Origin of the sequence: Sphingomonas sp. NPDC079357 (assembly GCF_044901155.1) — a bacterium.
Taxonomy (GTDB): domain Bacteria; phylum Pseudomonadota; class Alphaproteobacteria; order Sphingomonadales; family Sphingomonadaceae; genus Sphingomonas.
The window spans coordinates 1-56,753 of sequence record NZ_JBJDOM010000006.1 but is presented as its reverse complement, the minus strand read 5'-3'; the positions used below and the strand labels follow the sequence as shown (position 1 = coordinate 56,753).

At 67.2% G+C, this 56,753-nt stretch carries 49 protein-coding genes and 2 pseudogenes (1 of these 51 running past the window's edge); 21 read left to right on the top strand and 30 right to left on the bottom strand.

Features of this window, described 5'->3' with window-relative positions:
• From ACI2JO_RS15975 to ACI2JO_RS15960, 4 genes are all read left to right on the top strand, one after another.
• On the top strand, positions 1-713 hold the 3' portion of the coding sequence (locus tag ACI2JO_RS15975) for a glycoside hydrolase family 43 protein (RefSeq protein WP_404721608.1). It extends 250 nt beyond the left edge of the window; the window shows 713 of its 963 coding nt (coding positions 251-963); its start codon lies beyond the left edge, outside the window; it ends in the stop codon at positions 711-713.
• Between the two features lie 117 nt (positions 714-830).
• On the top strand, positions 831-1,001 hold the full coding sequence (locus ACI2JO_RS15970) for a hypothetical protein (RefSeq protein ID WP_404721607.1): 171 nt from the start codon (positions 831-833) through the stop codon (positions 999-1,001).
• Entirely contained in the window at positions 998-1,258 is a 261-nt protein-coding gene (locus tag ACI2JO_RS15965; protein ID WP_404721606.1) for a hypothetical protein, read from the top strand. Before ACI2JO_RS15970 ends, ACI2JO_RS15965 begins: the two co-directional genes overlap by 4 nt.
• Positions 1,251-1,844, top strand: a complete 594-nt coding sequence (locus tag ACI2JO_RS15960; RefSeq protein WP_404721605.1) for a hypothetical protein — start codon at positions 1,251-1,253, stop codon at positions 1,842-1,844. Before ACI2JO_RS15965 ends, ACI2JO_RS15960 begins: the two co-directional genes overlap by 8 nt.
• A 303-nt stretch (positions 1,845-2,147) precedes the next feature.
• Here the strand turns inward: ACI2JO_RS15960 and pepN are convergent, their stop codons facing one another.
• Complete coding sequence (pepN, locus tag ACI2JO_RS15955; RefSeq protein WP_404721604.1) at positions 2,148-4,745, bottom strand: aminopeptidase N; 2,598 nt, start codon at positions 4,743-4,745, stop codon at positions 2,148-2,150.
• A 118-nt stretch (positions 4,746-4,863) separates the two neighbouring features.
• Here pepN and ACI2JO_RS15950 point away from each other — a divergent pair, with 118 nt between their 5' ends.
• Both ACI2JO_RS15950 and ACI2JO_RS15945 read left to right on the top strand, forming a co-directional pair.
• A complete protein-coding gene (locus ACI2JO_RS15950) occupies positions 4,864-6,504 on the top strand; it encodes a M28 family peptidase (RefSeq protein ID WP_404721603.1) in 1,641 nt (546 codons plus the stop codon).
• 74 nt (positions 6,505-6,578) lie between these two features.
• Entirely contained in the window at positions 6,579-7,169 is a 591-nt protein-coding gene (locus tag ACI2JO_RS15945) for a hypothetical protein (protein ID WP_404721602.1), read from the top strand.
• 172 nt (positions 7,170-7,341) lie between these two features.
• On the opposite strand, the gene ACI2JO_RS15940 is transcribed toward ACI2JO_RS15945, so the two are convergent.
• Positions 7,342-8,643: a UDP-glucose dehydrogenase family protein gene (locus ACI2JO_RS15940; protein ID WP_404721601.1), complete on the bottom strand. Its 1,302-nt coding sequence runs from the start codon at positions 8,641-8,643 to the stop codon at positions 7,342-7,344.
• An 84-nt stretch (positions 8,644-8,727) separates the two neighbouring features.
• Entirely contained in the window at positions 8,728-9,117 is a 390-nt protein-coding gene (locus ACI2JO_RS15935; protein WP_404721600.1) for a hypothetical protein, read from the bottom strand.
• A 95-nt stretch (positions 9,118-9,212) separates the two neighbouring features.
• Here ACI2JO_RS15935 and ACI2JO_RS15930 point away from each other — a divergent pair, with 95 nt between their 5' ends.
• Positions 9,213-10,283, top strand: coding sequence for a polysaccharide pyruvyl transferase family protein (locus tag ACI2JO_RS15930; protein ID WP_404721599.1), 1,071 nt, complete (start codon positions 9,213-9,215; stop codon positions 10,281-10,283).
• On the top strand, positions 10,276-11,634 hold the full coding sequence (locus ACI2JO_RS15925) for a Coenzyme F420 hydrogenase/dehydrogenase, beta subunit C-terminal domain (RefSeq protein ID WP_404721598.1): 1,359 nt from the start codon (positions 10,276-10,278) through the stop codon (positions 11,632-11,634). Before ACI2JO_RS15930 ends, ACI2JO_RS15925 begins: the two co-directional genes overlap by 8 nt.
• Before the next feature lie 147 nt (positions 11,635-11,781).
• On the opposite strand, the pseudogene ACI2JO_RS15920 reads toward ACI2JO_RS15925, so the two are convergent.
• The 10 genes and pseudogenes from ACI2JO_RS15920 to ACI2JO_RS15875 all read right to left on the bottom strand — a co-directional run.
• Positions 11,782-11,889, bottom strand: a pseudogene (locus tag ACI2JO_RS15920) (PEPxxWA-CTERM sorting domain-containing protein); the annotation flags it as partial.
• Between the two features lie 186 nt (positions 11,890-12,075).
• Positions 12,076-13,275, bottom strand: a pseudogene (locus ACI2JO_RS15915) (esterase-like activity of phytase family protein); the annotation flags it as partial.
• 113 nt (positions 13,276-13,388) lie between these two features.
• A complete protein-coding gene (locus ACI2JO_RS15910; protein WP_404721597.1) occupies positions 13,389-15,062 on the bottom strand; it encodes an FAD-dependent oxidoreductase in 1,674 nt (557 codons plus the stop codon).
• Positions 15,059-15,871: an aldo/keto reductase gene (locus ACI2JO_RS15905; protein WP_404721596.1), complete on the bottom strand. Its 813-nt coding sequence runs from the start codon at positions 15,869-15,871 to the stop codon at positions 15,059-15,061. Before ACI2JO_RS15905 ends, ACI2JO_RS15910 begins: the two co-directional genes overlap by 4 nt.
• The gene (locus ACI2JO_RS15900) at positions 15,868-16,734 is read right to left on the bottom strand and encodes a family 16 glycosylhydrolase (protein WP_404721595.1); all 867 of its coding nucleotides are present in this window, start codon (positions 16,732-16,734) and stop codon (positions 15,868-15,870) included. The genes ACI2JO_RS15905 and ACI2JO_RS15900 overlap by 4 nt, the downstream gene beginning before the upstream one ends.
• Before the next feature lie 8 nt (positions 16,735-16,742).
• Entirely contained in the window at positions 16,743-17,636 is an 894-nt protein-coding gene (locus ACI2JO_RS15895; RefSeq protein WP_404721594.1) for a glycosyltransferase, read from the bottom strand.
• Positions 17,633-18,931: a lipopolysaccharide biosynthesis protein gene (locus tag ACI2JO_RS15890; protein WP_404721593.1), complete on the bottom strand. Its 1,299-nt coding sequence runs from the start codon at positions 18,929-18,931 to the stop codon at positions 17,633-17,635. Before ACI2JO_RS15890 ends, ACI2JO_RS15895 begins: the two co-directional genes overlap by 4 nt.
• Positions 18,932-18,965: 34 nt before the next feature.
• The gene (locus ACI2JO_RS15885) at positions 18,966-21,083 is read right to left on the bottom strand and encodes a GumC family protein (protein ID WP_404721592.1); all 2,118 of its coding nucleotides are present in this window, start codon (positions 21,081-21,083) and stop codon (positions 18,966-18,968) included.
• Positions 21,084-21,115: 32 nt separating this feature from the next.
• On the bottom strand, positions 21,116-22,450 hold the full coding sequence (locus tag ACI2JO_RS15880) for an outer membrane beta-barrel protein (protein WP_404721591.1): 1,335 nt from the start codon (positions 22,448-22,450) through the stop codon (positions 21,116-21,118).
• An 8-nt stretch (positions 22,451-22,458) separates the two neighbouring features.
• Positions 22,459-23,040 carry a polysaccharide biosynthesis/export family protein gene (locus ACI2JO_RS15875; protein WP_404721590.1) on the bottom strand — a complete coding sequence of 194 codons (582 nt, stop codon included), beginning with the start codon at positions 23,038-23,040 and terminating at the stop codon, positions 22,459-22,461.
• Positions 23,041-23,260: 220 nt separating this feature from the next.
• Here ACI2JO_RS15875 and ACI2JO_RS15870 point away from each other — a divergent pair, with 220 nt between their 5' ends.
• Both ACI2JO_RS15870 and ACI2JO_RS15865 read left to right on the top strand, forming a co-directional pair.
• Positions 23,261-24,406, top strand: coding sequence for a glycosyltransferase (locus ACI2JO_RS15870; protein WP_404721589.1), 1,146 nt, complete (start codon positions 23,261-23,263; stop codon positions 24,404-24,406).
• Positions 24,407-24,496: 90 nt separating this feature from the next.
• A complete protein-coding gene (locus ACI2JO_RS15865; protein ID WP_404721588.1) occupies positions 24,497-25,489 on the top strand; it encodes an NAD-dependent epimerase/dehydratase family protein in 993 nt (330 codons plus the stop codon).
• Positions 25,490-25,540: 51 nt separating this feature from the next.
• Here ACI2JO_RS15865 and ACI2JO_RS15860 read toward each other — a convergent pair whose 3' ends face one another.
• The 4 genes from ACI2JO_RS15860 to ACI2JO_RS15845 form a co-directional block, all read right to left on the bottom strand.
• Complete coding sequence (locus tag ACI2JO_RS15860; protein WP_404721587.1) at positions 25,541-26,932, bottom strand: oligosaccharide flippase family protein; 1,392 nt, start codon at positions 26,930-26,932, stop codon at positions 25,541-25,543.
• A gap of 98 nt (positions 26,933-27,030) precedes the next feature.
• Positions 27,031-28,290 (bottom strand): DUF1996 domain-containing protein, encoded by a 1,260-nt coding sequence (locus tag ACI2JO_RS15855; RefSeq protein ID WP_404721586.1) that lies wholly within the window; start codon positions 28,288-28,290, stop codon positions 27,031-27,033.
• Positions 28,291-28,361: 71 nt separating this feature from the next.
• Positions 28,362-29,726, bottom strand: coding sequence for a DUF1501 domain-containing protein (locus ACI2JO_RS15850; protein WP_404721585.1), 1,365 nt, complete (start codon positions 29,724-29,726; stop codon positions 28,362-28,364).
• A 12-nt stretch (positions 29,727-29,738) separates the two neighbouring features.
• Positions 29,739-31,910: a DUF1800 family protein gene (locus tag ACI2JO_RS15845; protein WP_404721584.1), complete on the bottom strand. Its 2,172-nt coding sequence runs from the start codon at positions 31,908-31,910 to the stop codon at positions 29,739-29,741.
• 236 nt (positions 31,911-32,146) lie between these two features.
• Here ACI2JO_RS15845 and ACI2JO_RS15840 point away from each other — a divergent pair, with 236 nt between their 5' ends.
• Positions 32,147-32,785: a hypothetical protein gene (locus tag ACI2JO_RS15840; RefSeq protein WP_404721583.1), complete on the top strand. Its 639-nt coding sequence runs from the start codon at positions 32,147-32,149 to the stop codon at positions 32,783-32,785.
• Between the two features lie 36 nt (positions 32,786-32,821).
• Here ACI2JO_RS15840 and ACI2JO_RS15835 read toward each other — a convergent pair whose 3' ends face one another.
• On the bottom strand, positions 32,822-33,514 hold the full coding sequence (locus ACI2JO_RS15835; RefSeq protein ID WP_404721582.1) for a sugar transferase: 693 nt from the start codon (positions 33,512-33,514) through the stop codon (positions 32,822-32,824).
• A 309-nt stretch (positions 33,515-33,823) separates the two neighbouring features.
• Here ACI2JO_RS15835 and ACI2JO_RS15830 point away from each other — a divergent pair, with 309 nt between their 5' ends.
• Positions 33,824-35,701 (top strand): acyltransferase family protein, encoded by a 1,878-nt coding sequence (locus ACI2JO_RS15830; protein ID WP_404721581.1) that lies wholly within the window; start codon positions 33,824-33,826, stop codon positions 35,699-35,701.
• A gap of 12 nt (positions 35,702-35,713) precedes the next feature.
• Here the strand turns inward: ACI2JO_RS15830 and ACI2JO_RS15825 are convergent, their stop codons facing one another.
• Positions 35,714-36,187: a PilZ domain-containing protein gene (locus ACI2JO_RS15825; RefSeq protein ID WP_404721580.1), complete on the bottom strand. Its 474-nt coding sequence runs from the start codon at positions 36,185-36,187 to the stop codon at positions 35,714-35,716.
• A gap of 175 nt (positions 36,188-36,362) precedes the next feature.
• On the opposite strand from ACI2JO_RS15825, the gene ACI2JO_RS15820 reads away from it, so the two are divergent.
• Positions 36,363-36,545 (top strand): hypothetical protein, encoded by a 183-nt coding sequence (locus ACI2JO_RS15820; RefSeq protein WP_404721579.1) that lies wholly within the window; start codon positions 36,363-36,365, stop codon positions 36,543-36,545.
• A gap of 40 nt (positions 36,546-36,585) precedes the next feature.
• Here the strand turns inward: ACI2JO_RS15820 and ACI2JO_RS15815 are convergent, their stop codons facing one another.
• The 4 genes from ACI2JO_RS15815 to ACI2JO_RS15800 form a co-directional block, all read right to left on the bottom strand.
• Positions 36,586-37,857, bottom strand: a complete 1,272-nt coding sequence (locus ACI2JO_RS15815) for a DUF1996 domain-containing protein (protein WP_404721578.1) — start codon at positions 37,855-37,857, stop codon at positions 36,586-36,588.
• Between the two features lie 133 nt (positions 37,858-37,990).
• Entirely contained in the window at positions 37,991-38,653 is a 663-nt protein-coding gene (locus ACI2JO_RS15810) for a hypothetical protein (RefSeq protein ID WP_404721577.1), read from the bottom strand.
• Positions 38,654-38,657: 4 nt separating this feature from the next.
• Positions 38,658-39,851, bottom strand: a complete 1,194-nt coding sequence (locus tag ACI2JO_RS15805) for a glycosyltransferase family 4 protein (RefSeq protein WP_404721576.1) — start codon at positions 39,849-39,851, stop codon at positions 38,658-38,660.
• Positions 39,848-40,828 carry a glycosyltransferase gene (locus ACI2JO_RS15800; protein ID WP_404721575.1) on the bottom strand — a complete coding sequence of 327 codons (981 nt, stop codon included), beginning with the start codon at positions 40,826-40,828 and terminating at the stop codon, positions 39,848-39,850. The genes ACI2JO_RS15805 and ACI2JO_RS15800 overlap by 4 nt, the downstream gene beginning before the upstream one ends.
• Positions 40,829-40,953: 125 nt before the next feature.
• Here ACI2JO_RS15800 and ACI2JO_RS15795 point away from each other — a divergent pair, with 125 nt between their 5' ends.
• Complete coding sequence (locus ACI2JO_RS15795) at positions 40,954-42,057, top strand: glycosyltransferase family 4 protein (protein ID WP_404721574.1); 1,104 nt, start codon at positions 40,954-40,956, stop codon at positions 42,055-42,057.
• A 24-nt stretch (positions 42,058-42,081) separates the two neighbouring features.
• Here the strand turns inward: ACI2JO_RS15795 and ACI2JO_RS15790 are convergent, their stop codons facing one another.
• Entirely contained in the window at positions 42,082-43,038 is a 957-nt protein-coding gene (locus ACI2JO_RS15790) for a UDP-glucuronic acid decarboxylase family protein (RefSeq protein WP_404721573.1), read from the bottom strand.
• A gap of 123 nt (positions 43,039-43,161) precedes the next feature.
• On the opposite strand from ACI2JO_RS15790, the gene ACI2JO_RS15785 reads away from it, so the two are divergent.
• Positions 43,162-44,136: an acyltransferase family protein gene (locus tag ACI2JO_RS15785; RefSeq protein WP_404721572.1), complete on the top strand. Its 975-nt coding sequence runs from the start codon at positions 43,162-43,164 to the stop codon at positions 44,134-44,136.
• On the opposite strand, the gene ACI2JO_RS15780 is transcribed toward ACI2JO_RS15785, so the two are convergent.
• Positions 44,133-45,377 (bottom strand): glycosyltransferase family 2 protein, encoded by a 1,245-nt coding sequence (locus ACI2JO_RS15780; RefSeq protein ID WP_404721571.1) that lies wholly within the window; start codon positions 45,375-45,377, stop codon positions 44,133-44,135. The two genes, ACI2JO_RS15785 and ACI2JO_RS15780, sit on opposite strands and share 4 nt — an antisense overlap.
• A 187-nt stretch (positions 45,378-45,564) precedes the next feature.
• Here ACI2JO_RS15780 and xrtV point away from each other — a divergent pair, with 187 nt between their 5' ends.
• Complete coding sequence (gene xrtV, locus ACI2JO_RS15775) at positions 45,565-46,491, top strand: exosortase V (RefSeq protein ID WP_404721570.1); 927 nt, start codon at positions 45,565-45,567, stop codon at positions 46,489-46,491.
• On the top strand, positions 46,478-47,179 hold the full coding sequence (epsI, locus tag ACI2JO_RS15770; RefSeq protein ID WP_404721569.1) for an exosortase-associated protein EpsI, V-type: 702 nt from the start codon (positions 46,478-46,480) through the stop codon (positions 47,177-47,179). Before xrtV ends, epsI begins: the two co-directional genes overlap by 14 nt.
• Positions 47,180-47,198: 19 nt before the next feature.
• Here epsI and ACI2JO_RS15765 read toward each other — a convergent pair whose 3' ends face one another.
• Positions 47,199-47,447, bottom strand: a complete 249-nt coding sequence (locus ACI2JO_RS15765; protein WP_404721568.1) for an XrtV sorting system accessory protein — start codon at positions 47,445-47,447, stop codon at positions 47,199-47,201.
• Positions 47,448-47,540: 93 nt separating this feature from the next.
• Here ACI2JO_RS15765 and ACI2JO_RS15760 point away from each other — a divergent pair, with 93 nt between their 5' ends.
• Entirely contained in the window at positions 47,541-48,392 is an 852-nt protein-coding gene (locus ACI2JO_RS15760) for a SurA N-terminal domain-containing protein (RefSeq protein WP_404721567.1), read from the top strand.
• A gap of 102 nt (positions 48,393-48,494) precedes the next feature.
• A complete protein-coding gene (locus ACI2JO_RS15755; protein WP_404721566.1) occupies positions 48,495-49,577 on the top strand; it encodes a DUF5694 domain-containing protein in 1,083 nt (360 codons plus the stop codon).
• A gap of 36 nt (positions 49,578-49,613) precedes the next feature.
• On the opposite strand, the gene ACI2JO_RS15750 is transcribed toward ACI2JO_RS15755, so the two are convergent.
• Genes ACI2JO_RS15750 through ACI2JO_RS15735 form a run of 4 tightly spaced genes read right to left on the bottom strand, consistent with a single transcriptional unit; the run spans position 49,614 to position 53,726 of the window.
• Positions 49,614-50,414 carry a CpsD/CapB family tyrosine-protein kinase gene (locus tag ACI2JO_RS15750; RefSeq protein ID WP_404721565.1) on the bottom strand — a complete coding sequence of 267 codons (801 nt, stop codon included), beginning with the start codon at positions 50,412-50,414 and terminating at the stop codon, positions 49,614-49,616.
• Positions 50,414-51,889, bottom strand: a complete 1,476-nt coding sequence (locus ACI2JO_RS15745) for a GumC family protein (RefSeq protein ID WP_404721564.1) — start codon at positions 51,887-51,889, stop codon at positions 50,414-50,416. The genes ACI2JO_RS15750 and ACI2JO_RS15745 overlap by 1 nt, the downstream gene beginning before the upstream one ends.
• Positions 51,886-53,112 carry a hypothetical protein gene (locus ACI2JO_RS15740; protein ID WP_404721563.1) on the bottom strand — a complete coding sequence of 409 codons (1,227 nt, stop codon included), beginning with the start codon at positions 53,110-53,112 and terminating at the stop codon, positions 51,886-51,888. Before ACI2JO_RS15740 ends, ACI2JO_RS15745 begins: the two co-directional genes overlap by 4 nt.
• Positions 53,112-53,726 carry a polysaccharide biosynthesis/export family protein gene (locus tag ACI2JO_RS15735; RefSeq protein WP_404721562.1) on the bottom strand — a complete coding sequence of 205 codons (615 nt, stop codon included), beginning with the start codon at positions 53,724-53,726 and terminating at the stop codon, positions 53,112-53,114. Before ACI2JO_RS15735 ends, ACI2JO_RS15740 begins: the two co-directional genes overlap by 1 nt.
• A 183-nt stretch (positions 53,727-53,909) precedes the next feature.
• Between ACI2JO_RS15735 and ACI2JO_RS15730 the strand changes: the two genes are divergently transcribed.
• Both ACI2JO_RS15730 and ACI2JO_RS15725 read left to right on the top strand, forming a co-directional pair.
• Entirely contained in the window at positions 53,910-55,352 is a 1,443-nt protein-coding gene (locus ACI2JO_RS15730) for a tetratricopeptide repeat protein (protein WP_404721561.1), read from the top strand.
• A gap of 41 nt (positions 55,353-55,393) precedes the next feature.
• A partial coding sequence (locus ACI2JO_RS15725) for an exopolysaccharide biosynthesis polyprenyl glycosylphosphotransferase (RefSeq protein ID WP_404721560.1) occupies positions 55,394-56,753 on the top strand: 1,360 nt, incomplete at its 3' end.

The following is a 56,753-nucleotide window of genomic DNA, read 5'->3' as shown; positions in this document are numbered from 1 at the left end:
ACGCCGGGCGCGACGCGCTGTGGCATCTGGTGTGGACGACCGGGTGGGAGGGGGTGACGATCGGGCACGCCACCAGCCGCGACCTGCGCCACTGGTCGCCGCAGCGCGCGCTGCCGGTGATGGCGTCGGTGCCGGGCGCGCGCAATTGCTGGGCACCCGAGGCGATCTGGGACGCCAGCGCGCGGCACTATGTCGTCTTTTGGTCGAGCACGGTGAAGGGACGCTTCGCGGAGACCGAGGGGACGTCGGAGACCGGGTACAACCACCGGCTGTGGTATGTGACGACGCGTGACTTCGCGACGTTCAGCGAACCGCAGGTGCTGTACGATCCCGGCTTCAGCGTGATCGACGGGACGTTCGCGCACGGGCCGGACGGCGCGCTGCACCTGATCGTCAAGGACGAGACGCTGCACCCGCCGCGCAAGCATCTGCGCAGCGTCGCGGCGGCGTCGCCGACCGGACCGTTCGGAACGCTCTCCGCGCCGTTCACCAAGTCCTGGGTCGAGGGGCCGATGACGGCGACGGTGCGCGGCGAGACGCTATGTTACTGGGACATCTATCTGGAAGGGCGCTGGGGTGCGGCGGCGACGCGCGATTTCGTGACCTGGCACGACGTGACGCCCGCGCTGTCGATGCCGAAGGGCGCCCGGCACGGTTCGCTGGCGCGCGTGCCGCGCCGGTTGATCGACGGGCTGGCGAAAGGACCGGGCTGAGCCCCGATTAGGTTAAGCTGCCGATCCGTGTTACACTCCCGCATCGTCGGTAGATTGCCCACAAGCACCGACGGCTGAGAGACGCCGCGCTCCCGCTTGTCATCCGGGAGCCAGCGCATGGACCTCAATTATCTTTTCCATCGGCATCAGGTGTCGATGATGATGGCCGCCGCCGCCCGCGGCAGCGAGGCGCGCATGGCGCATGTGCAACTCGCCGGTCGCTATGCGCGGCAGATCGCCAGCGCGCAGACCGCATTGGGCACCGACCGGACCTTCGTCGCCGCATGAGCGACGAACAGCCGCGCGCCACGCGCACCTTCCGCGCCGCGCGCGTCCGCTACGATCCCGAGAGTGCCGAGCGGCAGAGCCGCGTGACGCGGCTGGCGATCGAGCGGCTGGGCGCATCGGCGGCGCTGCCGTTCCTCAACGCCGATCACGAGGGGCTGGGCGCGACCCCGCTGCATCTGGCGGGCGAGAGCGTCGAGGCGTGCGCGCGGGTAGAGGCGATGATCCGTGCGCTCGATCACGGCGCGAAGGTTGCGTGATGCCGCGCCGGCGCGGCCGGCTGCGCGACCGGACACGGCGTTGAGCGCGGCGGCGCGCGATCAGGCAGCGGTGACACTGGCGCGCGCGACTGCGTTCCTGCGCACGCAAATCGACCGGCCGTGGCTCGATCAATGCTGGGATGACGGCGACCGGCTGGTCCGCTCGCGCGTGATCGGCAACTGGATCGGCGAGCTGGACCGGCTGCTGCATGTGCTGCTCGATGCGGCGGCGGACCATGCCGGGCAGCCGGTCCGCGCACACCAGCGCAACACCGGGAGCAAGCTGGTGACGTTCTGCGCGGAAGCGTCATGGGGTGTCGAGCGGCTGGCCGGGATGGCGCGCGCGCGCGCGACCTTTCGCTACACGCAGGGCGCCGCGCGGCGCGCCGACGTGCGTGGCGGCAGCCATATGACGGTCGGCTGGTCGGGGCCGGGCGGGACACTACGCCGCTTTACGCTGGGCGAACGGATACACCTGGGCAGTCGCGCGTTACTGGAGGTCTGCGACCTGTACGATGAATTGGCGGCGCAGGTCGTGCGCGTGCCGTCCGTGAAAACCGAAGGGGCCGGTCATCAAGGAATATGAACGCTTCGAAGCGATCGCCGCGCAACACCGCCGCGATGGTCAGGAAACCACGCTGGATAACGTTCGCGAACGCTGCCGGCGGTCAGAGGATGCGTGGATGAAAATGGCCGCGCAATCGCGGCGTACCGAGCAGCGCCGCGTCGAGCGCGACGCGAAGGTGGAGTTGGCTGCGGCGGTCTGAGTCAACTTCGCGACTTCCCCTCTGGAGAGGGATGAGGTTGGGGCTGGGCCCCGCTTCTTAGGGTCGGGGCAGTTGGACTTCCCCCACCCCCGGTCCCTCCCCTGAAGGGTAGAAGGAGTTGGTTATCCCTCCAGACTCTTCGAGGCCTGTTCGAACAGATCCTTGCTGATCCCCGGGATCGCGACGACTCGTTCCAGTTCTGCGCGCATCGCCGCCGAGCGGACGGGATCGAAGCGACGCCAGCGGCCGAGCGGCGGCAGCAGCCGTGCCGAAGTCTGCGGGTTGAGTTTGTCGAGCGCCAGCAACTGGTCGGTCAGCCAGCGATAGCCGGCGCCGCCCGCGGCGTGGAAAGCACGTTGATTGACCGAGAAAGCACCCACCAGCGCGCGCGCGCGATTGGGATTCGCGAGTGTGAAATCGGGATGCCGGGCGAGTTCGGCGACCAGTTCGGGTGTATCGTCGCGCGACGACAGCGCCTGCGTCTGGAACCATTTGTCGAGCACCAGCGGATTGTCGGCGTAGCGGGTGTAGAATTGATCGAGCGCGCGCTCGCGCTCGGATGACTGACCGTTGACCAGCACCGACAGCGCCCCCTGCCGGTCGGTCATGTTGTCGGCCGCCTCGAATTGCGCCCATGCCAGTGCCGGAGCATCGCTGACTCCGGAAGCGGCGAGATAGCTGAGCGCGACGCTCCGTAGACGACGGATGCCCTTGTCTTCGGGCGTATAGGCATAGGAGCGACGCAGCGCGGGATCGACCGCGGCGCGCCAGCGCGCGCCCAGCTCGCGGCCGAGCGTGGCGCGTAAATCCTCGCGCGCGCGAAAAATCGCTTCGGGATCGACGACGCTCAACTGGTCGCCGATGAAGTTTTCCGAGGGCAGCAAGACCGCCTCGGCGACGAACGCGTGGTCGAGCGTGGGGTCGTCGAGCGTGTCGGCGACCGCCTCGACCACCGCGCGCGGATCGGCCTTACCCTCGACCGTGGCGGCGATCAGCGTGTCGAGCATCAACTGCTGCATCGCCTCGTAGCGTGCGAAGGCGTCGTCGTCGTGACGGGCGAGGAAGGCGAGATCCTCGGCGCTGCGGTCGCTCTCGACGATCACCGGCGCGGAGAAGCCACGGTTGAGCGAGACGACCGGGCGTTCGGTGACGGTCTCGAAGGTCACGCTTGCGCTGGCGTCGGAGAGGATCACCAGTTGCTCGTCGCCGAGCGGCTGGCCCGTGTCGCCGCCGAACAGCCGGATGCGCAGCGGCAGGACCTGCGGGTGCTTGACGGGCTGGCCGGGGGTTTCGGGGATCTTCTGCGCAAGGTTGAGCGTCGCACGGCCGCTGCCGGGTTCGTTGACCAGCGAGGCGGAGACGCGCGGGGTGCCGGCCTGGCTGTACCAAAGCCGGAATTGCGTGAGGTCGATGTCGCCGCCCTCTTCCATGCAGGCGACGAAATCCTCGCAGGTCGCGGCGGTGCCGTCGAAGCGGTCGAAATACAGGTCGCAGGCGGCGCGGAAGCGTTGCGGCCCGAGCATCGTCGCCATCATGCGGATCAGCTCCGCGCCCTTGTTGTAGATGGTGGCGGTGTAGAAGTTGCTGATCTCAATATAGCTTTCCGGGCGAACCGGGTGAGCGAGCGGGCCGGCATCCTCCGGGAACTGCGCAGCGCGCAGGCCGCGGACGTCCTCGATCCGCTTGACCGCAGCCGAGCCCTGATCGGCGGAGAAGCCCTGGTCGCGATAGACGGTGAAGCCTTCCTTGAGGCTTAGCTGGAACCAGTCGCGGCAGGTGATGCGGTTGCCCGACCAGTTGTGGAAATATTCGTGCGCGACCACGGCGGCGATTGCGTCGTAATCGTAATCGGTGGCGGTGTCGGGATCGGCGAGGATGTAGCGGCTGTTGAAGATGTTCAGCCCCTTGTTCTCCATCGCGCCGAAGTTGAAATCGTCGACCGCGACGATGTTGAACACGTCGAGATCGTATTCGCGGCCATAGACGCGCTCGTCCCATGCCATCGACAGTTTGAGCGCGTTCAGCGCATGGTCGGTCTTGGGCAGGTCGGCGGTGCGCACCCAGATGCCGAGCTGCACCTCGCGCCCCGAGCGGGTGGTGAAGCTGTCGCGATTGACCGCGAGATCGCCCGCGACCAGCGCGAAGAGGTATGACGGCTTGGGCCAGGGATCGTGCCATTCCGCCCAGTGCGTGCCGTCGGCATTGTCGCCCTGCGCGACGGGATCGCCGTTGGCGAGCAGCACCGGGAAGCGCGCCTTGTCGGCGGTCATCTTCACGCGGTAGGTCGCGAGCACGTCGGGCCGGTCGGGGAACCAGGTGATGCGGCGGAAGCCCTCCGCCTCGCATTGCGTGCACAGATTGCCGCCCGAGGCGTAAAGCCCCATCAGCTGCGTGTTGCGGTCGGGCGCGATCTCGACCTCGGTTTCGACGACATGCGCGTCGCCGGTCAACGGGACGACGAGCTGCTCGCCCTCGATCCGCCAGTCGTTGATCGCCTGTCCGTCGACGGTCACCGACAGCGGCACCTGCCCCGCGCCATCGAGGCGGAGCGGGGTGTCGTGCGCGCCGTTGCGGGTGACGTGGAGCCGGGCGCGAACGCGGGTGGCGACCGGGTCAAGCGCGAAGTCGAGCGCGACCTGCGGCACCAGCCACGCGGGCGGGGTATAATCGCTGCGGCGCGTGGCGGCGGGCGTGACGGGGGTGGTGCGGGCATCGGCCATGGCACGGACTATGACGAAAAGCCGGCGCGGGTTCCATCCGAAAGCCGCGCGATCGTCTCGACGGCAACCATCTGCGCTTCTAAGGTCAGCAATCCTTCCTCTTCCACCGGGCGTGTCCATGTTTCGTTCGTTCGCTTTCCTCCCGTTGCTCGCGCTTTCCGCCACTGCCCTCGCCCAGACCACGCCGGCCGCGCGCAATGCCGCGCTCAACGCGCCGCTGCCCGCCGATCAGGCGGCGATGAAGGCGCATGTGATGTTTCTCGCCTCGGACGCGATGAAGGGGCGCGACGTCGGCTCGCCCGAGTTCGACATCGCCGCGCAATATGTCGCGGCGCAATTCTATGCCGCCGGGCTCAAGCCGATGGGCGACGACGGCGGCTATCTGCAGAAGGTGCCGCTGACCGGCTACAAGATCGCGGGCGAGGGGAAAGCGTCATGGACCGCGACGGGCGGCACCGCGATGCCGCTGGCGTTCGGCAAGGACTTCACCCCGGCGGCCAATCCGGCGTCGAAGGCGACCAATGTCGCCGCGCCGGTGGTGTTCGTCGGCTATGGACTGGAAGCGCCGCAATACGGGCTGGACGATTATGCGGGCGTCGATGTGCGCGGGAAGATCGTCGCCTATGTCGGCGGCGCGCCTGCGGGGTTGCCGAGCGAGGTGGCGGCGACGTTCGGCAGCGCGGCGGCGCGGCAGAGCGCGGCGGCGAAACATGGCGCGGTGGGCATCGTGGCTATCGCCGATCTGCGCAAGGCCGGGCGCGGCGCACCGTCGTTCGCGGCGGTGACGAAGGGCTATGCCGCCGAGCGGATCACCTGGGCGCGCCCCGACGGCACCGGGAACGCCAGCGGCGCGCCGTTGCTGGGGACGCTGTCGCCGGCGGGGGCGGCGAAGCTGTTCGGTCGTGCCTGGCCGGCGCTCGCCAAAGGGGCGGCGCGCAAGACGTTGAAGGTGCGGCCGGCGACGGCCACGGGGACGCTGTCGATCGCGAGCGAAACCACCTACCGTCCGATCCCGAGCAGCAATGTCATCGGCATGATCCCCGGCAGCGACCCGGCGCTGGGCAAGGAGACCGTGGTGCTTTCCGCGCATCTCGACCACGTCGGGGTCGGCACGGCGGTCAACGGCGACACGATCTACAACGGCGCACTCGACGACGGCGTCGGGATCGCGAGCCTGATCGAAGCCGCCAGGCGCTTCAAGACCGCGGCTGCGCCGAAGCGCAGCATCCTGTTCCTCGCGGTGACCGCCGAGGAGAAGGGGCTGGTCGGCAGCGACTATTTCGCGAACCATCCGACCGTGCCGATCGGCGACATCGTCGCCGACGTGAACCTCGACATGCCGATCCTGACCTACAAGTTCGAGGATATGGTGGCGTTCGGGGGCGATCGCTCGACGCTGGGGCCGATCATCGCGCGCGCGGTGGCGGGGATCGGCGTCGGACTGTCGCCCGATCCAATGCCCGAACAGGCGATCTTCGTCCGCTCCGACCATTATCGCTTCGTGCAGAAGGGCGTGCCCTCGGTGTTCCTGTGGCCGGGGGAGAAGGGGCCGGGCAAGGCGGCGATCGAGACGTTCATGAGCAATTGCTACCACAAGCCGTGCGACGATCTGACGCAGCCGATCCTGTGGGATCAGGGCGTGCGTTTCGTCGACGCCAATTACCGGATCGCGCGCGAGATCGCCGATGCGCCGCAGCGGCCGGTGTGGAACAAGGGCGATTATTTCGGGCTGTTGTTCGATGGTCCGATGGCGCCGTGAAGCGACGGCGAGGTGAGCGTGCTTGTCAAGCGCGGCGTGGCGACCGATGAAGGGTGCTGGTCTGGGGAGCGACAGTGACCGACGCGCGTGACATCATCCGCCGCACGACGATCGAGCTGGGGCCGCTCCGGATCACGCGCGAATATCGCTGCGCGCCGCCGGGGCCGCACTACCCGTTCTACGAGCCGGCGCGGGCGCGATCGGGCGGCGGCTGGCGCGCGGCGGGGGTGCTGGGCGTGGTGCTGGCGGTGAGCGCGGGCGGGCTGTCGATGGCGGCGACCCATGCGCCGCCGAGGCGCGCACCGACCTATGCGGTGAGCGTGCCGGTGCCGCAGCGGGTGATCGTCCCGCCGCCGCCGATTGTGGTCGTGCGAGCCGTGCGCCCGGCTGCCCCGTTCGCGGCGACGACACCGTCGCCGAAGCCGATCGTGGCCGACGACCTGCCACAGGATAGCGGCAGCCGGGCGACGGCGATCGCGGCGGCACTGCGCAGTGGCGAGGTGCAGGAATGGTATGAGTCGGCCGGGCAGGTGCACGGCTTCGTCGTCGCGGGCGAGGTGGAGGCGGATGGCGGGCAAACGTGCCGTGCGCTGTCGGTGCTGACCCGCGCGCCGGGCGGGGCGGACCGGGTCGATCAGCGGCGTGAGTGTCTGCCGGCTGGGTAGGCGTTCCGGTCAGCCCATCGTTCCGTCATTCCCGCGGAGGCGGAGATCCAGACGCGCAGGTCGGGCGATGGAACGGAACGTCGGCGGTTCTGGAACCCCGCCTTCGCGGGGACGACGGTGGCGAGAGAAGAAGCAGGGCGACGAACGTCGGTTCGCCGCCCCGCTTCTTCGATCAGCGGCCGATGCTGGTGTAGCGGAAGCCGGCGGCCTTCACCTCGGCGGGCGTGTAGATGTTGCGGAGGTCGATCAGGATCGGCTCCTTGAGCAGCGACTTCACGCGCGGCAGGTCGAGCGCGCGGAATTCGTCCCATTCCGTGACGATCGCCAGCGCGTCGGCACCTTCGATCGCCTGATACGGACCGTCGCAGTAATCGATGTTGTCGAGCACCAGCTTCGCCTGCTCGGTGCCCTCGGGATCGAACGCCTTCACCTTGGCGCCGGCGTCCTGCAACGCCTGGATCACCGCGATCGCGGGCGAATCACGCATGTCGTCGGTGTTCGGCTTGAAGGTCAACCCGAGGACCGCGATGGTCTTGCCACGGACGTCGTCGCCCATCGCATGGATGATCTTGCGGCCCATCGCACGCTTGCGGTTGTCGTTGACGGCCACGACCGCCTCGACGATCCGCTGCGGCGCGTCATAGTCCTGGCTGGTCTTGAGCAGCGCAAGCGTGTCCTTGGGGAAGCAGGAGCCGCCGTAGCCCGGCCCGGCGTGCAGGAACTTCGACCCAATGCGATTGTCGAGCCCGATTCCGCGGCTGACGTCCTTCACGTCGGCGCCGACCTTTTCGCACAGGTCCGCGATCTCGTTGATGAAGGTGATCTTGGTCGCAAGGAACGCATTGCCGGCGTATTTGATCAGCTCGGCGGTGCGGCGCGCGGTGACGAGGATCGGCGCGGCGTTGAGATACAGCGGGCGATAGACCTGACGCATCACCTCGGTCGCGCGGTCGTCGCCCGAGCCGATCACGATGCGATCGGGACGCTTGAAATCGTCGATCGCCGCGCCTTCGCGGAGGAATTCCGGGTTCGAGACGACGCCGAATTCGGCATTCGGTGCGGCCTCGCGGATGATCCGCTCGACCTCGTCACCGGTGCCGACGGGCACGGTCGATTTGGTGACGATCACGGTATAGCCGGTCAGTGCCTCGCCGATCTCCTTGGCGGCGGCGTAGACGTAGGACAGGTCGGCATGACCATCGCCACGGCGGGTCGGCGTGCCGACGCCGATGAACACCGCGTCCGCACCCGCAACCGCTTCCTTGAGGTCGGTGGTGAACTTCAGTCGGCCCGCCGCGACATTGCGTGCGACGAGGTCCTCGAGGCCGGGTTCGTAGATCGGCATCTTGCCGGCCAGCAGCCGGTCGATCTTGCCCTTGTCCTTGTCGACGCAGATCACGTCATGGCCGAAGTCGGCAAAGCATGTGCCTGAAACCAGGCCGACATAGCCCGAACCGATCATGGTAATGCGCAAGACGGTCGCTCCCTTGAATGAACCGCCTCCGGGCGGCATCCCTGCCTTGCCCGCTAGCGACTCGACCGGCCGTCTGGCAAGCGTTCAGGTGGTTGCAATCGGTGCACGTCCGCTTGCCGGCATCGAAATTGCGTCCGACCGCGCCGTTGCCCGGACGACGGTCTTTCGCCAGCGGCGTCGACGCCAGGCATTCACCGCGGTGATGGCGGCGGGCCACATCAGCGTCAGCACGACATCGGAGATCGTGTCCGCCCATGTCCATTGCGGGCTGGCAGCAAGCCAGTCCATTACCTCGTTACCCAGCTCGGCGGCGAATACGGCCTGAAGCGCGACGACACCGCCGCGCCGCTGCCGTACCACCATCAGCGTCAGCAGATAGATCGCCAGCCCGACATGGACGTGCAGCAGCTCGGCCGACCCGCTGCTGGCGACGATCCGGTCGATCAGCGATTTGTAGAGGTGCACGATGTCCATTGTGCCGGATTAACACAGATGGGTTGAGAAAAGATGATCCGCGCCGCGCCGCGAACTGGCTGGAACCGCGACGCTTCACGAAGATTGTCGCGGTAATGATCGAATCCTCCGCGCCGGTCGGCATCCTGACCTTTCACCGTTGCATCAACTATGGCTCTTACTGGCAGGCGCGCTGTCTGGTCGAGGGGGTGCGCGCGATGGGGCACGATGCGCAGCTGCTCGACCATCACAGCGACGCGGTGGTGCGCGCCGAATGGCGCTGCGCGTTGCAACCGACGCTGCCCGAACGCACGCACGCCGCCGATCTGGCTGCGTACAAGGCGAAGGCGCGGCGGTTCGTGGCGGCGATCGAGCGCCTGCCGCGCTCGGCGGCGTTCGCGCTTGACGAGCCGGAGGCGCTTGCCCCGCTCGACGCAGTGGTGGTCGGAAGCGACGAGGTCTGGAATTTTCGCCACCCATGGTACGCCTCGACGCCTCTGTTTTTCGGCGAGGGGCTGAGCGCGCCGCGACTGATCTCCTATGCCGCCAGCTTCGGCAACCACGACGCCGCCGACGGGATCGGTGACGAATGGGTCGAGCGGCTGCGGCGGTTCACCGCAATTTCGGTGCGCGACGCCAATGCGCAGGCGCTGGTCGGCGGCGCGCTGGGCGACACACCCCCGCTGGTGCTCGACCCGGTGCTGCAGTTCGCCGATCGCGTGCCGCGCGGGATGCCGGACGGGCAGCGCTATGCCATGGTATATGGCCATGGCTTTCCCGACTGGCTGGCGCAGGCGATGCGGCGGTGGGCAACGCGGCACGATGTCCGGCTGCACAGCATCGGCTATCGCAACGACTGGGCCGATACGCAGGAGATCGATGCCGGGCCGGAGGCATTTGCCGAGCGGGTGGCGGGCGCGAGTGCGCTGGTCACCAATTTCTTCCACGGCTGCGTCTTCGCGCTGGTGCACGGCACACCGTTCGTGACCGCGCCTTCGTCGTACCGGTTCAACAAGGTGCGCGATCTGGCGGCAGCGCTCGATGCGCAGCCCCATATCGTCGCACCGGAAACTGCCGATGCCGGGTATGACACGTTGCTGACCGCGCCGCACGACGCGCGGATCGGCGATCGGATTGCCGTGCTGCGCGCGCAATCGACCGCCTTTCTGGGCGCGGCGCTTGGCTGAGGCGTTGCGCCCGGACGATATCGTCGACGCCGGGCTGTGCATCGGCTGTGGCGGCTGTAGTGCGGCGATGCGGATGGACCGCGACGGGTTGTGGAAGCCCGCGCCGGGTACGCCGGGCGGCGCGGATTTTGCGGCCCGGTGTCCGTTCTCGCCGGCCGCGGCCAACGAGGATGCGCTGGCCGCCGAGCGCTTCCCCGACGCGCCGGGGCGCAGCGATCTGCTCGGGCGGTTCGAATCGTCCTGGGTCGGCCATGTTGCGGAGGGCGGGTTTCGCGCCAATGGCAGCTCGGGCGGGATGGTGAGCTGGGTGGCGGCTGAGCTGCTGCGCAGCGGTGCGGTCGACGCGGTGGCGCATGTCGCGCCCGTTGCCGATCCGCACGGGGATGGGCGATTCTTCTCCTACCGGCTGTCGCGCGATGCCGACGAGATCGCGGGCGGCGCGAAGTCGCGTTACTATCCGGTCGAGCTTTCGGCGGTGATCGCGGCGATCCGCGCGACGCCGGGGCGCTATGCGGTGGTGGCGGTGCCGTGCTTCATCAAGGCGCTCCACCTGTTGCGGCGCACCGATCCGGTGATCGCCGAGCGGGTGACGCACCTGCTCGGGCTGTTCTGCGGACATCAGAAAAGCGCACGGCTGGTCGACAGTTTCGCATGGCAGCTCGACGCGCCGATCAAGCGGGTGCGTGGCGTCGATTACCGGATCAAGGACGCCAGTCGTCCCGCCAACTGGTATCGCGCGCATCTGACGCTGGATGACGGCAGCGCGCGCGCCGAGGATTGGTGGCATCTGGCCGATGGCGACTGGGGTGCGGGGTTCTTCCAGAACCCGGCGTGTGACTGGTGCGACGATGTGGTCGCGGAGACCGCCGATGTCGCGTTCGGCGATGCGTGGGTGGAGCCGTATTCGTCGGATGGGCGCGGGACCAATGTGGTGATCGCGCGCTCGCCGGAGATCCATGCGATGATCGCGGGGGCGGTGGCGGACGGACGGCTGGCCCTGACCCAGGTCGATGCGGGGTTCGTCGAGCAGACGCAGGCAGCCGGGTTCCGGCATCGCCGCGAGGGACTGGCGTATCGGCTGACGTGGCGGCGCGGGGGCGATGCGGTGCGGCCGGTGAAGCGCGTCGCGCCCTCGGCGGCGCTGCCGGTGCGGCGCAAACTGGTCTACCGGATGCGGCACATGATCGCGCGCGACAGCCACCGGATCGCGCGGGTGGCGCTGCGCACCGGACGGACGGGGCTCTATACCGGTTGGGCGCGGCGCGTGCTGGCGGTGTATCGCGCGGTGGCGTGGTCGCACGGACGGCTGGGGGCGTGGGTCGACCGGGTACTGCCGGATCGCCGGCGTTAGGACCCGCATCCCCTCGCGCTGAGCGGGTCGGACGGCCGCCTGTGCGACACGTGCGTCGACCGGCTCGGCACGAACGGAGCGGGTGTCACCGGCGAGCCCGGGGGTCGCCGAGCGGACCCCCGGGGTCACACCCCGGGGTGAGGAGACTTACACCAGCGCGCGGCGGACCGGCTTGTGGCGACGACGCATCGCCGCGCCGACCACGCCGAAGCCGGCGAGCATCATCGCCCAGGTCTTCGGCTCGGGCACCGCGCCGGTCAGCTTCGCATATTCGTCAGCGCTGACCTTGAAGCTGTAGACCATGTTCGGGATCAGCGACGTGCCCTTCGGGCATGCCGTGCCGAGCTTCACCTGCGCGCTGCCGCCCTTGCCGGAAACGCCGCCGGTGCAGACGTCGAACTGCTCACCGCTGCCCGATTGCGTGACCGAATAATCGTTGTCGGTAACGACGATCAGCGAGTAGCTGCCATCCGCCAGCCGCGGCCCGAACGCGAAACCCTCGATCTTCTCGGGCACGGCATAGCCCGCCGCTTTCAGCGCGGCGGCGATGTCGAGGAACGGGGTCGCGCTCTTGGCAACCGGACTGACGCCATCGGGCAAGGTGTTGGTGCCCGCGAGGCTGATGTCCTTGACGTCGGTGGCGTTGGTCAGGTCGATCTCATAGACGCGCTTGTCGCCGACCTGCTTCTTCCCGTTGGGATCATCGACGCCGAAGCCGCGATTATCGCGTTCCAGCACCAGCAGCTTGTTGTCGCCGACCGCCTGGAGCGAGGAGACGCCGATCGACCGCCCCTGCTTGTCGGCATCGAACGGGTTCTTGGTCAGCCCGGCATTGATCGCGTCGACCGAGTCGAGCTGGTAGACATATTGTTTCGTCTGCTTGCCGGTCGCGACGTCGAATTCGACGATGCGGGTGTTGCGGCTGTAAACGCCGTTCGCCGACCCGTCGGGCGCGCGGCCCTCGTTCACCAGCGGATCCTGCAGGATCGCATAGGCCGTCTTGCCATCCTTGCTGACGGTCAGCCCTTCAAAGCCGCGGTTGTCCTGTCGTCCGGTTGCGATCGACCCCGCGCCGCCGACATAATCGACGCCGCCGTTGCCGTCGCGCGGCACGAGGTTGGACGGCACCTCGAACGCGCGGACGAACTGGCCGTCGGTGCGGAACTCGTAGACCGAGGGGCCATATTCGTCGGAGACGAGGAAATTGCCGTTGGGCAGGCGTGCCAGCCCCTCTGGATCGAGCGAGCGGCCGAGATCCGCGACGCTGCCGTTCAGCAATTGCGGGTTGAGGCCGTTATAGTTGTTCGCACCGTCATGGTAGAGGACAGTGTTGGTCAGCGTGAAGCCGTTGATCTTGCCGCCCGTGTCGATATCGAGCGTGAAGCCCTGCAACCGCGGCGCATAGGACAGCACGCCGCCGCCGGGTCCACGATCGGTGGTGCTCCAGAACGTCCCGGTGCTGGCGTCGTAGCTCAGGTCCGAGCCGAACCCGCCGAAGCGATTGTCACCGACATTGGCGAAGCCCGACAGGTCGGTGCCGTTCGGTACGGAATAGGACGAGATCAGCGTGACCGCGCCCGCCACGGAAGGCGCGAGGGCGAGCGTAGCGACAGCGGTGGCGAGCAGGGCGAAGCGGCGCATAAGGTTAATCTCCTGTTAACCGCGCGCCTGACGCCATGCTGTTACGCAGCCGTGACGATTGTACGACGATCGTGCGACACCGTGCCTGCCTGTCCCGCTTTGGGGCGGGCAGGTCAGGCGGTGCGGCGCAGATGCTCCGCGAGCCGCAACGTCTGCGCGAGCAGCGTCAACGTCGGGTTGGCGAAGCTGGAGGTCGGGAAGCTCGCCGCGCCGGCGATGAACAGGCCGCGTGTGCCGAACAGTTCGGCATTGGCGTCGCACACGCCGTCCGCCGCGCTGTCCGCCATGCGCGCGGTGCCGATATGATGGCCGCCGACGGGGACCGGATGGTCGCTCCACGCCTGCGCCTCGTCATCGGTGAGCGTGATCGTCGCCTGACCGCTGCGGTTCACCGCCGCCGCGATTACGCGCACGCCTGCGATCATCCGCGCGCGGTCCGCCGCCGTGCAGCGCCAGTCGATGATCGCGCGGCGCATGCCGGCCGCGTCGCGCTCGCTGCCCAGCATGACGCGGCTGTCGCGGTGCGGCTCCTGCTCGCCATTGAGGTCGAGCGGGTAGACACCGCCCGGCTCCGCGAGCAGCACGCTGGGCAGCTTGCGCTTCGCGAGAATGCGGCGGCGCGTCCAGTCGAGCGCGAACCCCGCCAGTCGCGGCGATCCGAGCAGCACGTTGCGGAAATGCGCGGCATGGAAGGACGCCGACGAGCCGCCGCGCTGCGCGCGCGCATCATGCTCCAGCGCGGTCATCTTGCGCGCATATTCGGGAACGATCATGTTCTTGGCGAGGTACATCGCTGACAGCACCGGATGGCGGTGCGCCGGGTCGACGATGCTGGGATGCGCGGGGCGCAACACCATATTGGCCAGCCGCTCGCGCCGCTGCGCGTGGGGCGACAGCCACAAATAGCGGCGGCAATAGACGCCGTCGTGCGAGCGGAAATAGTCGAAGCGGTCGTGCCCGGCGGGCGGGTGGAAGGCGATCGTGCCGAGCGTGCCTTCCAGATGGCATTGGTAATAGCGCCCGACCAGATCGTGCTCGTTGCCGAGCCCGCAGGCGCGCGCCTCGTCGCTGGCGAGCAGCAGCCGCGCGGTCTCGATCCCGCCCGCCGCGACCACGACGCGGGACGCGGCGACCGTCACCTTCATGCCATCGGGAAGGCGGAGGCGGACACCGCTGGCGACTGCGCCGTCGTCTGCGGTGAGGATCTGGTCGACGGGCGCGTTGGTGAGGACGCGCAGCCGTGGCGCGGCGGCGAGCCGCCTGCGGTACCAGCCGCCGAAATCGGTTGGGTGGCTGAAACGCTCGATGCGCTCGGTGATCGCATCGTCGCCGGTGCCGGGTAGCGCGGGATCGGCCTCGCGCGGGTCGGCGGCGGCCGCGGTGATGTCGAGCGCGCCCGCCTCGGCGAGTGCCATCGCCTGCGGGTAGAAGCGCGCGATCTCGTCATGCGCGATCGGCCAGCGCGCAGCGGGCATCCAGTCGCGCGTTTCGAAATCGACGGGATCGAACGGGATGCAGCGCCCGCCCCACACCGCGCTGGTACCGCCGAACTGGCGGCGACGGTACATCTCGCCAGGGGAGTGCGAGGCGGGAGAGACCGTCTGCGCGCGGAGGAAGTCCTGTCCGGCCTTGTCGAACTTATCGCCGCCGGCCTCAACCAGCACGACGTCCCAGCCGGCATCTTCCAGCGTCAGCGCGAGCGTGATTCCGGCCGGACCGGCGCCGACGATGACCAGATCGGCCTCGATCCGCTCGGGCAGTGCGGCGCGGCGCGCGTCGACGATCATCGCGCCGACCCCCGCGCGATCGCGGCGAGCGCGCGCAGATGTTCGGGCTTGCCGGTGCCAACCACGGTGCAGTCGACGGCGGGATGCGCGATCGCGCGCGCCACCGCCTGCGCCGGGGTGAGGCCGGGTTGCAGCGTCACCACCTCGCGCGCGAGCACCAGATGCCCGCGCGCGCGAATCGTGTCGGCGCGCTTGCCGAGCGCGGTGAGCACGTCCCATGGCAGCTCCAGCACGTCATAGCCGGGCTGGTCGAGCGCGGCATCGAGCGTGGCGAGATCGTCGCACGACACGCCGATCCGCAGCGCCTTGCCGCTGGCGCGGGCTGCGACGAGCGCCAACGCCAGCTCGGCATCAGCGGCGATATGGGCGGGCGGGCTGTGGAGCAGGAACGCCTCGACACGATCGGTGCGCAGCCGCTTGAGAGACGCCTCAAGGCTGGCGATGATCGCGCGCGGCCGCCAGTCGGCGCTGATCGCATCGGCGCGCTGGGCGGTGACGGCATTGCCCGCGCCGCCGCGTCGTGCGAGCACCGCACGGATCAGCGGCTTGGCGGTGCGCAGCAGCCGGTATTTGGCGGAGAAGGTCTGCCCGCCCTTGGTGACGACGAACGCCGCGTCGCGTCGCGCGGCGATCGCGCGGCCGATGATCCGCTCACTGTCGCCCTGGCCATAGATGCTGGCGGTATCGAGCAGCGTCACGCCGAGGTCGAGCGCTGTGCGCACCAGCCGCTCGCTGTCGGCAGCCGGGGCGGGGTTGGCGAACGAGCCGAACTTGCTGCCGCCCAGCCCGAGGCGCGAGACGGCGGTCACTGGCCCGCGATCCGGTAACCGCGCACCCAGTCGATCTTCATCCGCGCCGGCCATTGCTGATCCGCGGTCGGTACGCCCGGCCAGTTGCCGCCGATCGCGAGGTTGAGGATCATGTAAAGCGGCTGGTGATAATCCTTGTTCGGCGCGCGGCGCACGACATGATCGTCGAAATACCAGACCAGCTCCTTCGGCGTCACCATCATGCCGTAGGTGTGGAATCGCGACAGATCGGTGCCGCTCTGCCACGGCATCCCGTCGCCCTTCTTCTGGTTGTTCGGCAAATTCGGGAAATAGGTGAAATAGAGTTTGCCGGGTTCACCGATCGATTCGAAGATGTCGATCTCGATCGGGCCGGGCTGTTGCTGCTTACCGTCCTTCACCGCCGGCACCGGGAGCAGCCAGAAGGCGGGCCAGATGCCCTTGCCACTCGGGAAGGCGATGCGCGCCTCGACATAGCCATAGGTGAAGTGGAACGACCGCTCTGAACTGATCATCCCCGACAGATAGGGCAGGTGGTTGGTAACCGGATCGGCGCGGAACGGGTTGGGGCGCGCCGCGATCGTCAGCACGCCGGGCTGCCACTCGAACGCGGACATTCCCTCGGCGGGATCGCCGTAATATTCCAGCTCGCCATTGGGGACGAGCGTGCGCGGCTCCCAGCCCTTCTCGGCGCGCGTCGGCTGGACGCCGAACCAGTAATTGGTCTTCCAGCGCCCCTTCGGGTTTTTCTCCGCGTGCCAGAAATCGGGCCCGCGATCGAAATCCTCGGCGAAGGTGGGGCGCAGCCGTGTGCGGTCGAGCGCCGCGCCGCCGCCCGGAGTTGCGGTCCACCCGCCCCAGATCGCCGCCGCGAGCAGCGCCATGCGCACGATCATTTCCACACCGATCCGCCGCATTCGCGGATATAGGCCGCCGTCTGACGCGAGATCGCCTTGCGCTGCGGCCGGTCGCTGCGTTTGCGCCAGTCGAGGAACTTGCGCACCGCGCCGGTGACGCTGGCCTGGCCGCGCTGACGCATCAACAGATAGGGTGTGAAGAGCGCGGCGTTCACCAGCACCTCCGGGAAAGGCATCCGAAGATAGCTGATGATATATTTGTTCGCCAGCCGCTGTGTCTGGACGCGCTTCTTGCCGTCCCGCCCGGCGGGGTGCTCCAGCTCCTCGCAAGCGATCGCGGGATCGTAGCGTATCCGCCAGCCGGCATCGATGATCCGGTACGACAGCTCGATCTCCTCCAGCCCGTAGAAGAAGTCGGGCAGGAAGCCGCCGACCTCGCGCAGGCAGGCGGTGCGGAACGCCACGCACCCTCCAACGAAGCGAAAGGTGAGGAACGGCTGCGTCAGGTCGACGTCCTTGCGGGTGTGCGGGATCAGGTCGACGCGGCGGCGCGTCTCGCCGCGGACGTGCTTGCGCACCGTAATCGCGCCGAGCCGGTCGTCCTCGTCGAAGCGGGCCGCGAACAGGTCGAGCATCTCGGGTGTCTCGACCAGCACGTCGTCATCGAGCAGCACGATGATCGGCCCACGTGCCGCGTCGAAGCCGTCGTTGCGCGCATGGACGCCCTTGTTGCTGCCTGAAAACAGATACTGGCGGTGCGGAAAGCGATCGAGCAGCGATTCACGCGTGCCGCGCTCGGCATTGTTGTCGACGAGGATCAGTTCGTAATCGTCACGCGGTCCGAGACATTCGTGAAGCCGGGACAGCGTGTCGGCAAGGATCTGGTCGCGGGCATAGGTGAGCACCACGACGGAGAAGCGGATCGTCATGCCATTGGCTCCGACAGCGCGAGACGGGTGAGGGCGTGGCGCTCGGCGATGGTGAGCAGCACGATATTGGCGAGCTGGCTGACCGCGATCGCGATTGCCATGCCGGGAATGCCGTGCGGGATCGCGAGCACCAGCGCGGCGAGCGTGACCAGCGCGGTCGCGGCGCGGGTCACGAACATCGTGCGGCTGGCGCGCAGTACGATCAGCAGCGTCTCCGACGGCTGGTTGAGGCAGAACAGGAAGAAGGCCGCGCACAGCAGCTGCACGTTCTGTTCGGCCCCGGCATATTGGCCGTGGAAGACGAGCGCGATCAGCGGATGCGCGAAGAGCGCGACCAGGGCAAGATAGCCGCCGGTGAGCACGATCAGCGTGCGGCGCGTGTTGCCAATCGCGTGACGCAGCCCCGGCCCGCCATCCTTTGCGAGCGCGGCGGCGGCGCGCGGCTTGTCGGTCGAGTCGATCGCCGAGACGATGCTGACCGCGGGGTTGGTGAGCGTGCGCGCCGCGGTGAACACCGCCGCGGCGCCCGGGCCGAGCAGCGCGCCGATCAGGATCACGACCGTCGCGGTGCTGTAGACCGTGTAGGGGAAAATGTTGAGCGCGAGCCAGCCCGCGAAGCGGCCATGCGGGGCGAAGCGCTGCCACGCGCGCGCCGCCGCGGGGGCGGCCGGGCGGAGCAGCAGAAGCGCGAACAGCGTCGCCAGCGTGGCGGAAACGCCCCACGCCAGCGCGCCGGCGACCGCATCGGGGCGGGTCGCGGCGGCGACGAGCGCGCCGCCGATCAGCACGACGAAGAACAGCGCGGAGACGAGTGCGGCAAGCCACGCGCGTTCCTGCTTGTAGAACCAGCGGCGGACGAAGTCGGCGGCGAGCAGCGGCGGGGTGATCCCCGCGCCGAGCAGCAGCGGCTCGGCCAGCCAGCGTTGCGCGGGCAGCGTGACCTGTACCAGCGCGGCGATCGCGACCAGCCCGACCGCCAGCACCAGCGCGGCGGCGACGTTCAGCCACCACCAGTCGGAATGGTAGCGACGATCGTCGGCGGCATCGCCCTGGTCGCGATGCTCGGTGACGTAAGGCAGGGTGATGAGCGAGCGGTGGAAGCCCGCAACGAAATAATAGGCGCCGATCGCGACGCCGACCGCGCCGAAGGCATCGGGTGCCAGGTGGCGGCCGAGAATCGCACTGGCGGCGATGCTACCGAGCCCCTGAAACCCCTGGTCGGCCAGCGCGAAGAGTCGCGCCAGACGCCGGTCGCGGAGCCGCCCGGTCAGGCTCTGGAGAGGAAAAGAAGCCATCGGGCGGCGCGCGGGTGATCCGGTGGATGCCGGATCACGACTGGGCGTAATAGTCCTTCATGTAATCGGCGTAGCCGGACGGATCGCCGAAGCCGGACTGCGACTGCACCTTGAGGTTGACCATCGTCAGCGCGACGCCGGTCACGCCCGAGCCAACCGAGCTGATCTGATGCAGCGCGGCGCGGGCGGCGCGCGCTGGAGTCGAGCGCCAGCGAACCAGCATCGCGAGCGCATCGAAGTGATGCGCGAGCACGCGGGTATCAGCCACGGCGAGCACCGGCGCTGTATCGACCACGACCAGTTCGTAGCGACGGCGCAACTCGGTGAGCAGCGCGGTGAATTCCGGCGTCTCAAAGATGTGCGGCGAGGTACCGGCGGTCGGCGCGAGGGGCAGGATGTCGAGCCCGGTCTGCTCCTCGCGCAGGATCACCTCGTCGAGCGTTGCGGTGCCGGCCAGCACCTCGCCGAGCCCGACGCGCGCCTGCGGGGCGAGCGCCACCGACACCGAGCGACGACGCAGATCGGTGTCGAGCAGCAACGTGCGCGATCCGCCGGTGGCGAGCACGCGCGCGACCGAGGTCGAGGTCGTGGTCTTGCCCTCCTTGGGCAGCGCCGAGGTGATGCCGAGGATCTTGCCGCCCTGCACCGACGAGGCGGTGAAGCTGAGGCTGGTCGCGAGGTTGCGATACGCTTCGGTATAGGCCGACAGCGGGTGCAGCAACGTCGCTTCCGCCGGATCGCTGGTGCGCGGCTTCTCGATCGAGCTGGCCGGGGTCGGCACGCTGTTGAAGTAGTCGACTCCGAGCATCGTCTCGATATCATCGACCGTGTCGAGGCCCTGCACCCAGCGCTCGCGGACATAGGCGATGGCGAGACCGATCGCGAGGCCGAGCACCGCGCCCATGAACAGCAAGACCGGAACATTCGGCGAGCTGGGGGCCAGCGGCAGCGACGCGGGTGCGGCGATACGGCTGTCCGGGCGGACGATCGACTGTTGCGCGTTCTGCTGCGTGCTGGTGTTCAGCAGCTGCTGATAGGCGTCGCGGGCGTTCTGCGCGGTGCGCTGCAGATCGGCGAGTTCAACAGACGAGCGCACGTTGTTCGTCAGGCGCGCCTGCGCGGCGGCAAGGCTGGCCTCGAGCGACGCGGTGCTCGACCCGGCGGCCTGCGAGGCATTGCCCGCCGAGCGCGAAAGGTCGCGCATCTCGCGCGTCAGCTGTGCGTCGATCGCGTCGAGTTCCTTGCGCGCATCGGCCAGCGCCGGATAGCGCTCACCATAACGCGACTGGAGCGAGGCGACGCGTGCCGCGACCTGCGCACGCTGCTGACGCAGCGACGACATGGTGGCGGTGCTGTACGGGCTGTTGGTGCCGCCGCCGACGATCGTCGAGCCGCTGGCGCCGCTGCGCGCCCGGGCCGCAGCCTCCTCGGCACGCGCCGCGGCAAGCGCGCCGCGAATCGAGGCAATTTCCTGCTCGGCGGTGACGGAATCCGGCAAGCCGAGCAGGTTGTTGCGGACGCGGAAGGCGGCGACGGCGGCGTCGGCCTGCTCGACCTTGCGGCGCAGTTCGTCGAGTTGCCCGTTGAGGCGCGAATCGACGTCGTTAAATTCGGCAGCCTTGGTCTGCAGATCCTCGGCCATGAACGCCTGCGCGAACGCGTTGGTGATCTGCATCGCCTTCAGCGGGTTCTTGTCGGTATAGCCCACCTCGAACAGCGAGGTCGTGCCGACCCGCGCGGCGTTCAGATTCGTGAGCAAGGCACCGGCGATCGCCTGCTTCTCGGTCGCGGCGTCGGTCGCGAAATCCTTGGCCGCTTCACGCAGCTCGGGATCGCGGTCCAGCTTCAACTGCTCGACGACGCGGGTCGCGACGGGCAGCGACTTCATCGTCTGCACCTCGGCGTCGATCTTCGCGTCGCGCGCCAGATCCGACAAGGGTGCCTGCGGCGCGCCGGCCACCGGGCTCTGCGGCGTATATTCAAGCTGGGCCGAGGCGGTGTAGCGGCGCGGCAGCACCTTGCTGATCCCCCAGGCGACCACCACCATCCCGACGACGCACGCCAGAATGATCGGCAGATGCCGCTTCAGGCGCGAAAAGAGGCCGGCCAGATCCTGGCGTTCCTCGGGCCGCATGTTCGTCGCTTCCGCCATCGCTTACCCTTTTGTTCTGCCTTCGCCGCGGCTCAGCGCCGCAGCGTCAGGCTAAGCCCTGCGCGCAGTTCGTTGAAACGTTGACCAATCTGCGCGCCGCGGCTGTCGCGATTGGAATAGTCGATCGATGGCGTCAGCACCATCGACCGGTTGAGCGTGTAGAGCGCACTCGCCCCGACATGGAACAAGGTGTCATCGCGATCGATGCGCGAGAACGCGTCCTTTTCCAGATCGGCGCGTCCGACCAGGATCAGGCTGCGCAACAGTTCATGGTCGATCTCGGCCGAGAGGCGCGACGCGACATAGCCCGGAGAGCCGATCACGATCGCGTCGCGGACGTCGCGGCGTGCCGACAGGCTGATCGTCGTCAGTTCGGTGACGAGGTAATCGACCTGCGCGTCCAGCGCGAGCCCGCTGAGATTCGAGATGCCGGCGGTGTCGTAATGCCGCGTCAGATAGCCAACGCCGAGCCGGGTGCGGATCAGCGGGGTCACATCGAACGCAGCGCCGCCGATCACGCGCAATTCGTCACCGCTGCGGTCGAAATCGAAATTGACGACCTTGTAGTTGTGCAGCGTATAGATGCCCTGCACGAACACCGATGTGACCGGCGAGATGTTGTATTCGGCGCGCGCGGTCATCCGCGTGGCGGTGCGATCGAGATAATCCTGATCGATCACCGAGCCGTCTAGCGAACGCGTATCGCTGTAGTTCAGCCGCGTGACGTTGACGTCGCCGATGAGTTGCAGACGATTGAGCGCATAGGTGCCGCGCAGCGACGCCACCTGCCGATCGAGTGGGACCGAGGCGGCGGCAAAGCGCGGGAAGTCACCGGAGAGCTGCGTGATGTAGATCCGGTCGGCATTCACCGCCGCGCGCAGGTTCGAATCACCGTAGATATCGAGCCGGCTTTCCAGCCCGATATCGTAGCCGTCCTCGTTCTTGATCGGATAATCGAGATAACGCCGGAACGTGCCACGGACATGGCCGAGCAGTTGATGCCGCGACCAGTCGCTGCGTGCGTCGATGCGCGGGGCGATCGTCGCATAGGCGTCGGAAACCGTGTCGGAGGTCGCGCCGAAGACGTTGCTGGTCGCGTTGGCGGCCAGATCGATCTGCGGAAAGACCAGGAAGGCGCCGGCGTGGACGCCCAGCGCTTCCAGCTCGGGGTGCGGACGTTGCAACACCGTGACGCGGTCCGTCGCCGGCAGATCGAACGGGATGCCGGTGTCCAGCACCGATCGCGACGTCTGTGCGTATGCGGTCGGAATCGCGGCGACCAGCAGCGATGCTGCGGCCAGCAACCGCGACGCGACGATACGAGACCGCCGCCGGGAACAGCCGGGAACAGACGGAAGGCGGGTCATCACAGGGATCAGAAGAACCGCTCGGCGAAGCGGATTGTGTCACCCGGCCGCACCGCCAGCTCCGGCGTTGCCTCGACCTTGGTTTCACCGCCGCCGGTCTCGGGGCGGATAAACACGTAATTCTTCTGCGCGCGATAGGTGTAGCCACCTGCCAGCGCCACCGCGCCTTCCAGCGTCATGCCGGTCTGGTACGGATATTGTCCCGGCTTGTTGACCTCGCCCAGAATATAGAAGGGGCGATAGGTGACGATCGAGCCGGTGACGCTGGGATTGCGCAGGAAGCCGTCGGCCAATCGGTTGCGGATCAGCGTGCTGACCGCGTCGATCGTCATGCCCTGCGCCTTGATCGTGCCGGCCAGCGGCACTTCGATCGTGCCGTTCGGGTTGATCGCATAGGTGCGGGTAAGATCAGGCTCGCCATAGACAGCGAGCGCGATCTGATCGCCGACGCCGAGCTGATAGGTGGTGTCGACCGGCGTTGCGCGTTCGCGCCCCAGCGCCGAGGCCGATTGCAGCGGAAGATCGCTGCCGCGCCCGGCGCAGCCCGCGAGCAGCGCCACTGCCGACAGCATCATCGCCAGCCTGGTCATTCTGATAATTCCCCCGGGTCTATGCCGCACGTGCGAAGTGCCGACTTGGTAAGCGATGTCGCTTTAAATGCAAGCTATCTTCCGGCGGCTTGCGTGCCATCACGAGCCTTCTTGCAGGAATATGTTTACCCGTTATGGCTCAAGAGGAGCAGCGGGGGCGACAAGTGGCGGACGCCGCTTCCCCATTTCGCGCTGTAAAAGGGGCCAGCGAGACGCGAACATGATCTGGATGTACGCCATCGCTGCCGGGCTGTTGCTGCTGTTGGCGGTGCATCCATTCATCATCTATCCCTATTCGCTGCGCTTTTTTCGTCGGCGGCCTGTGTCGCAACTGTCTCACGACGGGACAATGCGGCCGTCGCTGGCGATCTGCATGTCGGCTTATAACGAGGCACGATCGATCCGCCGACGGATGGAGCGGCTGATCGAGGCGGCGGACGCTTACGGCAACGCCACGATCCACGTTTACGCCGACGGGCCACAGGACGGGACGATCGAGATCCTGCGCGAATTCGCGGATCGCATCGACCTGATCGTGTCGCACGGGCGCAACGGCAAGACCTATGGCATGAACCTGCTGGTCGAACGCTCGTCGTCCGAGCTGCTGATGTTCACCGACGCGAACGTGATGCACGACGTCGACGTGATCGCGCCGCTGATCGCGCCGTTCGCCGATCCGGGCGTAGGCTGCACCAGCGCGCGGCTGGTCTATGACAATGCCGACGACAGCCCCGCCGCCGCGACCGGTGCCGCCTATTGGCGTGCCGAGGAAGCGATCAAGGCGATCGAGAGCGAGACGGTCGGGCTGATCGGGGTCGACGGCGCGATGTTCGTGATGCGGCGTGAACTTCACCGGCCGCCGCCGCCGCATCTGATCGACGATCTGTACCTGAGCCTTGTCGTCCTGGCGCAGGGCGGACGGCTGATCAGCGTGCCGGACGCGCTGGTGCATGAGCGCAGCGCGACCGAGGCGGAAGAGGAACTGGTGCGCAAGCGCCGGATCGCCTGTCAGGCGATCAACGTCCACCGCGCCTTGTGGCCGCACCTGCGCCGGCTGCCCTGGCCGGCCTTCTACGGTTATGCCTCGCACCGGATGCTGAAATGGGTGACGCCGTTCCTGCTGCTGGGGGCAGGGCTGTTCGCGCTGCCGGTCGCGGTGGCGGTGTTCGGGGCAGGGCCGATCCTGTCGCTGGCGTTGGGCGGCGCGATCCTGCTGGCGGTGGGCAACCGGCTGAAGATCGGCATCGCGCAAAAGATTGTCGCCGCGCTGCTCAGCCTGTTGGGCGTCGCCATGGGCGTGATCGATTCCGTATGGGGTGGAAAGACATACGCCGTGTGGCAACCCGCGGAGTCGGTGCGCGACTGAGACGGGGCGAGTTGCCGTTCCGGGTTCGCATCTTTAGGAGGCGGTGCAGCATGAAGGCGCCGACCCCGGCGCGAACCGAGGGATGACAGCATGAGCGGCCGCACCGATCCGATCCTGGTCACCGGCACTGCCGGCTTCATCGGCCATGCCGTCGCGCACCGCCTGCTCGACCGCGGCGAGCGCGTCATCGGCGTCGATATCGTCAACGATTATTACGATCCCAAGCTGAAGGAAGCGCGGCTCGCGACCTTCCAGGGTCGCAACACCTTCGCCTTCCATCGCGCCGACATCGCCGATGCCGAGACGATGGCGAAAATCGTCCGCGAGGAAGGCGTGCGCCGTGTCGTCCACCTCGCCGCACAGGCGGGGGTGCGCTACAGCCTCGAGAACCCGTTCGCCTATGAGCGGTCGAACCTCGCCGGGCATCTGTCGATCATGGAGGCGTGCCGCCATGCCGAGGGGTTCGAGCATCTGGTCTATGCCAGCTCCAGCTCGGTCTATGGCGACAAGCCGATGGGCGGCGAGGGGTTCACCGAGGACGAGGCGGCGGTCGATCCGGTTTCGCTCTACGCCGCGACCAAGCGCGCGTGCGAGCTGATGAGCCAATCCTATGCCAAGCTGTACGGCTTTCCGCAGACCGGCTTGCGCTTCTTCACCGTCTATGGCCCGTGGGGCCGCCCGGACATGGCCTATTTCTCGTTCACGCAGAAGATCATGCGCGGCGAGGCGATCGAGGTGTACGGCGAAGGCAAGATGGCGCGCGACTTCACCTATATCGACGACATCGTCGACGGGATCGTCGGCGCGCTCGACCATCCGCCGGAGAAGGGCGGGCACCGCGTGCTCAATATCGGCGACAGCCATCCGGTGGGGCTGATGGAGATGATCGAGGCGCTGGAAGACGCCGTCGGGCAGAAGGCCGAGAAGGTGATGCGCCCGATGCAGCCCGGCGACGTCACCGCGACCTATGCCGATGTGTCGAAGCTGCATGAACTGACCGGCTATCAGCCGAAGGTGATGCTGCGCGAGGGGCTGCAGCGCTTCGCGGAATGGTACCGCGGCTATTACGGGCCGAACGCCTGAGGCCGCGCGCCTGTCGTCGCGGGGGCTGATCCCGCACGACAGGCATGACCGTCAGCGGTACATCGTGATCCGGAACAACTCGCCGGGCGCGCCGGTCAGCCCGATCGCGAACGTGACCCAGCGGATCGCGAAGGCCAGCGCGATCAGCGCGGCGGTGGCGAGCGCGTCCTGGCGGATGAACGTCACTTTCTCGCGCGCCTGTCCGATCGACAGGCAGAGATAACGCATCACTTCCGCCAGCACGGTGGCCCCCGCCGCGGCGGCGATGCCGTAGCGCGTCAGTCCGAGCGGCAGGAACACGACCAGCCCGAGCAGCTTGGCGCTGCTGCCGAACGCGCTGTAGTGCGGCTTGCCGAGCCCCAGCATCAAATTCTCGTTGAGGGTGCTGAGGATCATCAGCCACGCCGCGACCGCCACCCAGGGAATGAGCTGCGCCGCGTCATGATAGCGCGGATCGTAGATGCGGATCACGAAGTCGGACGTGGCGATGAACCCGGCGATCGCGATCAGCGCGACAGTCTGGAACTGCAACCGGCGGTGTGCCAGCTTGCGCTGCAACTCGACACCGCGCACCGTCGCTGCGGCGACGCTGGGGAAGACGACCTCCGCGCCGAGCTTGACGCTGAACTGCGCGAACACGTCCGACAGCGAGCGCGCGATGCCGTAGATGCCGAGCGCGGCGAAGCTGACGTATCTGGCGAGGATCAGCCGGTCGAAGTTGAGCGCCAGAAAGAACACCACCGACGACACGAACACCCATTTGCCGAAACCGATGATCTCCCGCGCATAGGTCCGGTCGATCATCAGCCGGTGCTTGATTTCCGGCATGATGAAATAGGAGCAGACGGTGGGTGCGACCGAGGCGAGGATGCTGCCGGTGAGCAGTCCCCAGATGTTCGGCGAAATCCACGCTGCGACGATTAGTGCGATCGAAGCGATCGTGGAGAACGCGACCTCGTACTTCGCGGTCCGGTCAAGCGCGAGTTGCTTGATCGCCAGCGGCAGGCCGATCGAGGTGCAGCCGGTCAGCACGAAGAAGATCGTCATGTACGGCAACAGCTTGTGCAGCGTCGGGTCGCCATAGAAGTGCCCGATCACTGGCAGCAGCAGAAAGGTGACGATCCCCAGCCCGAATCCGCGCAGCACCTGCAATGTCCAGGCGGTGTTGTAGAAGCGCGGATCGGTCGCGTTCGGGCTGCTGACGACGTTCTGCGCGATGCCGATATCGGTGAACAGCTCCAACCCGACGCGCAGCGAGGTGAGCAGGATCATGATCCCGAACAGTTCGGGCGCCAGAATGCGCGTCAGCACCAGATTGGTGGCGAAGCGCACGACCTGCACGATCATATAGCCCGACGTCGCCCAGCCTAGCCGCTTGAGCAGCGCCTCCGGCACATGGGCGCGCGCCAGCAACCGGGCGCTCAGCGTTGAGGAGTCGGCCATGAACCCGTTGATATCCGTCTCTATCGTGTTGCAGCGCGGCTAAACATGCCTTGAACGGCGCCGCAACCGCAAAGGTGCGGCGGATCGGGACAGTCTGGTCAGCGCGTGCCGGCTGATCTGCCGCCAACACTCGCGCTCGCACCCGTTCCCGGGCGCGGGGGAACCGGCACCAGCCGGCGTGGTGTGTTCCAGACGAACGGAGCGGCTTCCTTCATCTGGCGCCCGGCGCCCAGATCGCCGCTGTTGCAGGATTTCAGCGCGTCGATGCAATGCGCGGTCCACATCGCCATGACATCGTCGTCCCATGCGCCGAACCAGTCGGCGTGGAAGGTCGAGCCGGCCGGCATCCGGTCCATGCCCGGCATCTCGTCCGACGAAAGGTACCAGCTATCGGCGCGCTGCGCGTCGACGGTGTACCACGCCCCCATCGTGAACGACGGAATGATATAGGGATGTGTCGAGGGGCAGCGAAGGTAGCCCCATGATCCATAGCCGGCATTGGCCATGTGATCGCGGTGGTTGGGGCTGTCGAGCCGCTTTCCGTCCCAGCAACCCGGCGCGGCGATGATCGCGCCCAGCCGGTTGCCTGCCGGACAATTGGCCGCCGCCTCGGTGATCGTCGTATAATGGCCGGACTTTGCGGTCGGCCCGTCACAGCTGAAATAGCTGCCGCCGGTCGGCGTCTTGCCCGTCACCATATCGAAGCCGAAGATGAAGCGCAGTCCGCGCGGCAGCGCAACGCACTCCTTGCCCTGCTTCTGACAGTCGGGATTGTCCTTGGGATAGCGCTTGTAATAGATCGAGACGTAATCGGGGCGGACGACATGGCCGCGCCCGTCGAGCATCGCAGGCATCCAATAGGCCGAACGGTTGAGGATGTTGACGCAGGTGCTCTGGCCCGAGGTGCGCAGGCTCTGATACGTGCTGGCGGCATTGGCGGCGGTGTTGCCGAACCATTGATGCAGGTGGCTCTTGCCCGGCTGGTTCGGGTAGACGATCGGATCGTCGTAGCTGATCTGCCCCGGCTCGCACAGGAAGCGGAACGCGCCGACGGTATCGGGAGCGGCGGTGGGCGGGAGCAGGCCGCTGCCGCCGGTCGGGCCGATCAGCGTCGCCGGACGCACCGTCGACGGGACTGACGCGGGCACCTCCAGCACATCCTCGCTGAGTTGCGGGCGGATCTGGTCGCCGTGCGCGCTGCCGACGTTGTGCGATGCCTGGGTCCTGGCGGTTGCCGACGCCTCCTCTGGTCCGCGCAGCTCGTAGGTGGCTTCGTCGGCGCGCAGCAGCGAACGCTGCGCCGGAGTCGCGGCGGCGCAGCCGAGCAGCGACACGGCGATGATGAGGCGGCGGTACACGATCGGTCTCCAGCAGACCTGCGCCTTATAGGCCAGCGACGGCGGCGCGACAAATGCCGCGACGTCAATGCTCAGCCATATAGAGCGACCGGCCCGCGACCGTTGCTCGACCATGTGCTCCAGTTCGGGACGACATAGGGCAGGTCGGAATCCGCGACGCCATGCCACTTCAGGATCGCCCCGAGATATTCCTCGGTCGCGGTGGTCGGCAGGAAGCGCCCTTCGTTGCTGATGTCGTCGGCGCCGCCCAGCGTCGGGTCCGGGTAGCGGCCGAACACGCCGCCGGCGGTCACGCCGCCGCCGATCACCAGATGGTTGTTCCCCCACGCATGATCGCAGCCGAGCTGCGCGTTGCCGCGATAGGTGCGCCCGAAGTCGCTCATCGTAAAGGCCGTGACATTGTCCTGCAGCCCGAGCGCCTCCATCGCCTTGTAGAAAGCCGACAGTGCCAACGCGAGGTCGCCGAGCAAATTGGCGTGCGTGCCGGCGACGACGTTGCCGTACGTCACCTGCGCATCATGCGTGTCGTAACCGCCCTGCGAGACGAAGAACGACTGGCGCGTATGCCCGAAGGTCGAGCGCGCCTCGATCATCCGCGCCACGCGCTTCAACTGCTGCGATACGTCCGAGGTCAGCGCCGCACCGGTCGCGGGATCGACGAAGAACGCCTCGACGCTGCCGGTTGCGCCCAGCACCGCGCCGGTCGCGGCGGTCATCGCGTAGGCGTCGCGCACCGTGTCGGCGGTCGAGGCGGTGATGTCGTCGAGCCCGGTGCCGCCCGCCAAGCTGTTCACTGCGGCATCGATCGCACTGCTGTTGCTGCCGTAGCGCGACAGCACGCCCTTCGACGGCAGAACCAGCGGCTGCGCCTGCTGGCCGATCAGCGCGACATTGTTGCCCGCGAAGGAGATGACGGGGGGCACGCCGCTGGCGCTCATGCGATCGTGAAGCCGCCCCATGAAGCCGTCGCGGTTGACGGATTGCGCGCGCAGCCCCTGCCAATGCTCCTGCTCGTCGGAATGGCTCATCAGGTTCGACGGGCGCAAGTCGGGGCGGCTGAGATAGGTCGCCTTGCTCAGCGGCGTTGCGAGGGTGCCGGTGTTGAGCACCAGCGCCAGCGCGCCCTTGTCCCAGATCGGCGCGAGACTCTCCATGGCCTTGTGCAACCCCAGCCCGCTGCCCGCGAGCGGCACCACACCCGACGGCGGCAGCGCGACGGTCTGGCGCGAGGCGACATAGGCCGAGTAGGCGGCGGTATCGGTCGGGACGAGCATGTTCCAGCCATCGTTGCCGCCGAACAGGAACACGCCGACCATCGCGCGGAAGCCGCTGCCCGGCGCGCCATAGGCAACGCCGCGGCCGAACATGCCGAGCGCGGCGGCCGCACCGGCGCTCATCGCCATATGGTGGAAGTGGCGGCGGGAAATGTGCGTCATGAAACGTGATCCTCAGCGATCAACGAGGAAATTGGGGCTGGTGGCGGCGATGTAGAGCAGCGCCTGCGCGCGCTTGCGTGCCTGGACCTGTGCATTGGCGTTGGTGATCGACACCGCGGCGTTGCGCATCGCCTGCTTCTGTGCCGCCGTGGCGGTGTTGTTGAGCAACAGCAGGTTGATCACCGCGACAAGCCGATCGGGATCGGCGGCGATCGCTTCCCACCCGCCCCACAAGGGCACGGTGTTCGCCGAGCTGCCGGTGTTATTGAGCGCGTTGTTGAAGTTCCAGTCGCCACGATTGGCCTCGCCTTTCAGCGTCCAGTCGTAGACGAGGTTCTGGAGCGCGACGGTGCCGCCCGCCGACAACAGCTTCGACGCCGGACTGACCAGCCCGTTGCTGCGCGGCAGCGGGTAGTCGGGCGGGTAGAAATTGAACACCGAGGGCGCCTGAAACACCGGCTGCCCCAGCGTGGTGTCACGCATCGTCATCGCTGCGCCGTCGGTCTGGAGCCCGCTCGCGCGGACCAGCCCCATCATCACCAGCACCGGTTCCTTGACCTTGCCGAACCCGCCGCCGCGCGGTTCATCGCCGCGGGCCTCGGGATCGAGCAGGATCGCGCGGACCACCGCCTTCAGGTCGCCGCGAACACCCTTGCCGTTGTCGACGAACACCGCGCCGATCCGCGTGACATAGGCGGGCGACGGGTTCGACTTGACCAGGTTCTGGATCAGCAGCCGGGCAAGACGCGGCGGGGTGCTGGGGTGATTGAAGGCGGCGTCGAGCGCGACCCGCACGCTCTCCGCCGGCGACGCGCCGGCCGGCACGGTGACGCCCAGGAAGGCCTTGGCCTGCGTGTCATAAGCCCAGTTGACCGGGCGAACGATCATCGGCTGCGAATAATCGTTGCCGGTCCAGTCGGTGCGCCCGCCGCCCCGCGCATAGGTCCAGCCGGTGAGCGCGCGCGACAGGCCCTTGATATCGTCCGGCCCATAATTGGGCACGAGCGCACCGTTGCCGGCGAGCACCGGTGTTCCGTCCGCGTTGAGCTGCATCGGGCCCATGGTGAACAGCTGCAGCATTTCCCGCGCATAATTCTCGGACGGCGCGCTGCGGATGCTGTCGGCCATCGACAGGTACCAGCCCATCGATCCGTGCATCGTCACCTTGCCGAGCAGATCGCGGTAATTGCCGAACGCGCCGTCGAGGAGCAGCTGCTGATATGCCGCGATCCCCGAGGTGCTGTTCACGCCGTTGCCTGAGACAACGAGGATTTGCGACAGCGCGAAGGCGACCCGCTGGCGCAACTGATCGGGCGCGAGCGCCGCGTCGGCATAGAAGCGCGCGGCGACGGGCACTCGCGTGAAATTGTTCTGCCAGCAATTCGCGATGGTGCGGTCCGAGCAATAATCGTTCGGCACCCATTTGATCAGATCGGTGTAGGTGCTGCCGCGTACGCGGAACTGTTCATCGATCCAGCCGGGAATTCCCAGTTCCGTGATCCGCGACACCAGTTGCGGGGTCGGGCCAAACGATGCCTGACGCGCGAGGCGCAGCACATCGACCGGGACCGCCGCCGCGCCGTCGACGGTCATGACCGGTTGGTTGAACGCGGTCAGTCCGCTCGACCACGGCGTGCTGCTGCCATTGGCGGTGAACAACGCGAGGAAGCGCCAGAAGGCGTCGACGATCGATGACGCCAGCTCGCTGGCGCGTGCCGCGAGATAGGCGAAGCCGTCGCTCGGCGCGGCCTCCTCGGGCAGCTCGATTGCGGATGTCGGCGTCGGTGTCGGTGTTGGGGTGGGTGCCGGGCCGGAACCCGGGACAATGACGGAGGGCGTGGGGGTCGGTGTCGGGGCCGGTACCGGGTCCGGGAACGGGCTGACCGGTGTGGTGGGCGAGGGCGAAGGAGCAGGGGTCGGTGTCGGCGTGGGAGCCGGCGTCGGCGCGACGATCACGATCCCGCCATCGGTCGGCGAGGGCGACGGCGTCGGCGAGACGCCCGGCCCGGCGCTGCCCGAGCCTACCGACGGAGTCGGGGTCGGCGTCGGGGCGGGAACGACGACAACCGGGGTCGTCGAGGTAGCGCCGCCGCTGCTCCCGCCGCCACCGCCGCCGCCGCAGCTCGCCACGGCGAGCGACGCGGTCGCCAGAAGAAGATGTGTCCGTACCCGCGTAATCGCCACGTTCGTCTGCCCGAATCTGAAACGCCGCCATCAAGGTGACGGATGAGCAGCAGCTACGCGGATCGATTGAAGACGAGGTTAATGGTGCGGCAGTAAAAGACCATGACCATCGGATGATGTTGATGTTGTCTTTGCGTAACAATCTCGGCGTTAAGCAGTGTAGAGTGGCTTACGTCTTCTTAACGGCTTGCCCTTATCATAGCCGTCCGACGCAATGATTGAGGGCAGGCGGCATCATGGAAGTGAGGAGCGCGCGGGTGACGGTCGAGGATGATGTGACGGCGGCGTTGCGCCGCGCGGTCGGCTTCGCCGGACTGTTCGGGCTCACCGCGCTCGCGGCCGTCGCCTGCACCGCGCGCAGCTCGCAGCCCGCGTCTGGAATCACGACGGATCGCCTGATCGCGCAAGAGGCGTTGTGGCAGGCGGAGGTCAGTGGCGCGCCGACGATTGCGTTGCCCCCGGCGCTGGTCGCGCGTCGCGCCGATCCCAAGGTCGCGGCGGTGTTGGCCGACGTGCAGCACCAGCTTGCCGCCGATCGTACGGCTGCGGCGGCGCGGCGGAACATGGTACTCCAGCGGATGACGGTGGTGCGCGCCGATCGCGATCTGCGCGAATCGCAGCGCGCGGTGCTGTCGCTGAAGATCGACCAAGCCTATGAGCGTGCGCAGCAACGAGGGACGGGCGGCAACAGCGACCCGCTTCAGCACGAACTGGCGCAGCTCAAGGTCCAGATGGCCAAGGTCAACGGCGACGCCGCGATGGCAAACCGCCAGCTGAACACATTGAATGACCGAATGATGGCGTTGGCCAACGCCGAACACGCCCGGGCGGCGCAGCACCTTTCGGCGGTCCGCGATCAGCTTCGCGGCGGGTAATCCGCTCCCGCCGCCATCAGGCCGCGGGAGGGACGATCAATAGGAGCCGCGCTGGAACAGCACGCTGGGCACCGTATAGGCGATGATCTTGACGTTCATCGCGCAGGACCGCGCACGGCTATAGGTGACGTCGTAAGCGACCCGGCGACGGTAAGAAACGTCGTTGCGGCCGCCGACCTGCCACAGTCCGGTAATGCCTGGTCGCACCGCGCAATAATGTTCGAAGTAGCGGCCATAGCGGCTGATCTCGCCGACGACGATCGGACGCGGGCCGACAAGGCTCATGTCGCCGCGCACGACGTTCCACAACTGCGGCAGTTCATCGAGGCTGGTCTTGCGCAGGAAGCGACCGATACCGATCACCCGCGGATCGTCACGAAGCTTGTGATCGCGTTCCCACTCGGCGCGCGCCTCGGGACTGGTCTCGAGCAGGTGGCGAAGTCGCGCATCGGCATCCACCACCATGCTGCGGAACTTCAGGCACGGGAAGGACCGCCCGCCGCGTCCGATCCGCTGGTGCGCGAAAATCACGGGGCCCGGGTCGAGAATGTAGATCACTGCGGCGACGATCGCCATCAACGGGGCGAGGATGATCAATGCGGTGACGGCAAGCGTCACGTCGAGCACCCGGCTGGCGACATCGTCCAGCCGTTGCCACTTCGCATTATCAATCATGCCGTTCGCCACGCCGGTCCGGTCCGGCGCAACCATCACGGTCGCTTCATGCACGGCTTCGCTCCCTGACGTTACGCTGCATCGCAACAATTAGATCAATCTGGTGAAAATGAAAACCGGAAGAAAGTTGGTCTTCCTTCGTCTCACCCCGCGGTCATGGCATTCCATCGTGGCGGTGGTTAAATTAACGTTTACCGAATCGGTTCCGGTCGGGCGGCAAGGCGTGGCCTTGGCGGGACAAGCTGTTAAGGTGGTGTGGAACACCTGAAAACATGCTGTGCCGAAGCGGGTCGCTTTGCGATGTCCGGTGCTTGTTCATAATCAATCCCTGCCCTAACCGCCGAGGCAGGAGCCCATACGCTTTTGAATCATCGCGAAGATATAGACGGACTGCGCGCACTTGCGGTCGTACCGATCGTGTTGTTCCATTTTGGGGCGGCATTGTTGTCTGGCGGCTATGTCGGCGTCGATGTGTTCTTCGTCATCTCGGGTTTCGTGATCGCCCGGAGCATCGCTGCCGACGTTGATGCCGGACGGTTCAGCGTGCGCGCTTTCTATGTGCGCCGCGTCTGTCGGATCCTTCCTGCTCTGGTCGTGACGGTCGCCATCACGACAGTGGCGGCGATCTGGCTGCTGCTGCCCGAGGATCTCGTCACGCATTTCCGCAGCGTGGCGGCGATCGGGGGCTTTTCCTCGAACATTTTCTTCTGGCGATCGTCGGGCTATTTCGAGGCGGCAGCGCAGACCCGACCGCTGCTGCATAGCTGGTCGCTGGCGGTGGAGGAGCAATTCTATTTCTTCGCGCCGGTGCCGCTGGCGCTGCTCCATCGACGCTGGCCGCGGGGCTGGTTGCGCGCGATCCTGATCGTCGCGGCGGGTAGCCTCGCGGTGTCGATCGCGATGGTGTTCACCGCGCCTACCGCCGGCTATTTCCTGTTGCCGAGCCGCGCCTGGGAGTTGTTGCTGGGCGCTGCGGTCGCGCGGGCCAGCGCGGCACCGTCGCAAAAACCAATGGCGCGAGAAGGCCTTGCGGCGCTGGGGCTGGCGATGGTGGCGGGCAGCATGGTGTTGCTCGACGAGAAATCGGCGTTCCCCGGCTGGAACGCGCTGTTTCCCTGTGTCGGCACGGTGCTGATCATCCTTGCCGGTACCGGCGCCGGGCGGATGCCGGTGGCCAATCGCCTGCTCTCGACCGCCGGCCCGCGCGCGATCGGGCGCATCTCCTATTCGCTCTATCTGGTGCACTGGCCGATCGTGGCCTTTTTCCAGTACCGGCTGATGCGGCCGCCGACCGCCAGCGAGGGCGCAGCGATGCTGATCGTCAGCATCGCCCTGGCGGCGCTGTCCTGGCGGTTCGTCGAGGAACCGGTACGCCGCTACGCCTACCGCCTGCGTGACGTGCCGCGCGCGCAATGGCGGGTCATCGGGGTCGGGCTGGCGGTTTCCACGACGCTGATCGCGGCCGGGCTGGCGGGTGCGGCGGCGGGCGGCTGGCCGCAGCGTTTCCCCGGCTATCACCCCGTTGCGGTCAGCGGGCAGGAGCTGTGGGGCGGGGCGACCTGCTTCAACGAAAATCCCTCCCGCCCGATCGCACGGCGCGCCGATCGGTGCACGCGGACACACGGGCAGGGCGGGCGCGTCCTGCTGTGGGGCGACAGCCATGCCGCGCATTACATGCCGGGCCTGATCGCCGAGCAGCGCGCGCTGGATCGTACGGTGCTGCAATATACCTTCGCCGGTTGCCCGCCGATCTTCGCGTATTTCTCGGCGGCGCGGATCGGCTGCTCGCAAAGCAATGCCCGCGTGCCGGCGCTGATTCGGCATTACGGCATCACGAGGGTGGTAATCGCCGCGCGCTGGGACGAGGTGCCGTGGCGGACGCTGCAGCAGCTGCACCTGACGGTCGCGGCGCTGCAACGGCTGGGCGTACGGGTCACGGTGATCGGCCCCTCGCCGATCTTCGGCGTCACCCCGCAGGCGTTCGACTATCTCTCCGGTCAGGCGGGGCACCGGACCGGCACGGCGGTGGCGCGGCTCGATCCGGGCATGACCGCGCTGGTGCGACGGGAAGCGGCACGGGCGGAGTACGTCGATCCGCTACCGAGCCTGTGTCCGAACGGTGCCTGTCCGTATCGCTCCGGCTCGACCTGGCTCTATGCTGACGACGGGCATCTGTCCGCGGCCGGCTCGCGTCAGGCGGCACGCGCCTTCATGATCGCCGCGCTCACCCGCGGACCCTGACCCGCCGACTTGTCAGAACAGGGTCGCGATGGCCTTCGCAACCGCTGCCCACAGCAGCGCCGAGCCGCCGACGATCACACCAAGCCGCACACTGCCCGGAAAGCGCCGGATTTCCGGCTCGGGTGCGGGATGCACGATCGGCGCGTTCGAGGTCATGTGGATGACGGTGCCGCCCCGGAACGTCTGCATGACCTCGGCGCGGCCCAGCGGCTGATCGAACTCGCAGCCATATCCGCCCGGCACCTGCCGCACGACCCGCGCGCTGGCGCGACCGCGCCCGGGCAGGCCGATCGTGACCATGCTGCCGATCTCCAGCCGTGAATCGGTGGCGACGCTGAACCCGGTTTCGGACAGGTCGCGCACATAGACGTCGGTCGCCTCCGCGCGCTCGTCACGCAGCGTGGATGGTTGGTTGATCGTCTGCCGCTCTGCCGAACGGCGGTCGTCGGAGTCGTCGTCAGGAAGCAATATTGCCGGAATGAGCATCGCCGCGCCTTTCGCTAAGCATCAGGGAAGTAAGGGTCGCAGCGCTACCAGCGGGTTAATGCACCGCCGATTTTGCGCTTGCGGAAACAAGATCGAGAAAGTTCGTTCATCGCCGTGCAAGTTTTCTGTGCCGTTCCGGGACGGAGGGCTGAAGACCGGGCCAATGGAGAGGCAGATGCGCGTCGATCGAACGGAACAATTTGCCGCAAGTGGCGTGCCGTTGGTCTTCGATCGATTCGGATTAATCGGTCCGTTCGTCGCGGACGTGATTGACCCGCTTTCCACCGCACGTGGCATCGTAACCGGCATGACGATGGCGCTGCTGCTCTGGACGATAATCGCCGCATTGCTGATCTGACGCCGCGCCTGCCCGCGCCGAGGAATGGCCGTCCACACGATCAGCTCCGCAACGCCACGACGTGCGGCTTGGCGGTCCAGCTGAACCCGCTGAACGTCTTGAGCTGCTTGCCGTTGCCGAGATCGCCGCCGTTGCAGCTCAACAGCTTATTGATGCAATTGTCGGTCCACATCCGCATGACCGAATCGTCCCAGGCCCCGAACCAGTCGGCGTGAAAGGTGCTGCCCGGTCGCATCATCGGCATGCCGGGCATCTCGTCTGACGCCAGGTGCCAGCTCGTCTTGCCGCCATCCCAGGTGCCTGATGTGTCGAGGTCCGCGTCGACGGTGTACCATGCGCCGAGCGTGAACGCCGGGATCACATACGGATGATCCGCCGGGCACTTCAGATAGCCCCAGTCGCCATAGCTGGCGAAGGCGACGTGCGAACGATGGTCCGGGCTGTCGAGGTTCTTGCCATCCCAGCAATTCGGCGCGCCGATGGTCGCGCCGAGCTGGTTGCCGACCGGGCAGTTCTTTCCCGCCTCGACGATGTCGTTGTAATGCCCCGATACCGCCGTGGGACCCTGGCAGTTGAACGAGCCCGAGCCATATTTCGCCGACATGCTTGCCATGTCGAAGCCGAAGATGAAGCGCAGCCCGCGCGGAAGGTCGACGCAGGCCTTGCCCATGCGCTGACATTCCGGGTCGTCCTTCGGCAGACGCTTGTAGTAAATGCTGATGTAATCGGGCCGGACGACCCCGCCCTTGCCGTTCAGCATCGCCGGGATCCAGTAGGCGCTGCGATTCAGCGGGCCGTTGCAGGTGCTCTCACCCGTGGTCCGCAGGCTTTCATAGGTCGAGTTGGCATTGGCCAGCGTGTTGCCGAAGAACTGGTGGAGATGCGAGCGGCCCGGCTGCCCGGGAAACACGACCGGATCGTCGCGAAGTTCATGGCTGGGATTGCAGATGAAGCGGAATGCGCCGACCACATCGGGCTTGCCGCTCACCGCGATCTCGCCGGTGCCCCACGATGGGACCAGCTCGGCATTCACGTCGAAGTTGCTGGGAATTTCGGGATAGCCGTCCGAAACAGCGAGGCTGCCCGGCGCAACTGCCGCCGTGGGGGCGGGCGTCGCGCTTGGTGTGGGCGTGGGCGTCGGCGTCGCTGTCGGGACCACGGCGACCGGCGCCGCAGCGGTCGGCGTCGACGCGCTGCCGCCGCTTCCCCCGCCGCATGATGCAAGTGCAAGCGCGCCGGCGAGTTGCGCAAAGGATCGACCGGTGCGACGCGCCAGCGTCCCCGGTGCCGCATGACGCAGCAACGACTTCATTGGAAAGCTCCAGCCCCGGGGAAGTCGGACAGCGTCCGGTCGGGATGGCTCTTTCTAGCCCGCGGTGGTTAGGGCGGAGTGAAGCGGCGTGGTTACGACGCGGTAAACCTTGCCGCGCGGAAGACGGTGGGTGTCAGCCGCCCGCGACACCACGACGGGCAAGCCGGCGTTTGAAGCGGCGCGCGAATTGCGCAGCCTGACGCAGCACCGGCCAGCGATCGAAGAAGCGCAAATCGGCGATGTCCGTGCGCGACGGGCGCTGGTCGGCGATCGGCGGCACCGCGAAATGCGTGACGATCGCCGGGTGCGCGCGGCGGTACCAGACATAGGCGCCGTCGATCGGCGGATGATCGTCGAGTGCGAGCAGCCCGCGCAGATAGGTAGCGAGCGCGGGAACGATGTTGGCGCTAAAGCCCATGCAATGCGCGCCGATGATGTCGCTGCGCTGCAGATCATCGGGCTGCGCAGCGTAGTGGCCGCCATAGAAGATCTGCCAGCCGGCGGGCAGCGCGGTGTCGCGCGCGGCGGCGGTGAAATCGACGTCGTCCTCGAGGATCAGCACGCTTGCCCCCTGCGCCGCCGCTTCTTCCAGTATGGCGAGATGGCTGTGATAGACCCCGCGCGCGCCGATCGAGGTGAAGGTGCCGGCGTCGTCGAAGCGGCACGCATCAAAGAAGGCGACGCGCGGATCGCGATCGGCTCCGATCCGCCGCAGCTCGCCAACCATCTGCGCGCGCCGGTCGGTACGATGCTTCAGGTTGATGACGCGGACTCGGTCGAAATGGTCGAACAGCATCGTCTCAATCCTTACCGAAGCGGCGCGCGAGCGGAAGCACGGCGGTCGCGATATCGAACTCGCGTTCCACCTTCGCGCGCGCGGCGGTCGCGAGCCGGTCGCCGAGATCCGGTTCGCCGCGCAGCCGTGCGATAGCGCGCCGCAGGTCATCCCAGTCACCAGGGCGGAACAACAGACCCTCGACGCCATCCTCGATCAGCTCTGGCACGCCCGCGACGCGGCTGCCGATCACGGGCACGCCCATCGCCATCGCTTCCATGAGCACGATTGGCAGCCCTTCCATGAAGCTGGGCAGCACGAGCAGGTCGGCACGCGCGATCGCGGCAAGCGTCGCGGCTTCGTCGAGGCGGCCGGCGAAGCGGACGCGGTCGACCATCCCGTGTGCGGCGACCGCTGCCTCGATCCCGGCGAGCATGGGCCCGTCACCGACGAGCGTCAGCGACATGTCGAGCGGCGCAATCGCCTCGATCAGCCCAAGGTGGCCCTTTTCGGCGGAAAGCCGTGCGACGCAGACGATCTCGCGCCGCACGCCGCTGCGCGGTGGTGCGGCGGGGAGCCTGGGCAGGTCGAGCCCGCAGCGCACGGTCGCGAACTTGTGCCAATGTGCGGGCGCGGTGACCCGCATCGCCTGGGCGCGCCCGAACCACGAGACGCAGGCAGCGAACTCGGCGGCCTCCAGCTTCGCACCGAGCGTCAGCCCGGCGGGATAGTCGGTTTCCGAGATGCCGTGCAGCGTCAGGCTCCACGGTAGCCCGGCAAAGCGCGCCGCCAGCATCCCGACCGTCGCGCCGGCATTGGCGAAGTGATTGTGGACATGGCCGATCCCGTCCTCGCGCAGCATCCCCGCGAGCACGACCGCCTCGGCGAAGTGGAACAGCGACCAGAGCATCGCCCTAGCGCCGGGCGCCCGGTGACGCAGCGCAAGTCGCAGCAGCGAGAACCACGCGCCGGGACGCGTGGTCACCGCACGAAGGTGCGCACCAAGCAGGGTCGCCATCCGCATCGGCAGCACAAAGCGCGTGGTGTCGAACGATGCCTTGTCCTCGGGCGCCTTCAGCTCGGCGGACGAGGGACGGCGGACGCTGTAGGTGCGGATGTCGACGCCGTGGCGACGCAGGCTGTCGACCTCGCGGCGGATGAAGGTGTGTGACGAGGCCGGATATTGGCTCACGACATAGGCGATGCGCGGGTCGGTCATTTGTAGGTGATCGCCGAGGTGAGGTGACGCGCGCGCCGGTAACGGATGATGCCCTGAAGCTCCGGGAACTTGGCGAGCATCGTGAAGAAGGCATGCGGCCACGCCATGCCGCGCGGCTGCCCGCCGCGCAGCGCGATCCGCGCGACCTGCGCGGCAAAGGCGGCGACGGGGAGCAGCAGGAACGCCGAATGAACGAGCAGCGCCAGCACGACGCCGACAAACGGGATGATCCCCGCCCAGAGCTGCGCGCGCTTCACCTCGGTGCGATACAGCGGCTGGGGCAGCGCGGAGGTGGCGTCACCGGCCTGGGCATAACCAAAGCCGGTGCGCACGGCGCGCCACCACCATTGCTTCAAACGCACCATCGCGGCGTCGTGGCGCGTCATCTCGGCATCTATCCGCCACACGCGCCAGCCGGCGGCGCGCAGCCGCGCGCACAACTCTGGCTCCTCGCCGGCCGTGAGCGTGTCGGTGAAGCCGCCGAGTGCGCGGACGGCGGCGGCGCGCATCAGCGAATCGCCGCCGCACGCATTCGCCTCACCGATTGGTGTATCCCATTCCATGTCGCAGAGGCGGTTGTAGACCGACGCATCAGGGAAGCGTTCACGTCGTCGCCCGCACACCACCGCGACATCGGGGTGCGAATCGAGGAATGCGGTGGCGGTCGCCAGCCACGCACCGTCCAGCTCGCAATCGCCATCGACGAATTGCACCAGTTCGACCTCCGGAAGCGCCGCCAGCCCGGCGTTGCGCGCCCGCGCCGCGGTGAAGGGCCGCGTCAGATCGAGGTCGACCACCGTCGCACCCAAGTCGCGCGCGCGCTCGGCGCTGCCGTCGGTCGAGGACGAGTCGACGTAGACGACCGCCGCGCCGGTGCCGTCGAGGGCGCGCAGGCAGCGGATCAGCCGTTCGCCTTCGTTGCGTCCGATCGCGACGATGCCGATCCGCGTCGGCGTGGTGGGGGAAGGAAAGGTCATGTAGCCGCAGCGGTCGTCCAGTGAGCGTTGCGAATCAAGCCGGATTGATCCACCGCCCATGCCTCTAGCATCGCGGCGGTTAAATTCGAGGGACCGCGGAGCGTGCGTGCGTGCAGGAGAAGGACATGACGATGCGGATTCTCTTTGCCCTGCCCGGCTTCCATCGCTTTGAGCGCGGTGCCGAGATCGCGTTGCTGTCGCTTGCCGCCGAGCTGGGGCGGGCCGGCGAAGACGTGACGGTGATCGGTTCCGGTGAGGCGCGTGCGGGTACGCCGTACCGCTTCCTCCACGCCGGATCGGTGCGTCGCGAGCGACTGGAAAAGCTGCCGCGCATTCCGGCTTTGCGCAGCGACACCGGCTGGGAAGAGGCGACCTTCGCGCCCGGGCTGTTGCGCGCCTATCGTCCCGCCGACCATGACGTGACCGTCACCTGCTCGTTCCCGTTCACCAACTGGGTGCTGCGGCGTCCGGTGCGCGGCGGACGCCGCCCCCCGCATGTGTTCGTCACGCAGAACGGCGACTGGCCGGCGATCTCCAGCGATTCGGAGTTCCGCACCTTCGGTTGCGAGGGGCTGGTGTGCACCAACCCCGATTATCTCGAGCGCAACCGCGACCGGTGGCGTTGCGCGCTGATCCCAAACGGGATCGATGCCACGCGCTTTACGCCCGGTGCGGCGGAGCGCGCCCGGCTTGGCTTGCCCGAGACGGGGCCGGTCGTGCTGATGGTCAGCGCGCTGATCCCGTCAAAGCGGGTCGAGGACGGCGTCCGCGCGGTCAGCCACATGCCGGGCGCGCAGCTCGTCGTCGCGGGCGACGGGCCGGAGCGCGAGGCGGTCGACAGACTGGCGGGCGAGCTGCTGCCGGGGCGCTTCCGCCGCCTGACCGTCGCGGCCACCGAGATGCCCGCGCTCTACCGCTCGGCGGACGTGTTCCTGCACCTGTCGAAGGAAGAATCGTTCGGAAACGTCTATATCGAGGCGCTTGGGTGCGGCGCCCCGGTGGTCGGACACGATTCGGCGCGGCTGCGCTGGATCGTCGGTGACGATGCGGTGCTGCTCGACACGTCGGACCCGGTGGCGGTTGCCCGCGCGCTGGAACAGGCAATCGCGTCGCGCGACACATTGGTACCACGCGGCGTGGCACGGGCCGGCAATTTCGCATGGCCGCGCGTGGCTGCCCAATATCGCGCGTTTCTGGCGGAGGTGATCGCAGCCGGGCAGCGGGCATAGCCGTTCGGCCATGCCCGCCCGCGATCAGTTCACGAAGTCGCGGAAATACTCGATGGTCCGCTCCAGCCCCTCGCGGAGCTGAACCTGGGGCTCCCAGCCGAGCTTGTCGCGCGCGACGGTGATGTTGGGCTGGCGCTGCATGGGATCGTCCTGCGGCAACGGACGATAGTCGAGCGTCGAGCGCGAGCCGGTCAGCTCGATCACCAATTCGGCGAGTTCACGAATGGTGAATTCGTTCGGGTTGCCGATGTTGACCGGTCCGGCAAAGTCCGGCGCGGTGTCCATCAGCCGGAGGAAGCCGTCGACCAGATCGTCACGGTAGCAGAAGCTGCGGGTCTGCGATCCGTCGCCGTACAGCGTGATCGGCTCGTCCTTCAGCGCCTGCATGATGAAATTGGAGACGACGCGACCGTCGGCCGGATGCATCCGCGGGCCGTAGGTGTTGAAGATGCGCGCGACCTTCACTTCCAGCCCCATCTGCCGGTGATAGTCGAAGAACAGGGTCTCGGCGCAGCGCTTGCCCTCGTCATAGCATGAACGGATGCCGATCGGGTTGACGTTGCCCCAATAATCCTCGGTCTGCGGATGGACGTGCGGATCGCCGTAGACCTCGCTGGTCGACGCCTGGAAGATCTTGCACTTCAGCCGCTTCGCCAGCCCCAGCATGTTGATCGCGCCGATCACGCTGGTCTTGGTCGTCTGCACCGGATCGTGCTGGTAATGGATCGGCGAGGCCGGACAGGCGAGATTGTAGATCTCGTCGACCTCGACGTAGAGCGGGAAGCACACATCGTGGCGCATGAACTCGAAGCGCGGGTTGCCGTGCAGATGCTCGATATTGCGCTTGGCGCCGGTGAACAGATTGTCGACGCACACCACCTCGTCGCCGCGCTCCAGCAGGCGATCGATCAGGTGCGAACCGAGAAAGCCGGCGCCGCCGGTCACCAGGATGCGCTTACGTGACTGATAATTCCGCGCCATTCGGCCCTGATCCCCTGCTTGTCGCCCGTCTGCGAACGCCGGGCGGCGTCGCATGCAAAGCGTTAGTTCGTGGCTACTAAGGAGGCGTTACGCCTTGCGCAAACACTGTTATGGAACATGGATATGCAGCGGATTCCGATCCTTGACGGCTGGCGCGCGCTCAGCATCCTGATGGTGCTCGCCGGGCACCTGCTGCCGCTCGGCCCGCATTGGTGGAGCATGAACGCGGCGGTGGCGGGGACCGGCATGGCGCTGTTCTTCACGCTGTCCGGATTTCTGATCACGCAGTTCATGCTGCACCGACCCGACGTTCGCGCCTTTCTGATCCGACGGTTGTTCCGCATCGTGCCGCTGGCGTGGCTGGCGATGCTGATCCTGACGATCGCGACGCGCGCCGATGTGCAGACGATGCTCGCCAACCTGCTGTTCATTGCCAATCTGCCGCCGGTGCGGCTGCTGCACGGCGGGGAGCATCTGTGGAGCCTGTGCGTCGAGGTGCAATTCTACCTGCTGGTGGCGTTGATCGTGGCGCTTGCCGGCGCGCGCGGGCTGCGGGTGCTTCCCGTGCTGTGCGTCGCGGTGACGCTCGGCCGGGTCGCGGATGGCGCGTTGATGAGCAATTATACCTGGCAGCGCATCGATGAGATCCTCGCGGGAGCGACGCTGGCCTTGCTCCATGCGCGGCTGGTCGCGGCGCCGGTGCGGCGGGCACTGCCGGCGTTCCTGCCTTTGCTGCTGCTGGTCCTGACGGTGGCGGCGGCCAATGAGACGACAGGGGCGCTCAACTATCTTCGGCCCTATTTCGCCGCGGCAGCGATCGGCACGTCGATCGTCGCGGCGCCGCGCTGGATGCGCGCGCTCTTCGCCTCGCGTCCGGCGCGTTACATCGCCGAGGTCTCCTATGCGGTGTACGTGTTCCACGGAATGCTGTCCGCGACATGGCTGGGGAGCGGCGACACGCTGGTGCGCTATGCCAAGCGCCCGCTGCTGTTCGCCGCAACCTTCGCCGCCGCGCATCTGTCGACCTTCCGGTTCGAGCATCCGATGATCGCGCTCGGCAAGCGGCTCGAGCGGAGGCGCGTGGTCGCCGCCGCCTAACGCCCGGCGCGCAGCCAGTCGGTCGGGCGCTTGCGGGCGAGGCCGAGGTACAGCGGGATCTTCCAGAGGATGTAGAGCGGCAATCGCGCTGCCGCCGCGCCGGACAGAAATGGCCGCCCGACTCGCGCCCATGCCGCGATCAGCGCCGCCAGCGCGAGCAGCAGCCATCCGCCGAGCAACAGTGCCGGCCATGCAGCGGCTCCCAGCAGCGCCAGCACGCCGAGGGCGATCAGCCCGACGACATCGAGCAGCAGCAGCAGCGTCAGCGGCGGCACCGCGAGGCTGAGCCCCGCCCAGATCGCGCGGGGCTTGCCCGTGCGCAACCCGGCGGCAATCAAGGGCAGCGCATGTCGGCGCGAGGTGGCGATGAAGCCACCCTCCCAGCGCGTCCGCTGCTTGAGCGTACCCTCTGCGCTGCTCGCCGCGCTCCACACCGTCGCTCCGGCGGCGAAGCGTGGCGGCGCGCCGCGCGCGGCGAGATCGAGGCCGAGCGCGAGATCCTCGACGATATCATCAGTGGCCAGCGGGGCGTCGCGGAAGACCGGCCAGGGAAAGGCCATGCCGGTCCCGGTCAGATTGACGCGCCCGGCCAGCCGCTGGAGGCCGCGCTGACGGACAAGGTTTTTGATCGCAAAGGCGAAGTTCGACACCTGCACCATCGGCGCCGCGTCACGTTCGGGACGCATCAGGTAACTGGCCTGCGCGGGCGCGTGATGCGCCGCATCCGCCAGCGCGCGCAGCGAGGCGCGGTCGATCGTACAGTCGGCATCGAGCACGATCGCCACCGCGCAGGGCGCGGCCTGCGCGGCGAGATGATCGCGGGCGTGGGCGAGCGCGAAACCCTTGCCGCGACGGGACGGATCGTCGCGGCGCAACACCTGCGCCCCGGCCTGTTCGGCGAGCGCGGCGGTATCGTCGGTGCAATTGTCCGCGACCACCAGGACGCGGAAGCCATCGGGCAGTTCGGCGGCGAGCAGGGTCAGCGTGCGCGTGATGACCGCGGCTTCATCATTGGCGGGCATGACGATGACCACCGGACGGTCGGTGACCGTGGCCGGCACGGGCGCCGGCATCGTGCGCAGTCCGGCAAGCACCTCGATCGCGAACGCCGCGGTCAGCACCACGAGCGGCGCGGCGAGCGCCACCGCCACGATCGTCGCGATCACCTCCATTGCCGCACCCCTTTGCCCGCCCCACGTTTCAAGCGACCGCGTGTAGGCGGTCGCGCGATCAACCGCCATGCCACGGCAACAGTTTACCGGACCTTGAGGAAGATAGCGCCATGGTCGGGCGTCCCGCGTCGGGAAGCGTCGACACGGCCGCGATGTCGCGTCGGTTGCAGCAAGGGGTAGGAATGTCTAGAAGGATTAGGCCGGAAGGGGCGCCGGTGCCAGCCAGGATTGTGCCCGCGCGTCGGAATCAGACAAGGTGAACAACGAAGCCGTCGGAACTTGGGAGGCTGCGGATCGCAAGCCGGCGCGACGCCGCGCCGTGCCGCTGCGATGGCCGAAGCTGCCGCCGTCCGCATGGCTGCTGATCGCGGGGATCATCGCGCTTGGCATCCCCACGATGCTCACTGTCGCACGCGTCAGCTGGTCGACCGAGCAGGGCGGGCATGGTCCGCTGGTGCTGGCGACCGGGCTGTGGCTGATGTGGCGCGAGGTGCCAGGCGCGCTGCGGCTGCGCGAGGCGGGCAACGCGTTGCTGGGGGGTGCCTTTGTCGCCTTGTGCCTGCTCGCCTATCTGGTCGCGCATATCACCGGCATCATCGAGGTCGAGGGCTTTGCCTTCTACGGTGCGTTGCTGGGAGCTGGTTACCTGCTGTTCGGCGGGCCGGTGCTGCGCGAATTGTGGTTTCCGCTCTTCTATCTCGGCTTCATCTTCCCGCCGCCCGATCAGGCGGTGGCGATCATCACCCAGCCGATCAAGATTGCGATCTCCGAACAGGCGGTCAATTTGCTCTATGCGCTCGGCTATCCGATCGGCAGCTCGGGCGTGTCGATCCAGATCGCGCAATACGATCTGTTGGTCGCGGCGGCCTGTGCGGGGCTGAACTCGATCATCAGCCTGACCGCGATCTGCCTGTTTTACATCTACGTCCGGCACCACGCCAACTGGCGGTACAGCGCGCTGCTGATGCTGACGATCATCCCGATCGCGGTCTTCGCCAATTTCGTGCGCGTCATCCTGCTCATCCTCATCACCTATTATTTCGGCGACGCCGCCGCACAGGGCTTTGCGCACGATTTCGCCGGGTTGGTGATGTTCCTGATCTCGGTGCTGACGATCTTCGCGATCGACGGGCTGGCCGCGCCGCTGCGCCGTGCCCTGGGGAATGGCCATGACGACGACTGACCGCGTGCACCACGAACCCGTGCTCAGCCGACGCCAGGCCATTCTCGGTGGTGCGTTCCTGCTGACCGCAGGGACCGCGGTCGCGCGCGTCCCACGCCACCACATCGATCTGCTGGGCGACCGCAAGATCGACAAGCTGATTCCGCAGAAGATCGGTGAGTGGGAATTCTACTCCAAGAGCGGGCTGGTCGTGCCGCCCGCCGACCAGCTCAAGGACGCGCTCTATTCGCAGCTGATGACGCGCGTCTATGTCGCCGCCGATGCGTTGCCGGTGATGCTGCTGATCGCACAGAGCGGTGGACAGACCGGCGTGTTGCAGGTGCACCGGCCCGAATATTGCTACCCAGCCGGCGGCTTTACGCTGATGGGGCGCGATGTGATGCCGGTGGCGCTGCCGGGTAGCCGGCTGGAGGCGACCGCGATCACCGCGACCGCCGACGACCGTACCGAGCAACTTCTATACTGGACGCGTGTCGGCGAGGACATGCCGCTCACCTGGGCGCGGCAGCGCTGGTCGGTGGCGCGCGCCAATCTGAAGGGCGACGTGCCCGACGCGGTGCTGGTGCGGGTGTCGGCGCTCACCCCGGATCGCGAGGCCGGGATGGCGACGCTGACCCGGTTCGTGCAGGCGATGTTCGCCTCGGTTCCGTCCGACGTGCGGCGCTTCCTCGATATCGACGCGCGCTGATCGGCGTCGGCCCGTGCCGTCAGGACCGGCGCGGCAGCTCGATCGGCTTGAGCACCAGCAGGATGAAGGCGAGATTGGCGACGATCAGCAGGCTGGCCAGGAGGTCATGCCCGTCGTTGCCGAGGTAGTTGGCCAGCGCGCACATCGCCGCCCCGGCGAGATAGGCGATCATCGAATCCTGATGATCGTCCGCCATCGAACGCTGCAGGAACAGCACGACGAGGCCGGCAAAAATGGCCAGTGTGACCCAATCGTAGACCGTTTCCATGCAAGGTTCCCAATTACCGCCAAGAGGCACTACAGGATTTGTCCGGCGGGTGCTAGTAACGCTGCAATACCGAAGTGACACAGGGGGAATCAGATGTTTAAGCGTGGTGCCTTGCTGACCGTGACCGCCCTGGCGCTCACCACCGCAGCCTGCGACCGGAAACCGACCGGGCAGAGCGTCGCGGTGGTCAACGGTGAGGAAATCTCGGCCGGTGAGTTGAACGGCGAGTTGCAGATGGCGAACGTGCCGCCCAGCGCCGACCAGAAGCTGGCGCGGCAGCAATTGCTGCAAGGGCTGATCGATCGCCGCCTGCTCGCGCAGGCCGCGCGCAAGAACGGCGTCGACAAGTCGCCGGAGTTCCTGAGCCGCCAGCGCCGCCTGACCGACGAGTTGCTGATCGCGATGAACGCCGAGCGTCAGGCCGGCAGCCAGAAGCTGCCCGATCAGGCGGCGGTCGACGCCTTCATCGCGCAGAATCCGTATCAGTTCGGTCAGCGCCAGATTCTCGCGCTCCAGCAGATCGCGATGGATGCCCCGTCGGATGCGAAGGTACTGGCGCCGCTGGCCGACGCACATTCGCTCGACGCCGTGGCCGCGACCCTGACCCGGTTGAAGATACCCTTCACCCGCACCAGCGGTCGCCTCGACACCGCTACCGTCCCGCCCGAAGCGCTGAAGCGCATCTTCTCGCTGCCGGCGACCGAGCCGTTCGTGCTGCCCGCGAATGGGAAGCTCTACGCCAACATCATCGCCGGGCGTGAGCCGGTGCAGATGTCGCAGGACGATATGCGCAAGGCGGCGCTGGCGGCGCTGCGTCAGCAGAACACCCGCAACGGCCTGGCGGCGGACGTGAAGCAGCTTCGCTCGACCGCGAAGATCGAATATCAGCCGGGCTATGCACCGGTCGCGAACGCGACCCCGGCGGCCGGAGCGGTCAAGAAGTAAGCTCCCGCCAGTGGGGCCGGCAGCGATGCCGGCCCCGTTCAATCGCAGCTTGTCGCAAGGCGTACCATCTGCATAATACACCTCGTGTACACGGGGGACATCATGCGGATCGGGACGAGAGTTAGGCGCGGACTGGCCGCGCTGGTGGCGGGCAGTTTGCCGATCGCCGTGGCGGCACAGAGCTATGCGCCGAGCTTCCACCCGGATCGGCTCAAGGGGCCGCCGCCGGGGCCGCCCAATCAGGTGCTGGTGCTTGGCACCGCCCATCTTTCCTCATTCAAGACGCTGCGCCGGGAGGCGCTGGCGCCACTGCTCGACCGGCTCGCCGCCTGGCGTCCCGAGGTCATCGCGACAGAAGATCTGTCGGGGCTGCAGTGCGATTCCATGCGGCGCTACCCGTCGCGCTATGCCGAGACCATCGAAGCCTATTGTCCCGACGCGACGGCATGGGGGCGCGCGCTGCGGCTCGACGTGCCTGCGGCCACCCTGGCGGCGGAGCAGATGCTCGAGACATGGCCCGCGTCACCAACGGCGGGGCAACGGCGGCGGTTGGCGGCGTTGTTCCTTGCGGCCGGCGAGCCCGCCTCCGCCTTGGTGCAATGGCTGCGGCTGCCGGAGCGCGAGCGCCGGGTCGGCGACGGGCTCGACGCTGCGATGGTCGCGGAGCTCGCGCGGCGCTGGGACCGGCCGGGAGAGACCGAGTGGGTGGGGGTCGCGCTGGCGGTGCGGCTCGGGCTGGAGCGCGTTCATGGCGTTGACGACCACACGGCGGATGCCCCCGATGCACCCGGTTTCGGCGCGGTGATCGGCCGGGTGTGGGACAATGCCGCCACGCGTCAACGACAGGCGTTTACCGATCCCCTCGACCAGAAGGTCGCGGAGCCCGGCGGCGTGATCGCGCTCTATCGCGCCTACAACTCGCCGCGCGCTCAGGACCTTGCCTATCGCAGCGATTTTGGGGCGACCTTCCTCGAACCGTCCCCGCAACGCTTTGGTCGCACGTATCTGGGCTATTGGGAGACGCGTAACCTGCGGATGGTCTCCAATATTCGCGACGTGCTGGGACGCCATCCGGGCAAGCGCTTGCTCGCGATCGTCGGTGCCTCGCACAAGGGCTATTACGAAGCGTATCTCAATCAGATGCACGACGTGCGGCTGGTCGATGCCGCGAAGGTGCTGCGATGAGTCCGGCGGACGCCACGCGGGCGCCCGCCATCCGCCCTATTTGTTGTAATAGTCGCTATAGCCCGCCCCATAGCCATATCCGTAATTGTCGGTCAGCAGGCCGCCGTCGAAGCGGTTGAGAACGACCCCCGCGCATGGCGCCTGATCGAGAACGTGCAAGGCGTCCTGGATCTGCTTGCGGGTGGTGCGGCCTTCCTCGACGATCAGGATGAACGCGTCGAGCTTGGTGGTTACGATTGTCGCATCGTCGTTGGCGAAAACCGGCGGCAGGTCGCACAGGAAGATATTGTGCGTCGGGCGGGCGCGCATCGCGGCAACCATCGCATCCATGCGCGGCGACGACAGCAATTCGGCCGACCGCGCCGGGGCATTGTCGGTCGGCAGGATCACCAGCCGCTCGCCCTCCGGGTGAACTGCCACATCGCTGAGCGCGGGGATCGTACCTTCGAGGAAGTCGCGCATCCCACGTTCGACCGTCAGCCCGAAATTGGTCGCGATCGAACCGCGGCGCAGGTCGAGATCCACCAGCGTCGTGTCGATGCCGGGCGTGCGCGACAGCGCTGCCGACAAATTGGTTGCGACGAACGACTTGCCTACCGCCGGTGTCGCCGAGACGATCCCGAACAGCCGCCAGCCCTTGTTCCGGTGCAGCTTGAGCAGCCGCGAGCGGAGCAGATTGAACGGACGCGAGCGCACGTCGCGGCTGTCAAAGCCATAGATGCCACGTTGTTTCGCCTCGGTGGCCGTCCAGGCAAACTGGCGTGCCTCCTGCAGCGTCGGCAGCGGGGTTTCAGGGCGCAAATCGCTGGCGATCTTGGTCATCACGTTCTCGGTCATCACAGCGCCCCCTGCGGTTCGGCGTCAGCGCGACGCCGCCGCCGCAGTGTCGGCAAGCGGAAGAAGCGGCCCCGCGACTTTTCGCCGGGTGGCAGATCGGGAGCGAAGGTCGGCACCAGCGCCAGCGGTTCCAGTCCGAGGCTCTGGATCTGCCCAACGCCGCGGATCGGGCGCAGCAGGAATTCGAGCGCCAGCGCCAGGACGATCCCGAGCCCCAAGCCGCCGGCGATACCGCCGCCGATCAGCATCAGACGATTCGGCGAAACCGGCTTGTCGGGCGCGGAAGGCGGATCGATCACCGACAGGCGCTCACCCTTCTGCTCCTGGGCCATTCGCGCCGAGTTCTGCGCACGCAGCACGTTGCCCGACACCTCGCGGAGTTGGTCGCGGAGCGTCGACGCGCGCGCCTCTAGCTGCGATACCTCTTCCTGCAACACCGGTGCGCGCGACTGCGCCGCCATGCCGGCCGCGGCGCGTGCCTCGTCGGAGGCGCGATATTGCTGGAGCTGTGCGACCTGTGCGTTGTTCGCCTGGATCTGGCTCTGGATCAGCGAGATGTCCGAGCTGCCGCCTTGCGACGCGGCGATTTCCTTGGCCTGTTGCAGTCGCGCCTTGGCGCGCACGACGTCCGGATGGCTTTCGGCGAAGACCGCGCGCGCCGCGACCAGTGCCGATTCGGCCTGCTGGACCATCGGGTCCTTGCCGCCGCTGCGCTGAACCTGCGCCATCAACTGACGGTTCTCGCTCTGCAATTGCGCGATCTGCGCGCTGTAGCTGCCGGTGTTGGCGGGCATCACCACTCCGCCGCTGGCCAGCGTGCTGCCGTTGCGTGCCTTGATCGAGGTGATCTGGCCTTCGATCCCGTTGATCTGCTCGGTCAGCTTTCGCGACTGATCCTGAAGGAAATCGACGGTGTTATTGGCCTGCGCCGCCATGGTGGTAGCGTCAATTTCGAGAAAGCGGCTGACGAAGCTCTGCATCACCGCCTGCGCCTTGGCAGGGTCGGCATAATCATAGCTCATCGTGAAGGCGATCGTGTTGGTGCCGCCCGGCTGTGCGCCGCCACCGATGTCGCCGCTCACCGCGCCGAGTTTCGTCGCTTCCTGCATCTTCGTCACGATCGACGACAGCGGCTTGGAACGACGCTCCTTCTCGTAAAGGTTGTTCTGCTCGATCAGCGCGATCAGGTCGCCACGGCTGAGCACCTGCTCACGGATCTTGGCGATCCGCTGGTCGATGATCGTGTTGATCGGCGAGGTGACGAGCGTGGAGGGCAGTTCCTGTGACTCGACAAGCAGCGTCGCGCTCGACCGATAGACCCGCGGCATAACGAACGCGGTTACGATCCCGGCGATCGACAGCAACACGAACGGTACGATGATGAACCACTTACGCTCCCACAAAATGCGTGGGATGTAATTGATGAAGCCACCGCCGCTGGCAGCCTGGTCTTCGGTATCTACGCTGTCACTCACCGGATGTCGCCCAATCTGGTTCGCAGGAAAAGCCGGAAGGTCACGTCGGACGGACTCCCGAAGCCGCGGCCGTTCGCCTGGCGATAGCCCACCGACGCACCCGCGAAGACGCGGCGCGTGAAGCTGCGCTCATAGCTGGCCTGACCGCTCAGGAAGTCGGTCCGCGGTGCCTGCAGGGTTGTGTTTGAAGTGCTGGTCAGCCGCGAATATTCGATAGACGCGCGTACCACGTCGAACTCGCGCAGCTGGTAGGAATAATCGGCCGCCGCCCCCATCCGCCGCGACACGTCGCCTAGCCCGGTCGGCTGCGCGTCGCTATAGCCGCGCAGGCACTGGATCGACCGGCCGGCGGTGCGGCAACCGTTGAAGTTGCCCGAGAAGCCGGTGGCGTTGACGGTGCCGCGCGGCGTGGTCGACGACACGAAGATCAGCCCCGCTCCGCCCGACAGCGTCACGTTCTGGCTGAGTTGATAGTTCACCGTCGCCTGCGGCGAATAGGTGTGACCCGAATAGCCGGGATTGTCATAGTCGATCCACGTTCCCGACCCTTGTGCACCCACGCTCAGCCGCTCCGACAGGCTGCGGCTATAGCCGACCGTTGCACCCGTGGTTCGCGAGGACAGGAGCAGACCATTGTTGCTGCCGCCGCCATAACTGACGCGATTGATGCTTGCCTGCGCAGTGATCGTGTCACGCGTGCTGAGACGATAATCGCCGCCGATCGAGGACGATATCGAGCTTTGCCGCTGGTTGAGGCCGATCAGCGTGATGTCGGGCGTCCCGAGCACCGGGCTCGGCGCAACCGTCGGGTCGACGACGCCGACGATGCCCAGTCCGCCCTGCCCGATGATCGAGCTGTCATACGACAGGTCGGCCCGCAGGTTGAGCCGCGAACTCATCGCACGGCGGGCGAGCGCACTGAAGCCATAAGCTTCCGCCGGGCTGTAGCGCGTCAGATAGTCGCTCCGACGATAGCGCGCGACCAGTGATGCCGTGTTACGCTCGTCCACGAAGCTCACTTGCGGGGTGATCGCCAGTTCGGTGGACGCTGAGCCGTCGCCGCCGCCACGGATCAGGAACGGGTTGGTCGCGTAAGCCACCCCCGCCGACACATCGACCGAGGCGCGCGTCTCCTGCGCGACCGCGGGAGCGAGCGGGAGGACGACGACGGCAGACGCGAGCAACAGCGCGGCAGAACCGCGCGCTACGCTTTTACCTTGCATCACGGGACGATGACCGTGTCGCCGCCACGTACGAGCGGCAGCGTTTCATTGCTGACGTCGCTGACCTGCCCTTTGAGAATGTCGCTCAGGCGGACGCGGATCGCCTGCACGCCGGTCGGGGTCTTGCGAAGAATGACGACGTTGCTGAGCTGCGCGAACTCACCCGGGCCGCCCGCGAGGCTAAGCGCCTCCAGCACGTTGACGTACCGGCCGGGGTTGAACGATCCCGGGCTGCGCACCTTGCCGAGTACCGAGAATTGCAGGCCTGCCGGGGTCTTCACCGATACCGTGACCTGCGGCACCGCGGTCCGGTACTGCGACTCCAGCCCCTTGGTGATCCGCGCCTCGATTTCGCTCGGCAATGCGTTGAGCGCATCGACCTTGCCGACCAGCGGGAAGGAGAAGGTGCCGTCGGGCAGCACGCGCTCGGTGCGTTGCAGCCGCTCTTCGCCCCAGACGAAGATTTCGAGTTCGTCACCCGGATTGATGCGATACGGTACCAGCGCGCCCGGCGCGGCAGCGGCACGCGCCGAGGCGGCGGCCGGCTGTTGCGCCAGCGCCGGCGTGGCGTGAAGCAGCAACAGGCCGATGCCGCAAAAAAGCTTGGTCTTCATGTCGTTCCCCCATGCCGACGTACCGGCGCCCGCGACGCCGCCCGTACACGGCCGCTTTCCTTCGTTTGCCAGCCCGTCCCTTATCGGGTAAAGCGCTGATCGTCAGGTGCCTTACAGCATTTTCCTTACGAAGTACGTACGAGATTGTTGGGGGCGGGCAGCATTCTGGTGCGGGGGGCAATTGTGAAGCGGACCCCGGTTGGACGGGCGGGCAGGCGGCGGGTCATTTTCGCCGCCGCAGCCGTGCTGATGCTCGTGTCGGGCTGTCGATCGCGGGAGGAGCGCGCGGCCAAGTTCGCGGCGGTGTACGAGGCCGCGATGGCCAACAACGATCCCGTTATGGCACGGCTGGCGATGCAGCAAGCGGTCGGCTTCGACGATGCCAACCCGGATTACTGGCAGCAGCTTGGCGGTGTCGAACTGGCGCTGGGCGACTATTCGGGGGCGTACAACGCCTATCTGCGCGCCAACGAACTGGACCACAGCCGCCCGGCGGTCTTGCAGGCACTCGCCGACCTCGCGGTGATCGGCGGCCATACCGACGATGCGCAGCGTTATGCCAAGCAGGTCTTGCTGCTGCGCCCCGACGACCCCGCGCCACAGACGACATTGGGTTTCGTCGCGTTGCGCAATCGCGATTATGACGCGGCGCTGAAATATGCTGATGCGGTGCTGGGCGTGCGCGTCGACGATACGAACGCGACGATTCTCAAGGCGCGCGCGCTTGCGGGGCTGGCGAAGCCTGACGCCGCGCTGACGCTGTTGCGCGATTTTGTTGCGGGTCATCCCAGCGATGCGTCCGCGCTGGACGCGCTGGGTGATATGTCGGGGCGCTTCGGCAATCTCGCCGGACAGAAGGATGCACAGAGCCGCGAACTGGCGATGCGGCCCAAGGATGTCGGGCTGCGGGTCAATTATGCGCGCACGCTTTACAAGCTGGGCGAGCGCGCTGCGGCGCACGACCTTACCTATCCGCTGGCCAGCAGTGGCGAGCATGAGGGCCGACTGATCGACATCCTGGGCCTGTGGCTGCAGTACGAGCCGCGCGACACGGCAGTGGCGGAGGTGCGGCACCTGGCGGCGCAGGCGTCGACCCCGGACAAGATGCGCTACGCCTATTTCCTGATGCTGGCGGGACAGGCCGGCGAGGCGGAGGCGCTGGTCGCGCCGCTGGTTTCGCTGCCGGTCACCGCCGCCAACGCCGCGCCGCTGGCATTGCTGGCGCAAACGCAGGCAGCGCAAGGCCGCGATGCGGACGCGCTCAAGCTGCTCGACGCGGTGTTGGCGTTCGACGAGGGCAATATTCTTGCGCTCCGCGCGCGAACCGACCTCTATCTGCGGACCGGGCGCGGACGGCAGGCGGTGTTCGATGCGCAGCGGCTGGTGGCGAGCAAGCCGCGCTCGGCGGACGATCGCGTCCGGCTGGCGCGCGCCTATGCGATGGCAGGGCAGCCGCAGCTGGCGGAGAATACCTATCGCGCCGGTATCCAGGCGATCGGCGGCGGCGACCCGCTGCTGTTCGACGGATTGCGGAAGTTTCTTGTCAAAGCCGGACGGTCGGACGAATTGGCCGATCTTCAGCAGCAATTTGTTGAGCAAAAGCGGGTAGCGCGGGCGCAATGGTAGCGCGGGGCGGAAACGGCCCAACGGAGTCGGGACGGCAACAGGTGGCGGGTTCGAGATCGGTTCAGCGTCGGCGCTTCACGTCGAACGTCATCCCCTCGATGGTGGTCGCGGTAGATCTGTTATGCCTGATCGCCAGCGCGCCGATCGCTGTGATCCTCTACACCCTGGTCTTTCAGCAGCCGGTGGTGCCGGGAGTGCATACCGCCGCCGGCTTCATCGCGGGGGTCGCCTTTTTCCTGATTCGCCAGTCGCGCGGCGTCTACAGCCAGTCGTTCGTGATCCTGCAATCCGGCGACACCGCGGTGGCGGTCGACTATCTGATGTCGGCCTTGCTGAGCAGCGCGATCGTCTGGCAATTCGGGCTGGTCGACGAATTTTCGCGTGGGCTGACGCTCGCCTATGTCGGCTCGGTCACGGGATTGCTGTTCATCAGCCGCTTCGTGTTGCGCGCGACGCTGCGCAGGATGGCGAGCAGCGGGCGATTGCGGCAGCGTGTGGTGCTTTATGGCGCCGACAAGGAGACGTTGGCACGGACGTGCCGAATGCTGGACCTGCAGGCGCTGCCTCAGCTGATGCTGGTAGGGGTGGCGGATGACTACACCCGCGCGACGGCGCCCGATGCGGTAGACGATCTGCCGTTCATCGGCGGCTTTCCCGAGTTGCTGGCGAAGGCACGCGAGGGCGAGGTCGATCAGGTGTTGATCGCCCTGTCCGACATGACCCGCGAGCGGATCGAACTGATCATCGAAAAGCTCAGCGAGGTGGCGGTCGATGTGTCGCTGATCCCGCGCGAGGCGATCGCGCTCGCGCCCGACTATCGCGTCAATTTCGTCGGGCAGATCCCGGTGCTGACGCTGTGGCAACGCCAGATGCGCGACGGCAACACGATCGTGAAAGATCTCGAGGATCTCGTCGTCGCGGCGCTGGCGCTGCTGTTCCTCTCGCCGCTGTTGCTGCTCACCGCGGCGGCGATCAAGCTGACCAGCCGCGGCCCGGTTATCTTCAAACAGCCGCGTTTCGGGTTCAACAACCGCGAGATCCTGGTCTGGAAATTCCGCTCGATGTACACCGATCGTCAGGATGTGAGCGGTGCGGCGCGCACCACGAAGGGCGATCCGCGCGTCACGCCGGTCGGGCGGCTGATCCGCAAGCTGAGCATCGACGAACTGCCGCAGCTCTGGAACGTGCTGCGCGGTGAGATGTCGATCGTCGGGCCGCGTCCGCATGCCACGCACATGAAGGTCGGCGACCATTATTATTTCGATGCGGTGCGCGGTTACGGGGCGCGGCACCGGGTCAAGCCGGTTATTACCGGTCTGGCGCAGGTGCGCGGGCTGCGCGGCGAGATCCAGACGATCGACCGCGCGAAGCGACGCGTCGAGCTCGATCGCTACTACATCG

Coding starts and splice junctions, on each gene's coding strand:
- ACI2JO_RS15970 (WP_404721607.1), top strand. CDS start 831: ATGGACCTCAATTATCTTTTCCATCGGCATCAGGTGTCGATGATGATG.
- ACI2JO_RS15965 (WP_404721606.1), top strand. CDS start 998: ATGAGCGACGAACAGCCGCGCGCCACGCGCACCTTCCGCGCCGCGCGC.
- pepN (WP_404721604.1), bottom strand. CDS start 4,745: ATGGCCGATGCCCGCACCACCCCCGTCACGCCCGCCGCCACGCGCCGC.
- ACI2JO_RS15950 (WP_404721603.1), top strand. CDS start 4,864: ATGTTTCGTTCGTTCGCTTTCCTCCCGTTGCTCGCGCTTTCCGCCACT.
- ACI2JO_RS15935 (WP_404721600.1), bottom strand. CDS start 9,117: ATGGACATCGTGCACCTCTACAAATCGCTGATCGACCGGATCGTCGCC.
- ACI2JO_RS15930 (WP_404721599.1), top strand. CDS start 9,213: ATGATCGAATCCTCCGCGCCGGTCGGCATCCTGACCTTTCACCGTTGC.
- ACI2JO_RS15910 (WP_404721597.1), bottom strand. CDS start 15,062: ATGATCGTCGACGCGCGCCGCGCCGCACTGCCCGAGCGGATCGAGGCC.
- ACI2JO_RS15900 (WP_404721595.1), bottom strand. CDS start 16,734: ATGGCGCTGCTCGCGGCGGCGATCTGGGGCGGGTGGACCGCAACTCCG.
- ACI2JO_RS15895 (WP_404721594.1), bottom strand. CDS start 17,636: ATGACGATCCGCTTCTCCGTCGTGGTGCTCACCTATGCCCGCGACCAG.
- ACI2JO_RS15890 (WP_404721593.1), bottom strand. CDS start 18,931: ATGGCTTCTTTTCCTCTCCAGAGCCTGACCGGGCGGCTCCGCGACCGG.
- ACI2JO_RS15885 (WP_404721592.1), bottom strand. CDS start 21,083: ATGGCGGAAGCGACGAACATGCGGCCCGAGGAACGCCAGGATCTGGCC.
- ACI2JO_RS15880 (WP_404721591.1), bottom strand. CDS start 22,450: ATGACCCGCCTTCCGTCTGTTCCCGGCTGTTCCCGGCGGCGGTCTCGT.
- ACI2JO_RS15875 (WP_404721590.1), bottom strand. CDS start 23,040: ATGACCAGGCTGGCGATGATGCTGTCGGCAGTGGCGCTGCTCGCGGGC.
- ACI2JO_RS15870 (WP_404721589.1), top strand. CDS start 23,261: ATGATCTGGATGTACGCCATCGCTGCCGGGCTGTTGCTGCTGTTGGCG.
- ACI2JO_RS15865 (WP_404721588.1), top strand. CDS start 24,497: ATGAGCGGCCGCACCGATCCGATCCTGGTCACCGGCACTGCCGGCTTC.
- ACI2JO_RS15860 (WP_404721587.1), bottom strand. CDS start 26,932: ATGGCCGACTCCTCAACGCTGAGCGCCCGGTTGCTGGCGCGCGCCCAT.
- ACI2JO_RS15850 (WP_404721585.1), bottom strand. CDS start 29,726: ATGACGCACATTTCCCGCCGCCACTTCCACCATATGGCGATGAGCGCC.
- ACI2JO_RS15840 (WP_404721583.1), top strand. CDS start 32,147: ATGGAAGTGAGGAGCGCGCGGGTGACGGTCGAGGATGATGTGACGGCG.
- ACI2JO_RS15825 (WP_404721580.1), bottom strand. CDS start 36,187: ATGCTCATTCCGGCAATATTGCTTCCTGACGACGACTCCGACGACCGC.
- ACI2JO_RS15820 (WP_404721579.1), top strand. CDS start 36,363: ATGCGCGTCGATCGAACGGAACAATTTGCCGCAAGTGGCGTGCCGTTG.
- ACI2JO_RS15815 (WP_404721578.1), bottom strand. CDS start 37,857: ATGAAGTCGTTGCTGCGTCATGCGGCACCGGGGACGCTGGCGCGTCGC.
- ACI2JO_RS15810 (WP_404721577.1), bottom strand. CDS start 38,653: ATGCTGTTCGACCATTTCGACCGAGTCCGCGTCATCAACCTGAAGCAT.
- ACI2JO_RS15805 (WP_404721576.1), bottom strand. CDS start 39,851: ATGACCGACCCGCGCATCGCCTATGTCGTGAGCCAATATCCGGCCTCG.
- ACI2JO_RS15800 (WP_404721575.1), bottom strand. CDS start 40,828: ATGACCTTTCCTTCCCCCACCACGCCGACGCGGATCGGCATCGTCGCG.
- ACI2JO_RS15795 (WP_404721574.1), top strand. CDS start 40,954: ATGACGATGCGGATTCTCTTTGCCCTGCCCGGCTTCCATCGCTTTGAG.
- ACI2JO_RS15790 (WP_404721573.1), bottom strand. CDS start 43,038: ATGGCGCGGAATTATCAGTCACGTAAGCGCATCCTGGTGACCGGCGGC.
- ACI2JO_RS15785 (WP_404721572.1), top strand. CDS start 43,162: ATGCAGCGGATTCCGATCCTTGACGGCTGGCGCGCGCTCAGCATCCTG.
- ACI2JO_RS15780 (WP_404721571.1), bottom strand. CDS start 45,377: ATGGCGGTTGATCGCGCGACCGCCTACACGCGGTCGCTTGAAACGTGG.
- epsI (WP_404721569.1), top strand. CDS start 46,478: ATGACGACGACTGACCGCGTGCACCACGAACCCGTGCTCAGCCGACGC.
- ACI2JO_RS15765 (WP_404721568.1), bottom strand. CDS start 47,447: ATGGAAACGGTCTACGATTGGGTCACACTGGCCATTTTTGCCGGCCTC.
- ACI2JO_RS15760 (WP_404721567.1), top strand. CDS start 47,541: ATGTTTAAGCGTGGTGCCTTGCTGACCGTGACCGCCCTGGCGCTCACC.
- ACI2JO_RS15755 (WP_404721566.1), top strand. CDS start 48,495: ATGCGGATCGGGACGAGAGTTAGGCGCGGACTGGCCGCGCTGGTGGCG.
- ACI2JO_RS15750 (WP_404721565.1), bottom strand. CDS start 50,414: ATGACCGAGAACGTGATGACCAAGATCGCCAGCGATTTGCGCCCTGAA.
- ACI2JO_RS15740 (WP_404721563.1), bottom strand. CDS start 53,112: ATGCAAGGTAAAAGCGTAGCGCGCGGTTCTGCCGCGCTGTTGCTCGCG.
- ACI2JO_RS15735 (WP_404721562.1), bottom strand. CDS start 53,726: ATGAAGACCAAGCTTTTTTGCGGCATCGGCCTGTTGCTGCTTCACGCC.